Here is a 56,272-nt window from a genome sequence, read left to right on the forward strand (position 1 = left end):
CAGCCTCCGCTTTTTAATAGTCGAGGTGGCCCGGCTATGGGCCAAGCCACCTCGCTAATGCTGCTATTTCCCGGCGTTCCGGAAGGCGTCCATCAGGTCTTTGCCGATGGTGGGCTCGTATTTGGCGTAGACGGGGCCCATCTTGGCCTGGAAGGCTTTGACTTGGTCGGCGGTGAGGACGGTGACCTGCATGCCTTTGGCTTTGAGTTCGGCAAGCTGCTTGGCTTCTTCTTCGCGGTTGAGCTTGATCTGGAATGCGCAGGCTTCTTTGGCGGCGTCCTGGAGGATTTTCTGGGTTTCTTTGTCGAGGGAGTCGAAGAGTTTCTTGTTGATGCCGAGAACGAGCGGATCGTAGGAGTAGTTCCAGATGGTCATGTATTTCTGGACTTCGCCGAGTTTGCTGGTGTAGATGACGGGGATGGGGTTTTCCTGTCCGTCGATGGTGCCCTGCTGGAGGGCGGTGAAGACTTCGGCGAAGTTCATGACGGTCGGGTCGGCGCCGAGTTCTTTGTAAAGGTCGATGTACATTTTCATGGACGGGATGCGGATCTTGAGGCCGGCCATGTCGGCGGGGCTGGTGATGGCTTTTTTGCTGTTGGTTACCTGGCGGAAGCCGTTTTCGCCGAAACCGAGCGGCTCGATGCCTTTGGAGCGGAGGACTTCTTTGATTTTGTCGCCGCCGGGGCCTTTCATGGCTTTGTCAGCGGCTTCGTTGCTGGGGACTATCCAGGGCATGGAGATGACGCTGAATTTGGGGTCGAGGACGGAGTAGATGATGGTGGAGTGGAAGGACAGGTCGGTGACGCCGTTCTGGAGCTGCTCGATGCCTTTGGGCTGGTTGCCGCTGGAGAGCTGCTCGTTGGGGAAGACTTGGACGGTGACGCGGCCTTTGGTTTTTTCTTTGACGATGTCGGCGAATTTTTGGGCGCCTTTGGTCCAGGGGGAGCTTTCCGCGGTGGTGACGCTCATTTTCATCTTGATCTGTTTCTGTTCGGGAGCTTTCTTTTCGCCGCCGCCGCAGCCGGCAACGACCAGGGAGACCGCGAGGACGAGACAGAGAAGGATGATCCACGCTTTTTTCATGTTTTTGTACCCCTCCAATTTTTCTATTACTTACACAGCTTTATAGCTGCAAGGGTAACGTCGTCGGCGGTTATTTTGACGAGTTTTTCGAGGTTGGGGCTGAAGGGTATCGGCACGTAGGGGGCGCCGATGCGCACGATGGGGGCGTCGAGGAGGTCGAGGTTTTCTTCGGCGACCCGGGCGGCGATTTCCGCGCCGACGCCGCCGGTTTTGACGGCTTCGTGGACGACCATGAGCCGGTGGGTTTTGGCGATGGAGGCGTATATGGCGTCAAAGTCGATGGGCGAGATGGTCCTCAGGTCGATGACTTCGGCTTCTATCCCCTGCCCTGCCAGTTTGTCGGCGGCTTCGAGGACGCGGTGCAGCATCATGGAGTAGGAGACGATGGTGACGTCGCGCCCCGGCCGGACGATGTTGGCTTTGCCGATGGGGACGAGGTGGTCGCCGTCGGGCACCGGCCCTTTGGTGGGGAAGAGGGCTTTGTGTTCGAAGTAGAGGACGGGGTCGTCGCTGCGGATGGCGGCTTTGAGAAGGCCTTTGGCGTCGGCGGGGTTCGAGGGGACGACGACTTTGAGGCCGGGGACGTGGAGGAACCAGGATTCGAGGCTTTGGGAGTGCTGGGCGGCCGCCGAGCGGATGATGCCGTCGGGGGCGCGGAGGACGACGGGGACGATGCACTGGCCGCCGAACATGTAGCGGATTTTGGCCATCTGGTTGACGACTTCGTCCATGCAGACGGTGATGAAGTCGGCGAAGTGCATGTCGACGACGGGCCGCATGCCTGCTAGGGCCGCGCCGACGCCGGCGCCGACGATGGCGGTTTCGGAGATGGGGGTGTCAAGGACCCGGTCAGTGCCGAATCGCTGGGGCAGGCCTTTGAATTGGCCGAATATGCCGCCCTGACGGGCGATGTCCTCGCCCATGACGAAGACGCGCGCGTCGCGTTCCATTTCTTCGGCCATGGCTTCGAGGGTGGCTTCGGAGAAGGATATTTCCCTCATGTTACTTCACCCCTTCCACATAAAGGTCTGCGAATAGTTCGGCTTCGTCGGGGTAGGGCGCCTGGCGGGCTTCCCCGACCGCCTGCTCGACTTCGCGGGCCGCTTCGCCGCGGATGGCGTCGAGGTCGGCCTGCTTGAGGAGTTTGGCGCCAATGACCTTGTGGGCAAAGTTTTTGAGGGGGTCGTTTTCGTCGAGGTGTTTCTGTACTTCGGCTTTGGTGCGGTACATTTCGGGGTCGCCGACGAAGTGGCCTTTGATGCGGTAGGTTTTGGCTTCGATGAGGGTGGGGCCGTCGCCGGCGCGGGCGCGGTCGATGGCGGCTTTGGCGGTTTCGAGGACGGCGAAGATGTCGTTGCCGTCGACGATGACGCCGGGGATGCCGTAGCCTTTGGCGCGGTCGGCGATGTCTTCGATGTTGTTGGTGGTCCGGTAGGGGGTGGTGGAGGCCCACTGGTTGTTTTCGTTGACGAAGATGACGGGCAGTTTCCAGGCGGCGGCCATGTTGATGCCTTCGTGGAATGTGCCGCGGTTGGAGGCGCCGTCGCCGAAGAAGCAGACAGCGACTTGGCCGGATTTGCGCATTTTCGCGGCGAGGGCCGCACCGACGGCAAGGTTGTAGCCGCCGCCGACGACGCCGTTGGCGCCGAGCATGCCGACGGAGAAGTCGGCGATGTGCATGGAGCCGCCCTTGCCTTTGCAGTAGCCGGTCTTTTTGCCGAAGATTTCGGCCATCATCGGCCTGATCTGCGCGCCTTTGGCGATGCAGTGGCCGTGGCCCCGGTGGGTGCTGGTGATGTAGTCCTGGTCGGTGAGGTTGGCGCAGACGCCGACGGCGATGGCCTCTTCGCCCACATAGAGATGGACGAAGCCCGGCAGTTCGCCGCCGAGGAAGAGTTCGCCGATTTTTTCTTCGAATAGTCTGATGCTTATCATCCGCCGGTAGAGGTGGCGTAGAAATTCTGCATCATGGTTCATGGAGATCACCCCTCTCGTTTTTCCCATAACGTCTTTGTGGAAAATTAATAATGCATTTTCCATGCCAACAGGGAAACGGACAGGGATGTACAGGTGTTTGGCTTGAAACGGGGCAGTCCGCCCGTGGGAGATGGTGTGCGGAGTGTTCGGTTATGGAGCAGTCAGTGGTCAATTAGTGAACATTTCGTTTTCTTTCGGCACGGTTATGGCGTAGTCGCGCAGTTTGCTGTAGAGGGTGTTGCGGCCGATGCCGAGGAGTTTGGCGGCGTGGGAGATGTTGCCGCGGGTGTTGTGGAGCGTTTCTTTGATGATTTTTTTCTCGGCGTCGCGCAGTGATAGTTGGCTCCAGGCAGCGACTTCGGTTTTTTCGCCCATGGTGCGCGGCAGGTATTCGGCGCCGATTTCGTCGTATTCGCAGATGTTGACGGCGCGTTCGACGACGTTTTCGAGTTCGCGGACGTTGCCGGGCCATTCGTAGGTCATGATGCGGGCGAGGGCGTCGTTGCTGAAGCATTTGTCGTCGACGTCGAGCTGGCGACACATTTTTTTGAGGAGGTAGTCGAGGAGGGGCGGGATGTCTTCGAGGCGCTCCCGAAGAGGCGGGACGTAGATGGGCAGGACGTTTAGGCGGTAGTAGAGGTCGTGGCGGAAGTTGCCTTCGCGGACTTCGACGGCGACGTCGCGGTTGGTGGCGGCGATGACGCGGACGTCGATGTCGAGGTAGCGCTGGCCGCCAACCCTGGTGATGCGTTTTTCCTGCAGGACGCGGAGGAGTTTGACCTGGATGTCGAGCGGCATTTCGCCGATTTCGTCGAGGAAGATGGTGCCGCCGTGGGCGAGCTCGAATTTGCCCGGCCGGCCGCCTTGTTTGGCGCCGGTGAACGCGCCGTCTTCGTAGCCGAAGAGTTCGCTTTCGACGAGGTTGCGGGGGATGGCGCCGCAGTTGATGGCGATGAAGGGGCCTTCGGAACGGAGGCTGGCGTTGTGGATGGCCTGGGCGATGAGTTCTTTGCCTGTGCCGCTTTCGCCCTGGATGAGGACGGTGGCGGCGCTGTTGGCGGCGATTTTGGCGAGGCGGACGCATTCTTTCATGGCCTGGCTGTTGCCGACGATGTCTTCGAAGCTGAATTGGGCGGTGGCGCCGACCATTTTGGTGACGAGCTGGCGGATCCTCTTGATCTCGCGGAAGATGTCGATGACGCCTTCGAGTTCGCCTTTGCTGTTTTTGAGGGGGATGGCGGTTTTGATGAAGTGGAGGATGCCGCGCTTTGTTTCGATGACGAATTCTTTGTCGGTGTAGCCCTGGCCGGTTTCGAGGACGCGGAGGACTACGGGCCGGAAGTCGACGAGGGTGGAGATGTGTTTGCCGAGGGCTTCGGCGGGGTTGATGTTGAGGATTTTGGCGCCGGTGGGGTTGACGAAGGTGACGATGCCTTTGGCGTCGATCATGAGCAGGCCGTCGGATACTTTGTTGACGATGGTGGAGTGGATGCTGGCGGTCTGCTCCAGTTCTTTCTGGGCTTTCTGGACGGCGAGGTAGTTGTTGATGGCGGCGGCGGCCGATACGACCATGCCGAGGGTGTGGCAGTGGACTTGTTCTTTGCGGCCGGTGACGCTGAGGACGCCGAGGAGGTCGCCGGCGGAGTCGGTGAGGGGGGCGGCGGAGCAGGCCCAGTCCTGGTGCTTCTGGCAGTAGTGCTCGTAGCCGGCGACCTGGATGGGGCCGCTGCCGAGGAGGACGAGGCTGATGGCGGTGGTGCCGACGAGGTCTTCGGTCCATTTGACGCCGTTGACGTACTGGATGCCGCGATGGGATTCGAGGACTACGGCGTCGCCGATTACTTCGACGACGAAGCCGTCGCGGTCGACGAGGATGACGGCGAAGCCGGAGTTTTCCATGAGCTCGTAGAGGCTGCGCATGAAGGGCCTGGCCGCGTCGATGAGGGCGGCGTTGCGCGCGAGGAGGGCCTCTAGTTCTTTGCCGTTGACGATGACGCTGCTGCCGCCGCTGCGGTGATCGACGCCCTGCTGTTCGCATCTGAGCCAGGAGCGGACGATGTCGGTCCTTATGCTGCCGGGTTCGATTTCCCGGTGGGCGATGTAGCGTTCCCAGGCGGCGCGGGTTTGCTCGTCCTGGATCATGTTTGCTCCCTCCAAATCGTCCTGTATTGATACATAAAAGGATGTTTGTATTTTTCATTGGACAAAAAACGTTCGTTTCCTGCACTTGCGAGAATTTTTTGAACGGTTTGACAATTTTTATTTACCAGGCGGGACGGAAAACGGACGAAGGCCGCGCGGCGGGGGTGCCGTGCGGCCTGATGGGTGGCGCAGGTTAGAGGTCGTTCAGAAGTGCCCAGATGCAAGGCAGCCCGAGGAAGCGCGCGCAGACAGTACACAGGACGTACGGCAAGCGCGCTCCCGGAGGGCTAACAACGCAGATGGTGGCTTATCAACGGCCTGTTTAGCGTTTGGGGGTTGATTGGGTCATCTCTGTGGCCAATACTTTGTTGAACGGTTCCTGTTTTTTTGGTTTGTCTTTGCTGGTGGCGCGACGTTTGTCACGGCTTTGGTTGTTGGTCTGCTGCACCTTGGTGGTGGCGATGAGCATGGTGCACCCTCCCCTGCCGGTTTTATCTCTCACTGATTATATCGGCGGGAAGGGCGAATTTGTTTAGGGATTTTTTGGGAGAGCTTATGGGCGACCGAGGATTTCGGCGATTTTCCATTTGATTTGTATTTGCCCCGGCCTGGCGCTGCCGTCTGTGCCGGCGACGGCCGGGACGGCGGTGACGGTGGCGCCGTCGATGAAGCACAGGGGCGGAAAGAGGACGCACCACCAGTTTTTGCCTTCGGCGGCGCCGAGGAGGATGCGCACGGTTTCGTAGCGGCCGGGCGGCAGGACGAGGGCGCCGTAGGTGCGGAGGGGGAAGTCGAACCAGCCTGTTTCGATGGCGACGGGGTAGGCTGCGCCGCCGACGGCGATTGTGTGGCGGGCGATGCGGAGGATGTCTTCGCGCTGGGCGGCGACGATGCGCCGGGCGTCGTCTACGGAGGCGGCGCCGGCCAGCCGGGGGGCGAGGTGGGCGGTGACGGCGTCGCGGACGCGGTATTTGAGCTGCTGGTCGGCGGCACTGTCGCTGTTGGCGATGATGTGGAGGCGAATGAGGTCTTGGGGGGATGCCTCCTCTCCCCTGCTCTCGCCGGCGAGGAGCAGGCTCCAGCCGCCGGTGACGAAGACGAAGAGCAGTATGGGCAGGATAATACGGATCAGGGTCTTATTCATTTTTTGATTCCTCTCCAATGTTGATTCTTTTATCTAATGGTTCTTCTATGGTCTTCCATGAGTTGCCGGAAGACGCCTCGGAAGCTCCAGATGCAAGGCGCACCGGAGGATGACACCGGAAGCGTACACGTAAGTACGCTGAGGATGGCAGCCGAGGAGCAACGCCGCAGATGGACTTCCCAGGCGGCTTCCCCTATCAACGCCCTCCCCCTAGACGTACTTGCGCATATGCCCGAGGGCGGCTTTCTCTAATCTTGATACTTGGGCCTGCGATATGCCGATCTCTTCGGCTACTTCCATCTGGGTTTTGCCTTCGAAGAAGCGGAGGGTGAGGATGTGTTTTTCGCGGTCGCTGAGTTTGCGGAGGGCTTCTTTGATGGCGACGCCTTCGAGCCAGTTGAAGTCGTGGTTGCGGTCGTCGCCGATCTGGTCCATGACGAAGATGGGGTCGCCGCCGTCGTGGTAGATGGGTTCGAAGAGGGAGATGGGTTCCTGGATGGCGTCGAGGGCGAAGACGATTTCTTCGCGGGGGATTTTGAGTTCGTCGGCGATTTCGTTGATGGAGGGCTCGCGGGAGTATCTGTTGACAAGCGAGTCGCGGACCTGGAGGGCTTTGTAGGCGACGTCGCGCATGGAGCGGCTGACGCGGATGGGGTTGTTGTCGCGCAGGTAGCGGCGGATTTCGCCGATGATCATGGGGACGGCGTAGGTGGAGAATTTGACGTTCTGGGCGAGGTCGAAGTTGTCGATGGCTTTCATGAGGCCGATGCAGCCGACCTGGAAGAGGTCGTCGACGAATTCGCCGCGGTTGTTGAACCGCTGGATGACGCTGAGGACGAGCCTGAGGTTGCCGTAGATGAGCTGCTCGCGGGCATCAATGCCGCCGGATTGCATGATTTCGAAGAGTTCGCGCATCCGGCTGGCCGGCAGGACGGGGAGCTTGGCTGTGTTGACACCGCAGATTTCGACTTTGTTTACTAGCACGTCTGTCCCTCCCACAAGCTTCCAACCCTGTTAATTCACTATCAGCATTATTGCCACGGCGGGGCTGTTTTATTCGGGCAAAAGAAAAAGCCCCTTTTCGGGGGGCAAGGAGTGGCGGCTTGGCGTAAGCTTCCGCTTATGGTTCGGCGATAAATCCGTTGTCTTCGAGGAGTTCCATCGCTCGCGCATAGGTCTCGATGACCATCGCCGGGCAGCGCAGCATTTTGTTCCAGGGGTCGTCGTTGAGGATTGTCCGGCAGTCGGCGCCGCCGTAGCTTGGGATGTATTTTTCCTCGAACCAGTCCACCAGATTTTGCCCCATGACGTTGAGCAGGTGATTTTCCCGTTCCTGCGGTTCGCCCCGGCCGGCGTAGAGACCGAGCAGGCAGACAGCCCCGGTGAGCGCGCCGCAGATTTTGCCGCAGTCGCCCAGGCCGTTGGCGAGGCCGTTCATGGCCCGCACCAGGTCGGGGTTGCTTTTGCCCTGGCGCTCCAGGCCGAGGATGATGAGGATCTGGCTGCAGTGAAAGCCCTCCGCACGCAGTTTTGCTATGCGGGCCATTTCGTCGGCCACGGTAATTCCCCTTTCTCCTGTCGGTGTCCGGCGTTCACCGGTAGTTGACGAGCTTGAGCTGATGACCGGCGGCACCGCACTGGATGATGTTGATGCAGCCATAGTCCTGGGCGATGCGGAAAATGTTGGCGACCGGCATGCCGAGGATGTGGCCGAGCAGCACCCGGTTGACGCCGGCGTGGCCGACGATCGCAAGGTCGCCATGCGCGGATCCAAGTATGTCGCGAAAAGCGGCGATCACCCGCAGGCTGCAGTCGGCGAAGCTTTCGCCGCCGGGGACGCGGTAGTAGCCGATGTCGGCGCCCCGGGCTTTGAATTCGTCGGGAAAGCGGCGGGCGATGTCGGCGAAAGAAAGTCCTTCCCATTCGCCGAGCGCTATTTCCCGCAAGGCTGTCAGCGCCGTTACTGGAACCCCTTTAGGGCCGGCGACGATTTCCGCCGTCCGGCGCGAGCGGACGAGGTCGCTGCAGTATACCGCGCCGAGGGCGGCGGGGTCGAGCGCTTGCTGCAGCCACGCGGCCTGCTGCTCGCCTTCGTCGCTGAGCGGCAGGTCGAGCTGGCCGATATAACGCCGCTGGTCGTCTTCGAGGCGGATTTTCCCGTGCCTTAGCAAGTATATTTTCCTGTCCATGAGCTTAGTTCAACTCCATGATGGCTCTTTTGGCCGCGCTCGGCTCAAGCTCGCCCCGGCAGCGCCCGGCCGCGACGGATACCGCGAGGCTGCCGGCCTGCCGCGCCAGCCGGATCACCGGTACGGTGTCCGCGGCGGCGGTGAGCGAGAGCGCGCACCGGTCGCCGGGGCCGGCCGCCAGCGAAGCGGCAATGGTGAGCCTGGTTGCGTGGCGGCGGTTGTCGACGGCGGCGGTGAAGCTTATGAGGCCCGGAAGGGCGAAGAGGGCTTCGTCGAGGTCGGCGAGGGTGAAATGGCCGTGTCCGGGGAGGATTATCCGCCCGTCCGTTCTGGCGGTCACCGGCGCCAGCCGCCGCAGCTCCGACCCGCAGGGGCACGGCCCGCTATGGATGCGGGATAGGTCGCCGGTGCGGTAGCGGATGAGGGGCATGGCGCGCCGGGCGAGGGTGGTGACGACGACCTCCCCCTCCCCGCCTGCGGGCACAGGTTGGCCGGTAAGGGGGTCGACGATTTCGAAGAAGAAGTCGGCCTCATGCAGGTGGCAGCCGGCATGGGCGGCGCAGTCGGTGCCGCCGCCGAGACCGAGTTCGGTCATGCCGTAGTGTTCGAAAACGTCGCAGCCCCACAGCCGCGTAAGTTCGTGGACGACGGCGCGGGGGACGTGGTCGGTGCTGAGGAGGACGCTTTTCACCGCAGGCGATACGCCGGCGCTTTCCGCCCAGCGGGCCAGCGCAATCACCTGGGCGGGCACGCCGACGAGGCAGTTGACGTTTTCGCGCGCCATGACGGCGAGGGTCGCGGGCAGAGAACGGACAAGGCCGTGGGGGACGGGGCGGACGCCGCTGCGTTTGAGGGCGGCGGCGAGCAGGTCGCCGACGCCGCCCGGCCGCTCGCCGGGCAGGAGGATGAGCACGCGGTCGCCGGGCTGCGTCAGGGAGGCCATGCCGTGGCGGAAGAAGTCGAGCGTCGCTTCCTGGTCGGCGGGGGTGAAGGAGAGGCGTTTGGCTGCGCCGGTCGTGCCGGAGCTGTCGAGGGTGACGACCCGGCTGACATCGCTCTGGGATACGCAGAGGAGGCGCGGCCCGTGCCGGCGGAGGTCGGCGGCGGTGGTGAAGGGGTAGCGGGCGAGGTCGGCGAGGGCGTCGAGGCCGGTTGCGGCGTGACCGGCGAGCAGGTCGCGGTAGAACGGGCTGTGGCTGGCCGCCCAGCTAACGGTAGCCCGCAGTCTTTCGAACTGGTAGCGGTCAAGCTGTTCGCGCGCGAAGCCGGCCCCGCCGGCGCCGATTTTTTTCGCCGCCCAGGCGTCGAGCGGTGTCCTGGCAAGGCCGCTCATGGCGTCGCCCCACGGGGACGGTAGAGCGGCTCGCCGTTGATGCGCGTGAGGTTGTAGGCGCAGAAGGGTATCAGCCGGCTGTCCGGGGCGACGACATGCAGGGGGCAGTCTTTTACCCTGTCGAGGTCGATGGTGCCGTTGTCCTGGAACGCCATGGCGGAGATGCAGAGGGTTCGCTTATCGACGGTGTCGAGAAAGGCGTCGAGGCTGTCGGTGACGATGCCCGGACCGTATGCGGGGCTGTCGGTCCGCGGGCCGCCGGCCGCCGACCACCGCCTGGCGACGAAGGACCGCGCTTTACGGACGTCGTCGCCGGCGGGGCGCGCCTGACAGCAGCTTTGCTCGCCGCTGTTCCCCAGCTTCAGTTGTCCGTCGGCGGCAACCAGGTAGTTGGCATGGCAGGAGCAGTAAGCGTTCCTGCCGCCGGACGGCCGGAAGTCGCTTATTTTCATTTTTCCGCCGGTCTGGGCGGCCAGCGCCTGCATGAGCTCGGGGAGGGTGAATCTGTCGGCGTCGGCCGGAGGGTGCGGGTAGCGGCCGAAGTAGCTGACCGGCTGGAAGTGGACGCCGCGCACCGCCGGCATGAGGCTGACGGCGAAATCGACGAGGCGGCCGATGTGGGCGGTGTTTATCCGCGGCACGAGCGTGGGGACGAGCACTACGCCGAGCCCGAGTTCGGCGCAGCGGGCGATGGCGGCTTTCTTTATGTCCAGCAGGGGTTTTCCCCTGATTTTTTCGTAGATGGCGTCGTCCAGGCCGTCGAACTGCAAAAAGACGCACGACAGCCCGGCCTGTTTGAGCCGCAGCCCGTACTGGCGGTCGTCCGCCAGCCGCAGGCCGTTGGTGTTAAGCTGAAAGAAGGTGTAGCCCAGCGACCGGCCGAGGGCGATTATCGCGGGCAGGTCGTCCCGGAGGGTGGGCTCGCCGCCCGACAGCTGGATGTTGTAAGGGCCGCCGCCGGCAAGCAGCCGCCGGTACCAGCTTTCGATTGTCCCGATGTCGGGGTCGTCTGCTTCGCCGCCGGCTGCGGCGAAGCAGACCGGGCAGGCGAGGTTGCAGCGCGAAGTGACTTCGAGGAGGACGCAGCAGGTGTGGCGGCGGTGGGCGGGGCAGAGGCCGCAGTCGAACGGGCAGCCTTTGTCTGCGGCGGTGGCGCATACGGGGGGCGGAGGCTGACTGGCAAACGCCCACGCGTCATACGCCGGCGGCCCGCGCCAGATTATCGCCCGGCAGGAGCCGTGTTCGGGGCAGGTTTTTTCAAGATAGACGTCGTCGCCGATGGCGATTTTTTGGGCGGAGATACGTTTCAGGCACACGGGACAGAGGCTTTCGGCCGTGCCCGCTATTGCCGCTTTGTTCATATGCCGTCACCGCCTGCCGGCAGAGGGCTGTCCCCTTTGATTATCGCCGCAAGTTCGGCTCCCAGGGCCTGTTCCACCGCCGCGGCGATGCGCCGCGCCTGAGCGAGGCGCTCGCTTAGCGCTTTCTGGGCGGCGGCGTCGGCGAACTTTTCCCGCGGGCAGGAGAATCTTTCTTCGAGCGATACGATGGTGGCGTTTTGCACAAGTTTATCGGCCAGATAGACAACGGCCGCTTCGTCCAGCGGCTGGCCCGCGGCAAAAGTTTTGTCGTGATGGGCGGCGACGACCGCCGCCACCTGCGGGCAGCCCAGGCGGCCGATAAGCCTGGCCCCGCGGCGGGGGTGGTCGGGGCGGCCTTTGGCCAGGTCGTGGAGAAGGGACGCGGCGGTAATAAGCCCTTCGTCAAGGCTGCATCCGGCGCGGTTGAGACCGGCGGCGAGCCGCCGGGCGACGCCGGCGACGACGCGGCTGTGATCCGCCACCGGGGAGGGAACGCCGAGGCGCGCGAGCAGTTGCTCGCATTCTTTGCCGGTCGGGCAGTGGCGGCCGGCGTGACGCATGACGAGCTGCCGGTAGTCGGCAGCGGTGTCGAGGTCGAGCAGTATCCCCTCGTCTATGACCGACAGATCTAGGGCGTCGGCCTCGTAGCGAGCCAGCAGGGGGCGGAGGCCCCCCGTCCCGCCCCAGCCGAGGATGGCGGGCGCGAGGCGGGCGGCGATGAGTGGCGGATGGCCGCGCTGACCGCCGAAAACGGGGTAGACTACGGCAGCGCCGGTTTTCCTGCCTGCCCTGGCCAGCAGCCTGACGGTGTGGCTTTTCACGAGCGGCAGGTCGGCCGGGAGGAGGAAAAAGGCGTCCGCGTCGGCGGGGAGGGCTTTGACGCCGGCGACGACGGAGGAGAACATGCCGGCGCGATAGTGTTCGTTGGGTACGGTCCGCACCGGCAGTTTGCCAAGCACGGCCTGCAGGTCGGCGGCGCGGTGGCCGACGACGACGGCGATGTCGCCGATGCCTGCCCGCCGCAGGCCGCCGACGGCGGTCTCGATGACGGTGGCCTCGCCCAGCGGCAGCAGCGGCTTGAACCCCGGCGCCCGCGACGAGCACCCGGCGGCCAGGATTATCGCCGCCAGCTTACCGGCGCGGCGCACTTTCCCGCTCCGCCCGCACCCTGATCAGTTCGCCGACGATGCTGACCGCCAGTTCTTCGGGGGTCTCGGCCAGGATATCGGTGCCGATCGGCGAGTATACCCGCCGGAAGTCGCGTTCGCCGAAACCCTGCCCGGTCAGGACATCGTATAGCTTGTCGCGCTTGCGGCGGCTGCCGATCATGCCGATGTAGCCGGCGGCGGTGCGCAGCGACCATTCCAGAATGGTTTTGTCGTGCAGGTGCCCCCTGGTGACGATGACGATATAGCTGTCGCCGTCGATGGCCAGGGCGGGCAGGCGGTCGAACGTTTCCAGCACGACGATTTCCGTGGGCGCGGGGAAGCGGTCGCGGCTGGCGTACTCGGCGCGGTCGTCGAGCACGACCGTGCGGAAGCCGACCGTTTCCGCCAGGGGGGCGATTTTCTGCGACACATGGCCGGCGCCGAAAATGTAGACATCGCCGGCGGGCCGGATGGGCTCGACCAGGAAGCGCTGCCCGTCCAGCACTTCGGCATGGATGGCGATCTTGGCCGGGCCGGCGGTGAGTTTGGCCAGGAAACCCGGCTCGCCGGCGAAGCGGCCGATGAGGCTGCCGTCCTGTCTGACGAGGCATTGCTGGCGGGCCGGCCGGGATGCCTCCCGCCCGTCGCCGAGCGCGGTTATCAGCCAGGCTTTCTCGCGGCGCTCCAGGGCGGCGCATATCCCTTCGCTGATAGCGCGGTTGTCGCCGTCGTCGGCGGCGATGAAGTCGAGCAGCACTTCCCCCTGACCGCCGCAGATCATGTCCATGCCGGCGACGTCCTGGCCGCTGAGGTCGAACGGCTGGATGACGCTCCGCCGCGTGCGGAATACTTCGCCGGCCAGCCGCACAGCGTCGGCCTCCAGCCGTCCGCCGCCGATGGTGCCGACGATCGCGCCGCTCTGCCTTATCGCCATCTTGGCGCCGGCGGTGCGGGGCGCGGAGCCGCTTTTATCGAAAATGGTCGCCACGACGACGCTTTCCCCGTCGGCCAACAGGGCGGCGATTGCCTGAAAGAGTTTTTTCATCTTATCCTCCCAGCAGTATACTAAAGGGCGCTTAGTCGTTTCCGCAGCGGTGCGAGTCAGGCCCGCGGCCGGTGACGTCGATCATCCTGGCGACGGCGGTGTCGGACAGGAGGGCGATTTCGCAGGGGGCGCCGGTCAGCGTCTCCCCGGACAGGATGATGCCGTTGTCGGTTTCGCGGTATTTTATCGGCAGGTCCCGTCTGAATGTTTTGCCGCTTTCTTTGTCGACGATCTCGACTGTGATGGAATCGGCCTCGATTATGGCGGGGCCGTCATTGCCGTTCATCTTATCAACCTCCCGGCTGCTTGCGTTCATTTGTCTTCCAGGGCCTCTTCCACCTGCTTGATTTTGCTGGTGGCCAGGGCCTCGGGGATATATACCAGTCCGCACCGGGGGCATTTGGGCAGCTCGACCGGGAAGTTGCTGCCCATGTAGGACAGGGTCACGCTGCCGGGGGCGATAGGGATCTGGCATTTGACGCATACGAGTTTCTGTTCGTCCATTTTGCTCCCCCGCTAGTAGAGTATTTCTATCCGGTGGCTGTAGGCGTTGTGGACCAGGAATCCGCCGTCTACGGGCGAGTACTCCACCCAGTAGGTGACGCCCGCCGGCCGGTGGGAGGCGAGGTAGCGGCCGCTGACGGTATCTCTGAGCTTGCCGCCGGCGTCTTCCGCGTGGGCGATGACTTTGGCCACGTCGTCTTCGAGGATCATCCTGTCTTCCATCACCCGCCTGACGTCGGCGGGGATGGTCAGCTTGACGGCAACCTGCGGTTCGGCCACGGTTTCACCCCACAAATCCCGGAGCAGCTCGCGCTTGAGCCGCGCCCTGTTGTCCTGGCGCTGCGAGTAGGTCGGCGCCGCCCGGTCGGCCAGCTCAGTGCTCCGCTCCCGACACCTGGATGGGCGCGCCCATCTCCAGGGCGGTGCCGATGGCGTTTGTGCCTGCTTCGGTTTCGTGCCAGCTGGCGCCGCGGAAGAAGTCCTCGGTCATGGGGTTGTGGAGCGTGTCTTCGTCGCCGAACATTTCCATGATGAAGCCGTTCTCGTCGGTAAGGACGACGACAAACCCCGAACCCTGCACGAACTGGTACAGGTTGTCCATGAAGGGTTTGGCGACTTTGATGAGTTGGTCTTTCTCGCGCAGCAGCCGGCCGAGCGACGGGGCGTCGAGTTTGCGGTGGGGCACGTCGCTGTACGGGTTGACTTTGGCGTCGCGGCACCTGCGCCACGACGCTGCGATCTGCGGACGGACGCCGTCAGCCTCGCTGCGGCCGCAGATGAATTCTTCCCAGACGGGCCGAATGAGATCTTTGTATCCTTCAGGCACCTGATTCCACCTCGCCGACTTTTTGTTGCCATTTGTATAAGCAAGTTCAATGCCAGCCCGTTTCCGGACAACCTTACCATTGGACACCGCAACGGGAAAATCCTGTTTTCTGGAAAACTGGCCCCAGGAATGAAGAAAAGCGGCGGGGAGCCGGAAAAAACCGGACCGCGCCGCTTGTCGTGCGACAGAAATCTCAGCTCTGGGCTTTGATGAATTTTTTCATTTTCTGGATGATGCGTTTTTCGAGCCGCGAGATGTAGGACTGACTGATGCCGAGCATGTCGGCGACTTCTTTCTGGGTCCTTTCCAGGCCGTCGCCGGCGAGGCCGAAGCGCAATTCCATGATTTTCTGCTCGCGGCCGGAGAGCTTGTTGATGGCATTGTAGAGGAGGTCTTTGTCGACTTCTTCTTCGACGGATTTGTAGATGATGTCGTTGTCGGTGCCGAGGACGTCGGAGAGGAGGAGTTCGTTGCCGTCCCAGTCGATGTTGAGGGGCTCGTCAAAGGAGACTTCGGCCCGTGTTTTGCTGTTGCGGCGGAGGTACATGAGGATTTCGTTTTCGATGCAGCGGGAGGCGTAGGTGGCGAGTTTTATCCTTTTCACGGGGTCGAAGGTGTTGACTGCTTTGATGAGGCCGATGGTGCCGATGCTGACGAGGTCTTCGATGCCTACCCCGGTGTTTTCGAATTTGCGGGCGATGTAGACGACGAGGCGGAGGTTGCGTTCGATGAAGACGCTTTTGACGGTTTTGTCGCCTCTTTGCAGGCGGCCCAGGAGGAAGGTTTCTTCGTCGCTGGAGAGCGGCGGGGGGAGTATTTCGGTGCTGCCGACGTAATAGATTTCGTCGGGCTGAAGGATGCCCAGCGCCTGAAGGAGGGCGATGAAACGGAGCTTGATGTAAAGCTTGACGATCGACCATGTTATGCGCATATGTTCGCCACCTCTTTGTTGTCTATTGCCTTCAGAACGGCCGGATGGAGAAGCGCGGCGTAGGCGCCGTCGACCGTGAAGCTGCCGCTGTGGATGCCGACGACGGCTTCGTCGGCGGCGATGCTGCCTGTGGCGGTGATGACGGTGAGGTTGTCGGGCCTAAAGCCCAGCAGGAGGCTGGCGCCGCCGATGCCCCGGCAGGGGATGATCTGGACGCGGGCGAGCCAGTCGGGGTCGCCGCACTGGTCGAGGCCGGCGAGCCAGGAGGCGGGCGGGGTGCGCCGCAGGTAGCCGCTGACGGCGACGCCGAGGAGGGGGTCGAGGCTGCCGCGCTCGACGAGGACGACGGGACGCTGGCCGCCGATGGTGTAGAGGTGGTTGCCGGTGTCGAGGAGGGCGGTGAGCCGCACGCGGCGGCCGCCGTAGTCGATGGCGAGCGGCAGGAGGAGGCGGCGGCGGGTGAGGCCGGCAAGGATTCGCCGCCAGATGAGGCCGACGAGGAGGAGGGCGAGGAGGCCGCCGGCGGCGAGGTGCCGCCAGGTGACGGCGGGCCAGGACTCCCCGCCGGGGGACGGAGCGGCGAGCAGCAGCCAGCCGAGGATGGCGCCGCCGAGGAGGAGGGCGACGAGGTAGAAGCAGGCGGTGGCGAAGAGGAGGGCCCGCCAGGAGCGGGCGCCGAGGGCGAGCCAGACGAGGGCGGCGGAGGCGGCGAGTTTGGCGGCCGGGCTGTAGAGGGGGGCAGCGGCGGGGATGAGGCCGCCGAGGGCGTAGAGGGCGCCGAGGAAGGCGGCGGCGATGAGGCGCCAGGGCCGTAAGGCGACGCCGGCCGCCCAGGCGGTGAGGAGGAGGATGAGGGCGTTCATGACGGTGTTGATGACGAGGAGGATGTCGGCATAGACGTACATTTTTTCACCACCCCCCCTGTTTTGCCGCTTTTCGGAAAGGATTGGCAGGATATGCATTTCATAACAATTTATGGCTGGCCTGCCACGGATATTCCTATTATAGCAAGGCGGTTTTCAAAAAAATGTAAATCGATGGGGCGCGCCCGCCGACAAAATATAAAACTCACCGCGCGATGTGCGGTGAGTTTCTGTGGGTGGTGGATTTCTCTTTGTATTTATACGGGGCGTTCAGAAGTCCCCAGATGCGAGGCAGACCGAGGACGCGACCGCAGGCGTACTCGTCGTACGCCGAGGAGCGCCCGGAGGGCTAACAAAGTAGATGGGGGCTTATCAACGCCCCCATTGTTTCGGCAGATTACTTGCGCATCCAGGCGGGGATATCTAGGTCGCCCCGCTTGAACGGCTCGACAATCGTGTCGCCTTTGAGGCGGATGGTTTTGGCGTCGAAGCCGGTGGCGATGACGGTGACCCGTACCTGATCTTCGCAGGCTTCGTCGATGACGGCGCCGAAGATGATGTTGGCTTCGGGGTCGGCGGCGCGGGCGATGATTTCGGCGGCTTCGTTGATTTCGAAGAGGCCGAGGCTGGTGCCGCCGGTGATGTTGAGGAGGACGCCTTTGGCGCCTTCGATGGAGGTTTCGAGGAGAGGGCTCTTGATGGCGGCTTCGGCGGCTGTTACGGCCCGGTTGTCGCCGCTGCCGACGCCGATGCCCATGAGGGCGGAGCCGGTTTCCTGCATGATGGTTTTGACGTCGGCAAAGTCGAGGTTGATGAGGCCGGGAACGGCGATGAGGTCGGATATGCCCTGGACGCCCTGGCGGAGCACGTCGTCGGCGATCCGGAAGGCTTCGACGATGGAGGTGCGTTTGTCCACGACTTGCATGAGGCGGTCGTTGGGGATGGTGATGAGGGTGTCGACCGCTTCTTTGAGTTTGGCGATGCCCCGTTCGGCCTGACCCTGACGGCGACGGCCTTCGAAGCCGAAGGGCCTGGTGACTACGCCGACGGTGAGGGCGCCGACTTCTTTGGCGCATTCGGCCACTATGGGAGCGGCGCCGGTGCCCGTGCCGCCGCCCATGCCGGCGGTGATGAAGATCATGTCGGCGCCTTTGAGGGCTTTGAGGAGTTCGTCGCGGCTTTCCTGGGCCGCTTTTTCACCGACTTCGGGGTTGGCGCCCGCGCCGAGGCCTTTGGTCAGCTTTTCGCCGATCTGGATACGGTAGGGGGCCTGGGATAACAGGAGCGCCTGGGCGTCGGTGTTGACGGAGATGAACTCCACTCCCTGAAGCCCGGCGGCAATCATGCGGTTTACGGCGTTGTTGCCGCCGCCGCCGACACCGATGACTTTTATCGCCGCAAATTGGTCAAGATCCATGTCGAATTCAAGCATGAACAAAACTTCCTCCTTGTACCTCGAGTGTCGGGACTATAAAAGTTTTTTGAGCTTTCTGAAGAAGGATTTGACGGGGCCGCCGCCGGTGCGTTCGCCGGTGGCGAGACGGGCGGCGTATTCTACCAAACCGTAACTGGCGGTGTTGGCCGGATGGGAGTATTCGGCCGCGAGGCCGACGCCCGGACGGGCGAGCTTGACGGGCAGGGCGAAGATTTTTTCCGTCCATTCGCCGACGCTGGGCAGGAGCGAGGAACCGCCGGTAAGGAGGATCTTGTCCGCTCCGTAGCGGCTGAGGGCCGGTTCGACGTAGGCGTGGAGCAGGGAGACGATTTCTTCGACCCGGCTTTCGACGATTTTATGGAGAAAGTCGTAGTCGACTTGTTTGTCGGTGGTGCCGAAGTCGTTGCAGTCGAGGACGAGTCCGCGTCCGCCGAGGTCGCGGTCGAGTTTGGCGTAGTAGCGCTTGATCTCTTCGGCGTGGAGTTTGCCGATGCCGAGGCCGTGCATGATGTCGCCGGTGATGTAGTCGCCGCCGAGCGGCACGGAGGCGGTGAGTACGGGTGTGCCACCGCTGTAAAGAGCGAGGTTGGCGAGCCCGGCGCCGATGTCGAGGACGAGGCAGGAGGCGCTGTCGGCGGTGACGGCGGCGCCGACGACGGCGTTGGCATAGATGTCGGCTACGTCGATGCCCAAGGCCGCGAGGGCGGCGGTGATTTCATCCGCCAGGCGGCGGGGCAGGCTGACGATGTGGGTTTCGACTTCGAGGCGTTTGCCGCTTTTGCCCAGCGGCGCCTCCATGAGCGGCTGGCCGTCCAGCCAGTAGCCGATGGGCATGACGTGGAGGATGCGGTGGTCATCGGGTACGGTTACGATGGTGGCGGCGCGGCAGGCCCGCTCGATGTCGGCGCCGGTGGCCATGCCCGCTGCGGGCGCGACGCTGCCGATGCCGTTCTGGGAGGAGATGTCGATGCCGCCGATGCCCAGATGTACCGGGCCGAGAGGGATTTCCGCGACCATGACGGCACAGTCGACAGCTTCGCGGACGGCGGCGGCCAGGGCAGCGGCGTCGGTTACCGCGCCTTTTACCAAGCCGGCGCCGGCTACTGTTCCGCTGCCGAGTATATGTGTCTGGCCGTTGTGTTTCGTGGCTGCCAATACCTTTACGGCACTGGTGCCGATATCAACCCCTAGTATGTATTTGCCGGCCATACCCGTACCTCTGTAGCATATATTGTGGTTCTCTTTCAGTTATTGTTTCAACATGTTTAGCGTTTTCCCTTTTTTGGGCAAAAAAAAATTGTAAACTTGTTCACAAGTTATGAAAATATAGGCTCTCTCTCCCCTGCTCTATCATTCCCGAAATGGCGAGCGGCCGTTCAGAAGCCCCCAGATGCTAGGCGGCTCCGCCTGGCGCGCCGCGCCGCGTACTCGGAACGTACGCAAGCAAGCGCCGGGCGGAACAACAACGCAGATGGGGGCTTATCAACGGACGCCTATTTCTTAAGAAAGTAACGACGGATGATTGCGAGGTTTTGGAAGATACGGAGCCCAAACGCCAGCAGCGCGACATAGTAAAGGTCGATGCCGAGGCGTTCGCCGATGTAGACGAGACCGGCGGCCAGGAGGGCGTTGGTGAAGAAGCCGGTGATGAAGACGGTGTTGTCGAATTTTTCTTCGATGCCGGCGCGGAGGCCGCCGAAGACGGAGTCGAGGGAGGCCAGGAGGGCGACGGACATGAATTTGGCGTAGGCGATCGGGACGCTGATGGGGAAGGCTACGCCGATGATGATGCCGATGATGAGGCCGGCGATTGGCAGGATCATTGTTTCTTGGCCTCCTCTGCCGGCTTGGCGTATTGGAAGGTCAAGGCGCCTTTGTAGGCCGGTATTTTTACGATGTCCTGGCGTTTGATGGTGACCTGTATGCCCCAGAACTGGAGGGTTTCGACGACGCCGCCCCTAAGTTTGAGGGAGCTTTCGAGGGTCTGCGGTTCGCCGATTACGCTTATTTCGTAGGGCGGCGAGTAGCGGGCGTTGTTGACCGACAGGGTGGGCCCGGCGCAGCGGATTTCGGAGGTGGCGATGAGACGCTGGCCGTTGATGGAGATGGCTTCGCCGCCGGCGGCCCTGAGTTCGTTGATGACTTTGAGGATGTCGTCGTCGTGGATGAGGAAGAGGTTGGGGTTTTCCCCCGGTTTGGTGGGACGCTTGCTGTCGTCGATGCTGACGACGATCCCCGGCCCTTGCAACGGTACGAGCCCGGCTTTCATTTTGATTTGCTGGAGTTCGCGGCTGTAGGCTTCGTTGCCGGTCGCGTTGCGCAGGGCATGGACTTCGCTGAGGAGGGCTTCCCGTTCTTTTTCGACTTTGTTGAGCTGCTGGGAGAGTTCCTCGACGCGCTGGAAGGGCACGGAGGCTTTAATGTCCTGGGTGGTGCGGAACTGGACGGCAAGCATGATGCCGAGGACGACACATACCGCGGCTATGGCTACCTGGCCCTGTCTGATGGGCAGCAATTTGCTCACTCCTTGCGCGAGGACTGTTTGAATTTGATGTATGGCGAGGCGTAGTTAAGGTCAATGTATTCAATCGCGCCTTTTTTGTTGCCGACTTCCCGGAGGATGTCGCCGGTGAGTTTGGCTTTTTCGGCCAGCCGGTCGGGGGGACCGATGCGGATGGTGATTGTCTGGACGGTGTAGGCGATAAGGTCGCCGGCTGAGCGGATGTTGACTTCGGACAGTTGGCCGAGGGTGGTTTCGTCGAGTTCGGCGAGGTAGGCGAGAACGTTTTGGACGGTGGAGGTGTCGATTTTGTCGCCGATGTAGATGTTGCCCAGGCGGACGCCGGTGATGATGGGGACGTCGACTTTTCTGATGCTTTTGACGGCCGCCATGACGACGCCCTGCTTGTCGAGCTGGACGAAGCCGTAGGAGCAGGCGACCCAGGCGACGGGCTGGCGCTCGCTGAGGGCGATGACGATGGTGGCGGGGAAGCGCCGGGCGACTTCGGCCTCGTCAATCCTGAGATCGCGGAGCAGCCTGGTTTTTATCGTCGCGGTGTTGAGGCGGAAGATGTTGACCTCGGCGGGGATGCCGGCGATGCCGAATACGTCTTCGGTGGAGATGTATTTGTTGCCTTCGACGACGACGGCACCGACGGCGAAGTAGGCGGAGTTGATGAAGAGAAAGGCGGCGACGATGACGGTGAGGGCTAAGAGCAGCAAAGCCAGTTTTTTGCCGGGAGGCTTCCTGACGGGTCGCTGGCCGGCTTGTCCCTCTTCCCTTGTTTCCATGCAATCCTCTCCCCGGGTCAGGGTGTTATTTAGTAATTATACACTATAGGGCCTAGTATTGAAATATGGAAAATGTTAGAGAAAGCGAACGTGTCTTCTCTCCCCCGCCCTATTCCCCGTCTCCTTCATAAATGGCGAGCGGCCGTTCAGAAGGTCCCAGATGCAAGGCGCACCGGAAGAGCGCGCCGCGACGCGTACTTGGTTGCGTACGCTAGCAAGCGCTCTGAGGAGCAACGCAGCAGATGGGGCCTTATCAACGGCCGCCTATGTTTATGCCATTAATAATATCTTTTCGCAGAGGTCGGGGAACGATACCCCCGCCGCCGCCGCCGCCTTCGGCACGAGGCTGGTGGCTGTCATGCCGGGGATGGTGTTGACTTCGAGGACGTATGGGGTGCCGTCGGCGTCCATCATGACGTCGACGCGGCCGATGCCGCGGCAGCCGAGGAGGGTGAAGGCGGCGAGCGCCTCGGCCTGGACGGCCCGTGTGGCGTTTTCGCTGAGGGGGGCGGGGCAGCGGTATTCGGTGGCGCCTTTGGTGTATTTGGAGGTGTAGTCGTAGCGGCCGGAGTGGGGGACGATTTCAATGATTGGCAGGGCTTCGGGGTTGTCGGCGCCGAGGATGGCGACGGTGAGTTCGCGGCCTTTGATGAATTTTTCGATGAGGACGTGGTCGTCGTAGCGGAAGGCGGTTTCTAAGGCTTCGGCGAGGGCGGCTTCGGCTTCGACGATGGTGACGCCGATGCTGGAGCCCTGGGCGGCCGGCTTGACGACGACGGGCAGGCCGAAGGCGGCGACGATTTCCTGGGCGAGCGGCGCCGTTTTCGCCTGGGCGGCGGTGTAGAGCCGGGAGGCGGGGGTGCTGATGCCGGCCTGGAGGAAGAGGCGCTTGGAGATGCCTTTGTCCATGGCGTTGGCGCTGGCCTGGACGCCGGAGCCGGTGTAGGGCAGGTCGAGGAGTTCGAGAGCGCCCTGGAGGAGGCCGTCTTCGCCGTATTTGCCGTGGACGGCGATGAATACGGCCTGGGCCCCGGCTTCGCGGAGCTGCTCGATGAACCGCTGGGGTTCGAGGTCGATGCCGACGGCGTCGTAGCCTTTTTCCTGCAGGGCGGCGAGGATGGCCCGGCCGGTGTTGAGCGAGACTTCCCGCTCGGCGGACGGCCCGCCCATGACGACGGCAATGCGCTTGTCTTTCATTGTAAAAGACCTCCAGTCGGAAACTTATGTATTATTTATTTATGTATTGGGCGAGCAGGCGTTCAGAAGCCGCCAGATGCAAGGCGGCTCCGCCGGGCGCGCCGCGCCGCGTACTCGGCACGTACGCAAGCAAGCGCCCGGTGGAACAACGCCGCAGATGGTGGCTTATCAACGTCCGCCACAGTATACGGTTTAAGGACTTCGGCGGACGACCTTGGCGCCGATTAGTTGCAGCTTCTTCTCAAACGCCTCATAGCCCCGGTCGATGTGGTATACCTGCTCGATTTCGCTGACGCCTTCGGCGGCGAGGGCGGCGAGGACGAGGGCGGCGCCGGCCCTGAGGTCGTGGGCGGCGACGGTGGCGCCGGAGAGTTTGGGGACGCCGCGGATGACGGCGGTGCGTCCTTCGACTTTGATTTTGGCGCTCATGCGGCCAAGTTCGTCGACGTGTTTGAAGCGGTTTTCGAAGATGGTTTCGGTGATGATGCTGGTGCCTTTGGCGACGGTGAGCAGGGCGAGCATGGGGGCCTGGAGGTCGGTGGGGAAGCCGGGGTAGGGCAGGGTTTTGATGTCGACGCCCCGCATTTCTCCGCCGCGGACGCGGACGCTTGTGCCGTTGCTGTCGATGCGGGCGCCGATTTCCTGCAGTTTGTCGATGACGGCGAAGAGGTGCTCGGGGATGATGTTGTCAACGACGATGTCGCCGCGGGTAAGGGCCCCGGCGATGAGGAAGGTGCCGGCTTCGATGCGGTCGGGGATGACGGTGTGCTCGGTGGGCGAGAGGCTCTCGACTCCCTGGATGCGGATGGTGTCGGTGCCGGCGCCGCTGATTTTGGCGCCCATTTTGTTGAGGAAGGTCTGGAGGTCGGCGACTTCGGGTTCGCGGGCGGCGTTGCGGATGATGGTGGCTCCGCTGGCGACGGACGCGGCCATCATGGCGTTTTCGGTGGCGCCGACGCTGGGGAAGTCGAAGTGGATTTCGCCGCCGGTGAGGTGGACGGCTTCGGCGTCGATGAAGCCGCACCGGTCGTTGACGACGGCGCCGATTTTTTCCAGGGCTTTGATGTGGAGGTTGATGGGACGCGGCCCGATGGCGCAGCCGCCCGGAAAGGAGAGCCGCACGCGGCGGAAACGGCCCAAGAGAGGTCCCATGAGGAATACGGAGGCCCGCATTTCCCGCATGAGGTGTTCGGGTATTTCTTCTTTTGAGACGCCGGTGGTGTCGATGATGAGGGTGCCGTTTTCCCGGTGGATCTTGGCCCCCAGCAGGGTGAGGATGTCTTGCATCATGGTGATGTCCCGCAGCTGCGGGATGTTGTGCAGGACGCTTACGCCGGTGGAGAGCAGCGTTGCGGCCATCAGGGGCAATGTGGCGTTTTTGGCGCCGTTCACTTTGATGTGGCCTGTTAATTGTACTTCTCCCGCGACGATAAATTTCTCCATCGTCTTTCCCTCCCCAGAAGAGTACAATCACCCGCAATTATGCAAATAAAACAGTCTGGTCTGAACAGCCGGGTTTTTAGTTGTTTTTGTGGGCCAGCCGGTCGACGAGTTCTTCGCCGCTGAGGTATATGTTCCCCGCTCCCATGGTCATGACGAGGTCGCCCGGTTCGACGATTTCGGAGAGGTAGCGGGCGATGTTGGCTTTGTCGGCGATGTAGGTGACGGGTTTGTCGGTCTGGCGCTCGACTTCTTCTTTGAGGGTTTCGCCGCTGATGCCGGGTATTGGCGCTTCACCGGCCGAGTAGATGTCGGTGAGGATGAGGAGGTCGGCCCGGGTGAAGGCGCCGCCGAATTCCTGGCGAAGGAATTTGGTGCGGGTGTAACGGTGGGGCTGGAATACGCAGATGAGGCGCTTGGGGTTGACGTCGCGCGCGGCCTCAAGGGTTGTGGCTATTTCGGTGGGGTGATGGGCGTAGTCGTCGACGATCCAGACGCCGCTGACCCGCCCTTTGGTCTGGAAGCGGCGCTTGACGCCCTGGAAGTGGCCGAGGCCGGCGGCGACCTGCTCGAAGGCGAGGCCGGCGTGGATGCCGACGACGACGGCGGCGAGGGAGTTGGCGACGTTGTGGCGGCCGGGGACGTTGATGACGACTGTGCCTAAAGGACGGCCGTGGTGGCAGGCCAGGTAGGTGGTGGTCATGCCCCGGGTTTCGATGTTTTCGGCGGTGTAGTCGGCTTCGCCGTCGAGGGCGTAGGAGATGTATTTGCGGCCGCAGTTGGGCGCGATGTCGCGGATGTAGCGGTTGTCGAAGCAGAGGACGGCGAGGCCGTTGTCTGCGGGCAGTTTGCCGATGAAGGCGGTGAAGGCGGCCAGTATGTTGTCCATGGTGCCGTAATGGTCCATGTGGTCGTTTTCGATGTTGGTGACTACGGCGACTTCGGGGTTTAGCTTGAGAAAGGAGGCGTCGCTTTCGTCGGCTTCGGCGACGAGCCATTCGCCGCCGCCCAGTTTGGCGTTGCCGTTGAGGTAGTCGATGTCGCCGCCGATGATGATGGTGGGATCAAGGCCGGTTTTCTCGAGCATGAGGGCGATCATGGAGGTGGTGGTGGTCTTGCCGTGGGCGCCGGCCACGGCGATGCCGCGCCGCTCGTCCATGAGGGCGGCGACCATTTCAGAGCGATGGTATATGGGGAGACCTTGCGTTTTGGCGGCGGCGATCTCGGGGTTGCTGCCGGCGATGGCGGTGGATACTACGATGGCTTCGGCGCCGTCGATGTTGGCGGCGTCGTGGCCAATGATTATGTTGGCTCCGAGCTGCTGGAGCCTATGTATTGTTTCGGATTTGGCAATGTCGGAACCGCTGACGGCGAAGCCCTTGGCCAAGAGTACTTTGGCTATGGCGCTCATGCCTGCGCCGCCTATGCCGACGAAGTGGATGCGGTTTAGGTTGTCGAGCAACGGATTACTCCCCTTTCCTGCCTGACGGCGCCTCCAGCGTAATGTTATTGTATGCGGGGGGCGGTGGTGGTGTGAATTTTAGGTGTTACGGCTGCCGGCGAGGTCGATGGCAAGCCTGGCGATGGCGGCGGCGGCTTCGGGACGGCCGAGTTCCCGGCTGGTGCTTGCCATGACGGCGAGGCGGGCCGGGTCGCCGAGGAGGGCCTCGATGGCGTCGGCGAGACGCGGGCCGCTGAGGTCGGCGTCGCGGATGACAAGGGCGGCGCCGCGGTTTTCGAGGACGCGGGCGTTGAATTCCTGGTGGTTTTCGGCCGCGTGGGGGTATGGAACGAGGATGGCCGGGATGCCGCGGGCGGTGAGTTCGGCGAGGCCGATGGCGCCGGCGCGGAAGACGGCGAGGTCGGCGGCTGCGAGGGCTTGCGGCATGTTGTAGAGGTAGGGAACGATGCTAATATTTCCAGTTTTGGCAATGTCTATACCGCGCTGGCCCAGCAGGCCAACTATGTTATTATACTCCCCGCTGCCGGTGGCGTGCAAGATTTGTATTTCCGGCCGGCCGGCGAAACGGGCGTGGACGTCGGCCATGGCGGTGTTGATGCTGCGGGCGCCGCGGCTGCCGCCGGCGACGAGGACGGTGAGCTTGCCGGGGGCGAGGCCGAGGGCCGCGAGGCCTTCCTCGCGGGTGGCGGTGAGGACTTCGGGGCGGACGGGGTTGCCGGTGACGACGACCTTGTCCTTGTTTGCGCCAAAATTTTTGGCGGCTTCGGCGTAGCCGACGGCGATCCTGCCGACGAAACGGGCGAGGATGCGGTTGGTGACGCCGGGGATGACGTTCTGCTCCTGGATGATCGCCGGGATGCCGAGGAGGCTGGCGGTGAGGAGGACGGGACCGCAGACGTAGCCGCCGGTGCCGATGACGACGTCGGGCCGGAAGCGGCGGATGACGGCGAGGGATTCGAAGAGGCCGGCGAAGGTTTTGAAGAGGTTGCGGAGGTTGCCGAGGGTAAGGCGGCGTTCGATGCCGCCGGCGGCGACGGTGGCGAAGGGGAAGCCTTCCTTGGGGACGATGTCGGCTTCGAGGCCCTGTTCGGTACCGACGAAGAGGATGTCGGCGGGCTGTATTTCTGTTATGGCGCGGGCGATGGTGAGGGCGGGGTAGATGTGGCCGCCGGTGCCGCCGCCGGAAATTATCACTTTCATGTTCATTCTCCTTGGGCAGGCCGTTGATGGCCCCGTATGCTGTGTTGCGGCTTCGGCCGCCATCCTCAACGTACGTTCGAGTACGTTTCCGGTGTCGGCCTCGCCGCGCCTTGCCTACGGGCCCCTGAACGGCCTGCGCACAGTACATTTTGAGTGACGGGGATTATTAGAACGGCGATTCCCGCCCCTTCATTTCAATGATACGTAGCGGGAAATATTCAATAAAATGCCGACGCCGGCTAAGGTGAAGATAAGCGCTGAGCCGCCGAAGCTGAGGAAGGGTAATGGTATGCCGGTGACGGGCATGGAAGCGGTGACGACGGCGATGTTCATGAGCGCCTGGACGATGATCATGCTGGTGAGGCCGGCGGCGAGGATGCTGCCGTAGACGTCGGGGGCGGCGATGGCGATTTTGAGGCCGCGCCAGGCGAAGAGGAAGAAGAGGACGATGACGGTGACGGTGCCGATGAGGCCCAGTTCTTCGCCGAGGATGGCGAAGATGAAGTCGGTGTGGGGCTCGGGAAGGTAGAGGAATTTTTCGCGGCTGCGGCCGAGGCCGACGCCGAACAGTCCGCCGGAGCCGATGGCGTAGAGGGACTGGATGATGTGGTAGCCGCTGTCGAGCGGGTCGGCCCAGGGGTCGCTGAAGGCGAACAGGCGCCTGAGGCGGTAGGGCTCGATGATAATGGCGACGACGATGCCGGCGACGCCGGCGAGGCCGAGGGAGGCGAGATGGGCGATTTTCGCCCCGGCGGTGAAGAGGAGGACGAAGACGGTGCCGCCGATGGCAAGGGCGGTGCCGAGGTCGGGCTCTTTGAGGATGAGGCCGAAGACGACGAGCAGGATGGCGAGCTGGGGCAGAAGGCCGCGGACGAAGCTGGTTATTTTGTCCTGGTTGCGGGCGAGGCTCTCGGAGCAGAAGAGGACCATGCTGAGTTTGGCGATTTCCGAGGGCTGGAGGTAGAGGGAGCCGAAGCCGAGCCAGCGGCGGGCGCCGTTGACGACTTTGCCCAGGCCGGGGATGAGGACGAGGACGAGCAGGATGAGGGTGACGATGATGATGGGCTTGGACAGGCGCCGCCAGACATGGTAGTCGATGCTCATGGTGAAGAGCATGGCCGCGATGCCGAGGGCGGCCCATACGAGCTGGCGTTTGAGGAAGTAGTAGCTGTCGTCGAAGTTGACGTGGGCCGAGACCGCGCTGGAACTGTAGACCATAACAACGCCGATCGCCAGGAGGACGATTACCGTGAAAAAGATGACGAAGTCGGGCGACTTGGGTCGGACCGCCACATTCACTCCTCCTATCTCAGGCGGCGTACAAGGTCTTTGAAGATTTTCCCCCGTTCTTCGTAGTTGTTGAACATGTCGTAGCTGGCGCAGGCCGGCGAGAGGAGGACGAGCTGGGGCGGGCGGGCCAGGCTGTGGGCCAGGGCTACGGCGGCCGGGAAGTCGGCGGCGCGGCGGATGTCTTTGACGCCGTGACGCTCGGCGGCGGCGGCGAACCTTTCTGCGGCTTCGCCGATGAGGATGAGGTGGTCGACTTTTTCCCGGGCGAGGCTCATGAATTCGCCGAGGTCGGTGTTTTTGTCGCGCCCGCCGGCGATGAGGATGATGTGGGCGGGGAAGGCTTCGAGGGCTTTGATGGATGATTCGGGGTTGGTGGCTTTGGAGTCGTTGTACCAGGTGACGCCGTTTATCGTTTCGACGGGCTCGATGCGGTGCTCGACGCCGGTGAAGGCGCTAAGGACGGCGGCCATGTCGCTGGGCCGGGCGCCGGCGAAGTAGGCGGCGGCGCAGGCGGCCAGGGCATTTTCGACGTTGTGGGCGCCGGGTATTTTGAGGGCGGCGAGGGGGCAGATGTCGAGGGTTTCGTCGAGCCAGGTGAGCTTTATGATGCCGTCTGCGACGTAGAAGCCGACAGGCAGTTTTACGGTGCGGCTGAAGTAGACGACTTGGGAGGGGGCCCGCTGGGCCATGGCGCGTACGGCGGGGTCGTCGTAGTTGAGGATGAGGTAGTCGTCGCTGGTCTGGTTGGCGAAGACGCGCTCTTTCATGGCCTGGTAGGTGGCGAAGTCGCGGTGGCGGTCGATGTGGTCGGGGGTGAGGTTGAGGATGGCGGCGATGTGGGGCTTGAAGGCGCTGACGCCTTCGAGCTGAAAACTTGATATTTCGGCGACGACGACGCCGTCGGGGCTGACGCCCTGCACTTCGGCGGACAGGGCCTGACCGATGTTGCCGCCGACGACTACTTCCCTACCGGCTGCTTTGAGGATTTCGCCGGTGAGGGTGGTGGTGGTGGTTTTGCCGTTGGTGCCGGTGATGGCGACGATGGGGGCTTTGGTGAGCCGGTAGGCGATTTCTATTTCGCTCATGACGGCGATGCCGCGCTGCTGGGCGGTCTCGACGAGCGGGATGTAGACGGAGACGCCGGGCGAGAGGACGAGGATGTCGACGCCGTCCAAAAGGGCTTCGTCCTGGCGGCCGAGGGCGAGGGCGACGCCGGCGGCGGCGAGGGCTGTGATGTCGTGCTTGAGCTGGTCGGCGGGTTTGGCGTCGCTGAGGGTGACGGCGGCGCCGTGGCCGGCGAGGATGCGGGCGACGGAGATGCCGCTGATGGCGGCCCCGAGGACGAGGATTTTTTTATTTTCGAATTCCATTGTTACATTCCTCCCTGGCTTGCTACGAGTGTTATCAGTCCCAGTGCGGCGAAGACGGCGCCCGCCAGCCAGAAGACGGCGACGACTTTGGTTTCGGACCAGCCGCCGAGTTCGAAGTGGTGGTGGATGGGGCTCATGCGGAAGACGCGTTTGCCGGTGGATTTGAAGGAGATGACCTGGATGATGACGGATAGGGCTTCGATGACGAAGACGCCGCCGACGATGACAAGCAGGAGCTCGGTTTTGGTGAGGACGGCGACGGCGGCCAGCGCCCCGCCGAGGGCGAGCGACCCGGTGTCGCCCATGAAGACTTTGGCGGGGTGGGCGTTGTAGCGGAGGAAGCCGAGGGCGGCGCCGGCGAGGGCCAGGCAGAAGACGGCCAGGGGCTCTTTGCCGAAGGCGAGGGCGATGACGGCGTAGGCGGCGGCGGCGATGGTGGTGGTGCCGGCGGCGAGGCCGTCGAGGCCGTCGGTGAGGTTGACGGCGTTGGTGGTGCCGATGAGGACAAGGAAGATAAGGATGTAGTAGAGCGGGCCGAAGTCGACATTGGCGCCGAGGAAGGGTATCCACAGGTCGGTGCCGCGGCCGAAGTAGGTGGTGGCAATATAGGCGAGGGCGACGGCCATGATGATCTGGCCGAGGATTTTCTCGCGGGCTTTGAGGCCGAGGTTGCGTTTGAGGACGACTTTGATATAGTCGTCGAGGAAGCCGATGAGGCCGTGGCCGAGGGTGACGAAGAGGGCCAGCCATACTTCGGCGCTTTTGCCGGCGAAGATTATGGCCGGGACGGTGAGGGCGACGAGGATAAGGATGCCGCCCATGGTGGGGGTGCCGGCTTTGGCCAGGTGGCGTTGGGGGCCTTCTTCGCGGATGCTCTGGCCGAATTTGAGGCGGCGCAGGGCGGGGATGACGACCGGCCCCAGGGCCAAGGCGATGAGGAAGGCGACCGCCGCGGGGTAGAGTAACTGTTGCATTGAAACGAAACCTCCAGTGAACTATGACGCGTTCTTCGTGATCTTCCGAATTGTGCGATGCTGTCTAGTAAGCTCCAGCTGCAAGGCGCACCGGAGGCTGACACCACCGTGTCCTCCGCGACAACGTTTAGAAGCATTGTTTGCACAGGACCTATTTAACAGCATCGCGCGTACACGAACGTACGCTGAGGATGGCAGCCGAGGAGCAACGCCGCAGCTGGACTTAATAGACAGCATCCCCTGTTATTTAAATACGGCCAGCATTTTTTCCATCTTCATGCCGCGGGAGCCCTTTACTAGAACAGTATCCCCCGACCGGAGGAGCTTGCGGAGGGCTTCGGCGGCTTCGTCGTGACCGGCGCAGGCGACGGCGACCTTGACGCCGCCTTCAAGGGCGGATGCGGCGATGTTGCGGGCCGCCTCGCCGACGGTGACGACGACTTGGACGCCGCTGTCGGCGAGCAGCTCGCCGACCCGGCTGTGGGCGGCGGCGGCGAGTTCGCCGAGCTCAAGCATGTCGCCGAGGACGGCGACTTTGCGGCCTCTGGCGACCATGCCGAGGGTGTCGATGGCGGCCTGCATGGAGAGGGGGCTGGCGTTATAGGCGTCGTTTATGACGGTGTAGGGGCCGAGATTTTCGATGGCGAGGCGCATGGCGCTGGCCTGGAAGGTGGCGAGGCCGGCGTTGATTTCGCCGGGGCCGAGGCCGAGTTCGAGACCGACGGTGATGGCGGCGAGGGCGTTGTAGATGTTGTGTTTGCCGACGGCCGGCACGCTGACGGGGAAACGGCCGCCGGGGTGGACGCAGTCGAAGGCGGTGTCGCGTTCGCCGGAGGCGATGTTTTCGGCCCGCACGTCGGCGTCGGGGCCGAGGCCGTAGAGTACGACGCGGGCCGCGGTTTTGGCGCGCATGGCTTTGACGATGGGGATGTCGGCGTTGAGGATGACGAGACCGTCGGCGGCGATGGCTTCGACGAGTTCGCCTTTGGCGGCGGCGATGTTTTCGACGCTGCCGAGCACTTCGACGTGGGTTTCGCCGACATTGGTGATGACGGCGACGGTGGGGGCGGCGATGGCGGCCAGGCGGCTGATTTCGCCGCGGGCCCGCATGCCCATTTCGACGACGGCGGCCTGGTGGTCGGCGGTGAGGCCGAGGAGGGTTTGGGGGAGGCCGATGTCGTTGTTGTAGTTGGCCTGGGTTTTGAGGACGCGCAGGCGGCCGGAGAGGACGGCGGCGGTCATGTCTTTGGTGGTGGTCTTGCCGTTTGAGCCGGTGATGCCGATCACCGGGAGGGTGAAGCGGCGGCGGTGGTAACGGGCGATGTCCTGGAGAGCGGCGAGGGTGTCGGCTACGAGGATGGCGGTGGTCTTTTCGGGGACATAAGCTTCGCGGCTGGAGACGACGACGCCGGCGGCGCCGTTATCGACCGCCCTGAGGAGGAAGTCGTGGCCGTCGAAGTTTTCGCCCTTGAGGGCGACGAAGAGGTTGCCGCGTTTGATTGTGCGGGTGTCGGTGGATACGCCGTTGAAGGCTGAGCGGTGGGCCGCGCCGGCCAGGGAGCCGCCGGTGGCTTCGAGGACTTGGCTGACGGTGAATTCGGCCATCAGTTCATCTCCTTGATGATCTCGCGGGCCACGGCCCGATCGTCGAAATCGATGGTTTTGTCTTTGAGGACCTGGTAGGTTTCGTGGCCTTTGCCGGCGATGACGACGACGTCGTCGCTCTGGGCGAGGCGCAGGGCGCGGGCGATGGCGGTACGGCGGTCGGCGATTATTTCGTAGCCTTTGGCGGCGGTCTGTTTTTCTTTGAGGCCGACTTCGATTTCGGCGAGGATGGCGGCGGGGTCTTCGCTGCGGGGGTTGTCGGAGGTGGCGATGACGATGTCGCCGTAGTCCATGGCCAGCCGCCCCATGATGGGCCGCTTTGTGCGGTCGCGGTCGCCGCCGCAGCCGAAGACGACGATGATGCGGCGGGTGGCGAACTGGCGGGCGGTGCGGAGGATGTTTTCAAGGCCGTCGGGGGTGTGGGCGTAGTCGACGATTACGGTGTAGGGTTGGCCGGCGTCGACAAGCTCGAAGCGTCCGGGGACGCTGGTGAATTGTTCGAGGGTCTGTTTGATGACGGCCGGGCCGATGCCTTCAATGAGGGCGGCGCCGACGGCGGCGAGGACGTTGTAGACGTTGAAGACGCCGGTTATTTTGAGATTGAGCGGCAGTTCGCCGAAGGGCCCCTTGACGGTGAAGGAGGCGCCGCGGGCCCGGACGCTGATATCAGTGGCGCTGAGGTCGGCGGGCTTTTCGACGCCGTAGGTGAGCTGACGGCAGCCGCAGGCGGCGAGCATGGCGGGAGCGGCCGGGTCGTCGGTGTTGACGACGGCGGCTTTATTGGTTTTCGTCGCGCCGGGGGCCGAGATTAGGCTGAAGAGCTCGGCTTTGGCGGCGATGTAGTTTTCGAAGGTGTGGTGGAAGTCGAGGTGGTCGCGGGTGATGTTGGTGTAGACGCCGACGTCGAATTCGCAGCCGGCGATGCGGCCAAGGGCGATGGCGTGGGAGGAGACTTCCATGATGGCGTGGGTGACGCCGGCGGCGACCATGTCGGCGAATAGGGCTTGGAGGTCGATGACGTCGGGGGTGGTGTTTTTGACGGGGAAGGTTTTGTCGCCGATGATGGTGTGGATGGTGCCGATGAGGCCGACGCGGTGGCCGGCGGCAAGCAGGAGGGCGCGGATAAGATGGGTGGTGGTGGTTTTGCCGTTTGTGCCGGTGACGCCGATGAGGCGGAGCTTGCGGCTGGGATAGTCGTAAAAGCACGGGGTGATTGCAAGCATGGCGGCGCGGGTGTCGGGGACCCTGAGAACGGCGACGCCGCTCTCCACGGGGACGTCCCTGTCGATGAGGACGGCGGCCGCGCCCTGGCGGCAGGCGGCGGCGACGAAGTCGTGACCGTCGGCTTTGCTGCCGGCGAGGGCGACGAATAGCGCGCCGGGCCTGACGGCCCGCGAGTCGTAGGCGATGGAGGTGATCTCCCGGCCGGCGTCGCCGGTGATCTGTACTTTTTTGAGTTGTGCTGCAAGCTGCTGGATGGTTTTCATGGTAGCCTCCGAAATCTGTCGTTCTCTTGCGCAGGCCGTTCAGGGCCTCGCAGGCAAGGCGGCTCCGACTGGCGCGCCGCGACGGCCCTGGATGGGCCTAGTGCCGGGCGCGCCATGGATGGCGCCAGCGCCCGGCCGCCGCGTACTCGGAACGTACGCAAGCAAGCGCCAGGCGGAACAACGCAGCCTGCGGGGTCATCAACGGCCTGCCCCTGTTAAGGAGCTAAAGGCTTTATATTAGTATTACCTGAATTTCCAAAATTAGCCGGTTGTGCTTGGAAGTGCACGCTCACCTTGCTGCCGGCCGGGACTTTGCCGCCGGGCGGCGGGTCCTGCCGGTCGGCGGGGCCGCTCCCTCCTTCCGGGCCGATGAGGAGGCCGAGTTCGGCGAGCAGGACGGTAGCTTCGCGGGGGGCGAGGCCGGTAAGGTCGGGGATGGTAATTTCGCCGCCGTAGCGGGGGGTCTGGGTGTAAAGGAGGACGTTGGCGCCGGCGGGTACGCGGCTGGCGGGTTTAGGGACCTGGTCGGCGACCCGCTCCCCTGCTTCCTCGACTCGGGCGGTCAGGCCGGCGGCCTTTAGTTCGCGGACGGCGTCGGCGACCGGGAGGTTGATGACGGCGGGCACGGTGAGATGGGTTTCCTGGTCGTGCTTGCCGGCCGGCCCGCCTTGGGGGGCGATCTGGAGGTACTGGAGAATGTCGCGCATGACGGCGCCGAAGACGGGGGCGGCGATGAGGCCGCCGTAGTAAGGGCCGACAGGTTCGTCGATGATGACGAGGAGGGCGATGCGGGGGCTGTCGGCGGGGGCGAAACCTACGAAGGAGGCGACGTAGCGCCCCTGGGCGTAGCCCCTCTCCCCCACTTTCTGGGCGGTGCCGGTTTTGCCGGCTATGCGGAAGCCTTCGATGAAAGCATTTCTGCCTGTTCCTTCTTCAACAACTTTTTCCAAAATTCCTTTGACGGTGTGGGCGGTTTTGACATCTAGCACCCTGGCGACCGGGTCGGGGGCGAAGGCGCGGGTGACGCGGCCGTCTTTGTCGCGCACTTCCCTGACGATCTGGGGCCTGAGGAGTTGGCCGTCGTTGGCGATGGCGGCGGCGGCGGTGATGAGCTGGATGGGGGTGACGGCGATGCTTTGGCCGATGGCCATGGTGGCGATGTTGATGGGTTTGACTTTGGCGTGGTCGACCATGAGGCCGCGCGCTTCGCCGGGGAGGTCGACGCCGGTGGGTTTGTTGAAGCCGAAGGCGGCGATGTGGCGGTAGAAGGCGTCGGCGCCGAGCCGCAGGCCGACGTTGACGAAGCCGACGTTGCAGGAGTTTTTGACGACTTCGACAAAGCTCTGGCTGCCGTGACCGCCGTGACGCCAGCAGTGGATGTGGCGGCCCTGGACCTCGACGGAGCCGGGGTCGAAGAAGCGGTCTTCGGGGCGGACGACGTTTTCGCCAAGGGCGGCGGCGGTGGTGATTATTTTGAAGGTGGAGCCGGGTTCGTAGGCGTTGGAGACGGCGCTGTTGCGCCAGAGCTTGGGGCTGAAGGCGGCGAAGTCGTTGGGGTCGTAGTCGGGTTTGTTGGCGAGGGCGAGGATTTCGCCGCTGGCGGGAGCGATGGCTATTATGCTGACCCGCTGGGCCTGGGTGTCGCGCAGGACTTTCTCGAGTTCGCGTTCGACGATTTGCTGGATGACGGTGTCGATGGTGAGGTGGATGTCCTGGCCGGGGACGGGCGGTATGTAGCGGTGGGTGGCCTGGGGTATCTCGTGGCCGCGGGCGTCGTATTCGACGACGACGGCGCCGGGGCGGCCGCGCAGGTAGCTGTCGAAGGTGAGTTCGACGCCGTCAAGGCCCTGGCTGTCGATGCCTGTGAAGCCGAGGATATGGGAGGCGAGGCGGCCTTGCGGGTAGTGACGGCGGTTTTCCTGGGTGAGGCCGATGCCGGGAAGGCCGAGCTTGCGTACTTCGAGGGCGGCGGCGGGATCGATTTTGCGTTTGATCCACAGGAAGGACTGGCGCTGTTTGAGTTTGGCGGCCAGTTTTTCCCGGTCCAATGTCAAAAGAGCAGCCAATCTGGCTGCTGTTTCCTCAGGGTTCCGTATTTCGGCGGGTATGGCGTATACCGACTCGCTGCTGACGCTGACAGCCAGTTCGCGGCCGTGGCGGTCGTAGATGACGCCGCGCCTCGCTTCGACGGGTATTTCCCTTACCCGCTGGTCGGTGGCGCTTTCCGCTAGCCATGGGCTCCGGTAGGATTGCAGGTAGACGAGGCGGCCGACGAGGCCGACCATGACGAGAGCGACAAACAGAAAGAGCACCGCTGCCCGTTTGCGGATGGTGACGTGCGATGCAGATACCACGCGCTTCCTCCCCCCATCGGTGAGTTTAGCGCCCTTTGCTCGCCTCCGCTTTGCTCATTGTGAGCATGCCGACCACTTTGCCGTTTTTCCCGCCGGCGACTGTGCCGGAGGAGGGCGGGGCGGCGGTCGCGTAGTAGGTGTTCTGCGGGGTGACCATGCCGAGTTGATTGGTGGCGATCTGCTGGATGCGCTGCGGCGATTTGAGCTTGGCGATCTCCAGGCGGAGAAGTTCGTTGTCCCGTTCCAGTTTGGCGGCTTGGGCTTTCATTTCGACAAGGCCGTAGCCGGAGTGCACCATCACGGAGCTGTGGACGGTGATGAGCATGGCGAGGGCGGCGGCGAGCAGGACGAGCTGCAGAAACTGCTTCCTGAGGCTCGGATACGGCCGCGGCTGTGCTACAACTACGGCGAGCGGGGCCCGTTCGGGTTCCGGCAGCTGCACCCACTCCTGTTTGCGATTCACTAACATAGTATTTGCCCTCCCTGGAGATTAGAACATTATCTTCCCTGGTTATACCTTTTCCGCCACCCTGAGTTTGGCGCTGCGGGACCGGGGGTTGGCCTCAAGCTCGGCCGGCGATGGGGGGACCGGCTTGCCGAGGGCTCTGACTTTGGGGGTGTTGCCGCAGACGCACATGGGGAAATCCTTGGGACAGAGACAGCCTTTCGCCAGGTCCTGGATGGTCTGTTTGGCGATGCGGTCTTCGAGGGAGTGGAAGGTTATTACGCATAGCCGGCCACCGGGGACGAGCCGCTGAGCGGCTGTTTCGAGGGCGGCGCGGAGGATGCCGAGTTCGTCGTTGACGGCGATGCGGATGGCCTGAAAGGTCCGTTTGGCGGGGTGGGGCCCTTCGCGGCGGGCGGCCGCGGGGATGGCCTTTTTGATTGTTTCCGCAAGCTCGCCGGTGGTGCGGAGCGGACGGCGGGCGCGTTCGGCGACGATGGTGCGGGCGATCTTTTTCGCCCAGCGTTCTTCGCCGTAGTCGAAGATTATCTTGGTGAGACGGGCTTCGTCCCAGGTGTTGACGATTTCGTGGGCGGTGAGGACGCCCGCCGGGTTCATGCGCATGTCGAGCGGTCCGTCCTGCATGTAGGAGAAGCCGCGTTCGGCGATGTCGAGCTGGTGGGAGGAGACGCCGAGGTCGAAGAGGATGCCGGTGACGGCGGGTACGCCGAGGTCGTCGAGGACGTCGCCGAGGGAGGTGAAGTTGCTGTGGACGACGGTAACCCGGCAGGGCGCGTTCCGCAGCCGGGTCTGGGCGGCCTTGAGAGCCGCGGGGTCTTGGTCGATGCCGATGAACCAGGCCGATGGACTGAGGCGCCCGGCGACGGCTGCGGCATGCCCGCCGCCCCCGAGGGTGCAGTCCACGTAGATGCCGGCCGGGTCGGTGACCAGTGCGGCGACCGTTTCTGCGAGAAGAACGCTTGTGTGTTGAAAGTCCATGTCAGCCTCCGGCTAGATGCCGAGGTCCACCAGGTTTTCGGCGATGGTGGCGACATCGGGGCCAATCTTGGCGTTGTATTCGTCCCAAGCTTCTTTGCCCCAGATTTCGATGCGGGTCGACACGCCGATGACGACGACGTCTTTGTCGAGCTTGGCGTGTTCCCTGAGGTTGGCGGGCAGGAGCACTCGGCCCTGTTTGTCGGCTTCGAGCTCGGCCGCGCCGGCGAAGAAGAAGCGGACGAAGGCGCGGGCCTCGGGTTTGGCAAGCGGCAGTTGCTTGAGCTTGTTCTCTAGGATGGCCCACTCTTCGGGGCTGTATACGAACAGGCAGTTGTCGAGGCCTTTGGTGGCGATGAACTTCTCGCCAAGGTCCTCGCGGAACTTGGCCGGGAAAATGAGGCGCCCTTTGTTGTCGATGGTATGGAGATATTCCCCCATGAACATGGCCTCATCACCACCTCGGCGTTAGTTTCAACCACTTTACACCACAATCCACCACTTTTATGTACTTTTTCTCGACAAATTGAAAAAATCCTTCATATTTTTGAAGGATTTTTTTGCTTTAATTATTTGTTTGGGTGCTTTGACTTTAACAAATAAGCATCAGGCACAAGATGTTGTGGTGGTCCGTCACAAAACCCCTATATATGCAGGTCACCAGCCATTTTATGGAAGAAAAAAATTTTAAAATTTTTTTTGAAAATGCGCCGCGGAGGCAGGAAATACGAGGGGTTGAACGCTGTTTTCGGGGGTTGACAGGATTGTGGAGGGACACTTATCTGGCACAAGCGGTTGTGGCGGATGCTGCTTATGGGCGGCCGGGAGTGGCAGAAGCCGGAGGCCGTTCAGAAGTGCCCAGATGCAAGGCGGACCGGATAAGCAGGCACACAACGCTTTAGCGTTGATGTGATCGCTTATACCCGAAAGGGTGCGAGCGCGCCGCGCCGCGTACTCGGAATGTACGCAAGCAAGCGCTCTGAGGACCAACGCCGCAGATGGGTGCTGCTGGGCGGCCGGGGACTATTGACGCAAGGAGGAGAAGTAGGCGTCCATATCTCTGGTAAACCACCCCATCGGCACACGGAAGGTGTTTAAAAAGGCTTTGTCGGGGTCGGCGCCGTGGTGGAGCTGCTGGTAGAAGTAGACGACCTTGTCGAAGCCGGCGTCGGCGACGAGTTTGTTGAGCATGAGGGTGGACATGGCGTAGACGGGATAGCCTTTGCCGGAGAGGCCGCTGAAGACGGCGTAGTTCTTGCTGGCAAGCTCGGCGGCGCTGGGGATGACCTTGGCGTGCTTGACGCGCAGCTGCTCCATGGCCAAAAAGACGCCGGCGGGCGCGAAACCGGCCTTTTCGGAGGCTTTCATGCGAAAGAGTTCGGGGGCGGCTTCGACCATCCAGTTGACGGTGCCGAGCTTGCCCCATTGGCTCTGGACCTGGTGGAAAATTTCGTGGGGGAGGACGCGGTATACTTCCTGGCGGTCGCGCTTCAAGGCGTCGCTGCCTTTGAGGATGATGACCGGCCGCTGGCCGAGGCTGACGCCCGCGCTCTGTTTGGCGGTCTGCTCGGCTTTTTCGCGGGTGTAGCCGTTGCTGACCAAGATGCGGACGTAGTCTTCGTGGTCGGCGGAGACGATGACGGTAATGGGCCGGGTGAGGTAGATGCGGTATTCGGCGAGCAGGTCGGCGACTGTGTCGAGGCTGGCTTCGACGTTGTCGCGGAGCTGTTGGGGCGCACTGGAGTCGTAGGCGACTTTGACCCACGACCGCTCGGCGGCGAAGGCGGGCGCGGCGACGGCAAGGATGAGCAGGGCGGTAAGCAAGGCCAGAAACGGCCGGCGGAGGTGTAAGGTCATGGAGTTGTCTCCCCTCTCCCCGATTCTTGTCTGATGGTTAGTATTCTGCGTGCGGGCCGCGCCTTCCTTTTTCCTGCGGGCGGCCCAGATGGCGAGGTAGGCAGGATTTTGGCGAAGCGCGAAGAAGGGAAAATTATAGTACTATTCGCTGGAGGTAATGACGATGCTGATGAAGCGGTTGATAATGTTTGTGACGATGGCAACGGTGTTGTGCGCGCTGGCTGGGACGGCGCTGGCGGCGGAGTCGTGGGCGACCGACCCGAAGACGGGGGCGAAGGTGGGCTTTGTCCATCCTTTTTACGCTCTCACCGCGGCGAGTTGGTCGGGCCCGGTGGCGGACGGCAAGGCGGAGGGCAGCGGGACGCTGGTCGCGACTGTCCGCGCCGGCAAAACGGTTTACACCATCCAGATACAGGGCGAGATGCACGCCGGCCTGCTGAACGGCAAGGCGAGCGGCAAGTGGTCGGACGGCGATACGTTCGAGTCGAATTTTATCAACGGCGTCGGCGAGGGCCGGGGGTTCATCAAGTACGCGACCCGGAACGGCCGCGTTTATGAGGGCGATTTCAGCAACAGCCTGCCGAACGGCCAAGGTGTTTATAAAGAGGCCAACGGCAAGGTTATTTACGAGGGGGAGTGGAAGGACGGCGCGCCGGTGACGCGGCCGCTGCTCGACAAGGTGCTGGGCATTCCCTGGGGCGCGTCCGAGGATGAGGTGAAGAAGGCGCTGCTGGCGCGGCCGAAGACTTCGCTGCAGTGGAGCGGCAAGATCGACGGCGGCGCGACCGCGCAACGCTTCTGGGGGCCGTTCAACAACGAGGATCAATGGATTACGGCTTACTTTCTCGACGGCAAGCTGTTCCTGGTGGAAATGATTCGGATGGTGCCGGAAAGCAAAGTGGATGAGGCCATGGAAAAATTCGCGGCCACGCTCAAGGGCCTGGCGGAACGGTACGGTCCGGCGGACATCGAGACAGGTAAGTATATGGACACCACCAACGCCTGGGTCTGGCCGGCGAAGTACGCGATCCGCGCGATCGTCGAACGGCAGGCGGGGGCAAACCCGCCGGCGTTCGCCGTGCGGCTGGTTTATGTCGAGGCGGCCGGTTATCTGAAATATGAGGAGAAGTCGGCTCCGGCGAGCGTGAAGTCGGAGTATTAGCAGTACGCAGAGAAAATGTTGGCGGAGGGGTATGGATGCGGAAAGCGCGGTTTTCGATGGTGATATTGGCGGTTGTGGCGCTGCTGGCTTTTGCCGGGACGGCGCTGGCGGCGGAGTCGTGGGTGACCGACCCGAAGACGGGGGCGAAGATCGGCTGGGATTCGCCGTCTATGACGCTGACGTCGGCCAGCTGGTCGGGGCCGGTGACGGACGGCAAGGCGGAGGGCAAGGGAACGCTGGCGATCGCGACGACGAATACGCTTACCGGCGAAACTTCTACCGGGCAGCTGGAGGCTGAGATGACGGCCGGCAAGCTGAACGGCAAGGTTCGCGGCAAGTGGTCGAACGGCGATACTTTCGACGGCAATTACACCGACGGGCGCACCGACGGCAAGGGGGTCTACAGGTGGACCACCAGCCGCAACGGCCGTTTTTACGAAGGCGAGTTCAAGAACGGCCTCCAGGACGGACAGGGTGTTTATAAGGAAGCGAACGGCAAGGTGATCTACGAGGGCCAGTGGAAGGACGGCACACCGGCGACGCGGCCGAACCTCGACAAGGTGCTGGGCATACCCTGGGGGGCGACGCAGGACGAGGTGAAGAAGGTTATGCAGGAGCGGCCGAATACTTCGCTGCGGTATGCCTGGAGGGAGGGCTCGCGCAATGTCCAGCAGTATCTGGGCCCGTTCAACGACAGATCGCACTGGATTTTCTTCTGGTTCAACGAGGGCAAGCTGTACGCCGTGGCGGCCCATGTCTCGGCGCCGGAGGCCCAGGTGGACAGGGTGATGGAGGCGCTGGAGACGACCCGTAAGGGGATGACGGAGCGCTACGGCCCGGCGGATACGGATACGGGCAAGTATTTGGACACCAAGCTGTACTGGTTCTGGCCGGGCAAATACCGGATCACGCTGTCGATCGAACGGCAGAGCGCGCCGGAGCCGGGGTTCGGTATGTGGCTGCGCTACGCGGATGTGGCGGCGCTGTATAAGGCGGAAGGCACTAAGGCGTCCGCGGCGAAGAACGATTTTTAGGGAGGGAAGCGAAAACCCGCTGCCGGGAGGCAGCGGGTTTTAATGTTAGTGCAGGAGATTAACGATGTGAGATAAAGGCCGTTCAGAAGCCTTCAGATACAAGGCGCACCGGAGGATGACACCGGAAGCGTACACGATAGTACGCTGAGGATGGCAGCCGAGGAGCAACGCAGTAGATGGAGGCTTATCAACGGCCGTCAGTTTTTGAAGATGCTCAGTCTTTCGAGAAGCGGGGCTGCGGTGAGCCGACAGTAGAAGCTGCGGAAGGTTTTGCCGCTGTGGTAGATGGGGATGCGCTCAAGGGCGTAGGGGTCGCTCTCTAAGCCGACCTGGCCGAAGCGGGTGGTGAAGGCTGCCCGGTAACCGGCCTGGCGGACGAGTTCTTCGATCCTGAGGGTGTAGGCGCCGGTGGGATAGGCGAAGTAGCGGGGTTTGACGCCGAGCTGGCGTTCTAGCTCGCCGGCCGATTCGGCGAGCTCGGCGGCGGCCTGCTCGGCGGTGAGTTTGGTAAGGGGCTGGTGGCTGACGGTGTGGGAGCCGAAGACGAAGCCGTTTTTGTGCATTTCCCGCACCTGATCCCAGGTCATGTAGCGGTCGTCGGCGCCGATGAAGCCGGTGATGAGGAAGACGGTGGCGGTGAAGCCGTATTTTTTGAGGATGGGGTAGGCGTTGGCGTAGTTGTCGGCGTAGCCGTCGTCGAAGGTGATGAGGACGGGCTTGTCGGGCAGATGACGGCCGTATTTGAGGTAGCCCATGAGCTGGTCGGGGGTGATAGAGTGATAACCGTTTTCGGCCAGGTGGCTGATCTGGTCTTCGAATTCGCCGGGGGTAAGCGACAGGCCGTGGTCGACGGTGTCGATCTTGTGGTAGTTGAGTACGGGGACGTCGGTGAGGTCTAGCGGCAGGTGCTGGCGGCCGGCGACGGCCCTGGCGCCGGTGATGGCGGAGGCGAGGAGGACGAAGAGGAGCAGGGCGGCCAGGCACGCCAGGGCTGTGCGTTTTTTCAGGTAATGAGTATACATGCCTCTCCCCCTCCTCTCTCCCACTACGTTGTGGAATACTATTCGCCGTTCCTTATGTACTGTGCGAATTCGTTTAAAAGCTCCAGATGCAAGGCGCACCGGAGGATGACACCGGAAGCGTACACGGTGGTACGCTGAGGATGGCAGCCGAGGAGCAACGCCGCAGATGGACTTTTAAACGAATTCCCCCTTATTTACACACATCAATCACGGTAGCGCCGGTTATCTCCTTTAATCTGTCAGGACTGACGGGGAGGGCCGAGTTGGCCGTGCCGGCCGCGGCGTAGACGATGGCGAAGTCCCACAGGCTGCGGTCGAGGTAGAGGGGGACGCCGGGGAGGATGCCGACGGGGGAAACGCCGCCGGGCGGGAAGCCGGTTTCGGTCTGGACGGTTTCGGCGTCGGCGAAGCGGATTTTCTTGGCGCCCAGTTCGCGGGCCAGGGCTTTGGTGTCGGTTTTTTTGTCGCCGCAGGTGGTCAGGAGCACCGGCCGGCCGTCGGCGAGGAAGCAGAGCGTTTTGGCGATCTGGGCGGGGGTGACGCCGAGCGCCTGGGCGGCCAGTTCGGAGGTGTGGGTGCTGCTGTCGAAGAGGATGATTTCGAGGTCGGGAAATTGACTGAGAAAGTTTTTGACGCGTTCGAGGGGCAAGGTGGGTACCTCCTTATTGTTCCTCTGCCGGAGGACGGCGGCCGCAAAGCAGCAGGCCGAGGGCGGCGGCGGCGGCGGCCAGGATGCTGAAGAGCCGGGCGAGGCTGACGCCGCAGACGATTTCGCCGTCGAGGCGCAGGCCGGCGAAGTAGTAGTGCCCGGCCGCGTAGAGGATGATGTATGTGAGGAAGAGGGCGCCCGCCGGGAGGCTCCTGAGAGCCCGGCCGGCAGTGAGGAGCGCGAGCAGGAGGAGGACGTTCCAGGCCGATTCGTACAGGAATACGGGGTGGAAGTAGTCGAACTGTTCGTAACCGGCCGGCCGGAGGGCGTAGTCGATGTAGACGCCCCAGGCGAGGTTGGTGGGGTAGCCGAAGGCTTCCTGGTTGAAGAAGTTGGCCCATTGGCCGACAGCCTGTCCGCCGGCGAGGGCTGGGGCGGCAAGGTCGGCCCACGTCCAGAAGCGGACGCGCCGCCGCCGGGTGTAGAGAAAGAGGACGAGGATGAAGGCGAGCAGGGCGCCGTGGACGGCCAGCCCTCCCTGCCAGAGGCAAAGGGCGTCGAGCGGGCTGTCGCGATAGAGGCGCCAGTTGGCGGCGACATAGTAGGCGCGGGCGCCGACGACGCCGGCCGGCACGCTCCAGAAGAGGAGGTCGAAGACGGGTTCGATGGGCAGGGATTGCCGCCTGGCCTGCCAGATAACAATGAAAAAAGCGGCCAAAACAGCGGCGGCGACGATAAGCCCGTACCAGTAGAAGTGCAGCGGTCCCAGCGTGAATGCTATTTTGCCCATTTTCAAGTCACCCTCGTATCGGCCGGTGTCCTCATGTTGCGGGTCCAATTTTCCGATAGTGTAATTTTAACTCCTGGGCAAAAAAAATACCAGCTTTTTTGCCGTATAATTGCGTGTATCGAGGCCATAATAACAGCGAGGGTTCGTAATGGTCGAGCCAAGATCGGTATCGGATCCTGCGCCGGGTTCGGTATCGGTCGGCCAAAGATTGGTGTCAGGTCTGTCGGGCTTGGCATCAGTCGGCGGGCAGATCGCTGTGTGTCTTGTAAGGCTGTACGGCAGCCCAACTGTTGTCGTGTGGTCAAAAGGGATGTGCAGCGGTCGAGCTAAGACTGCCAAGGGTTCCGTAGATCTTCCGGGAATCTTCCAGAGGTCTGCCGTTGTCGGGAGACTGCGGCAGGTTTCGTAGGTATCTTTGGCAGTCGAGCAAAGGTCGGTGTTGGTTGTGTAATGCTTGTGCGTAGCCGAAAGGTTGCGTATAGGTATGTAGTGATCAGCATCGGCTGTAGCGTAGATCATTACGGGCTCTCTTCATTTTCGCGCACCGGGACTTGAAAAATGGTTATACAAGCTTCTTCCTTTTGTGGTATAATATTTTTGCGTTGTCAAACTTGTCCCGAAAGGAGGAACAACCTATGGTAATCGACAAGAACATGAGCATCATCGAGGTGGTGCAGAAATACCCGAAAACCGTGGAGGTTTTCCGCAACTACGGCATGGGCTGCCTGGGCTGCGCCGCCGCCCGCTTCGAGAATATCGAGCAAGGCGCGACCGCCCACGGCATCGACGTGGAGGCGCTGATCGCCGACCTGAACAAGGCGACGGGCGAAGGCTGCGGCGGCGGCGGATGCTGCGGCTGCGGAAGCTGATAAGGCGAGCCAAAAAACAGGGTGATTAACCCTGTTTTTTTTTGTTGGCGTTTATGCTTTTGTCGTCGCCATCAGCCCGCGGTATTCCTTATCCAGCCTGGCGGCCTCGTCCTTGTCGCGGGTTACCGATAGTCTGGCGAGTATTTCCGCGCGGCGGTGTTCGCGGACGATGTCGCTTTCTTTTGCCGCGCCGGGGAGCGGGGCCTGCTGCCGGTCGAGGTATTGGCGGTAGTTGCCGGCGAAGGGACGGAGTTTTCCGGCGTCGACGAATAGCAGGCGGGTCGCCACTCTGTCGATGAACCGCCGGTCATGCGAGACGAACAGCAGCGTTCCCGCGTAGTCGGCCAGTACTTCCTCCAGAGCGGCCAGCGAGGACAGGTCGAGGTAGTTGGTCGGCTCGTCGAGCAGCAGGAAGTTGGCGTCGCTGACAATGATTTTGGCCAGGCTTACCCTCGTCCGTTCGCCGCCGCTGAGTACGCCGGCCGGCTTGAATACGTCTTCGCGGCGAAAGAGCAGCCGGGCGAGCAGGCTGCGCACGGCGCCCTCGTCGTGCACGCTGGCGGCCATGACGTTGGCGAGCAGCGTTTTTGCGGGGTCGAGATTTTCCATGCTCTGGGCGAAGTAGCCGATGCGAGCCTGGGGAGCAAGGCTGATCCGCGCATCGCGGCCGACGATCATATTGAGGAGGGTGCTTTTGCCTGAGCCGTTGTTGCCGCAGAGCGCCACTTTTTGGCCGGCCGGGAGGCTGAAGTCGGCTTTGTCGAATATGACCCGGCTGCCGAAGCGTTTATCGAGCCCCTCGCCGCGGACGGCGATTTTGCTGTGCAGGCCGCCGGTATAGCCGAAGGGGAACGTTATCGCCGGACCGGTTTGCGGCTTTTCCGCGACCGGCAGTTTTTCGAGCCGCGCCTCCATCGCCTTGACGGCTTTGTCGAGGTTGGCCTTGGCTTTCTGGTTGCCCATTTTGTGCAGGCGGGCTTCGGAGTTGCCCATCCTGGCGGGGGTTTTTCGCGTGGCGGCGGCGCGGGCTTTGCGGTCGGCGATGGCGGTTTGCAGCTGGTTTCTCTTGTCGGTGTATTTCTCGTATTCCCGCTCGCGGTGCTTCCTGGCGTTGTCTTTTTGCGCAAGGTAAGCGGTGTAGTTGCCCCGATATGCCTGAAGCCCGCCATTATCTATTTCCCAGATGGTGTCGCATACCGCGTCGAGAAGCAGGCGGTCGTGGGATACGAGGACGAGCGTGCCCTGGAAGGCCTGAAGTTTGGCCTGGAGGAGTTCCCGGCCTTTTATGTCGAGGTTGGCCGCAGGTTCGTCGGCCAGGAGGAGCGGGGCTTGCTCGCTCAGTGCGGCGGCGATTTTGAAGCGGGTCTGTTCGCCGCCGCTCATGTGGCCCGCATAGGCCTTGGCGACGGCGAATTCGCCGGCGGCGAGCGGGTCTAGCGTGCGCCCGGACATGGGGGCGCCGAGTTGAGAGATCGAGGAGTACGGGCAGTTTCTGCGGACGTGCCCTTCATCGGGCTGCACTTCGCCGGCCAGTATCGCCAGCAAGGTGGATTTGCCGACGCCGTTGCGGCCGACGACTCCGATCTTATCGCCTCTGTTGATTTTCAGGTTGTCTATTTTAAGGAGACGACGGTCGTTGACGTATTTGACGATGTCGCTTAGTTCGAGCAACAAAAAGACCCCTCCTTTGCGGAGAGGACGGGCTATAGACAAACGGGCGTAAAAAAATGCGTCTACAGCCAATCCCCTTTAGAATCGCCGATGAGCATGCGAAACACCCCGGCGGAACGCCTGGTTGTTTTTCTGCTCTCCGGAATTGCTAAAAAGAATTGTTTAGCGCATTTCTGCTCCTTTTCGGCCCGTTGTGATGGTTTTATTATAGCCGGCGGACAGTATATTTTCAAGGCGGCAATACATGTCAGGCAGGAGTTTTATTGGGTTGTTTCGGCCGTTCAGAAGCCCCATAGGCAAGGCGCACCGGAGGCTGACACCGGAAGCGTACACGAACGTACGCTGAGGATGGCAGTCGAGGAGCAACGCCGCATAGGGGGCTTATGGACGGCCGACTTTGATACTGGCGGCGATCTCTTTATCTATTGCTAAACGGGTGTAACCCACGGCCAGCACGTAGACGGGGAAGGTTTGGAGGATCGTGATTTCGGTGCCCGGCAGGATGCCGAAGGCGAGCAGCCTGGCCATGTCCCTGCGGCCGGCCGGGAGGGCGGCGACATGCGCTTTTTCGCCGGGGCGCAGGCGGCTCAGCGGTATTTCCTCCATTTACTCCCCTCTTTCCGGTCAGATGAGTAAGGGTGCTATTATGCTGGCCAGCCAGCCTGCGGCCAACGCCACGGCGGCGATGGCGATTGTCATTACGGCGGCGGCGACAGGGCCGCGTTCTTTGACGATGACCATGAGCTGGGCGACGCAGGGGACGAAGAGGGTGAGGGCGACGGCGGCGACGAGGAGCTGGCGGGGGGCGAGGAGGCCGGCGGCGGCCATGTCGTAGAGGCCGGCGGCGCCGTAGTCGCGGCGGAAGAAGCCCAGCAGGAATATCTGGGCGGTGGCGGCCGGGAGGCCGAGAGCGGCCATCAGGGGCTCCAGCGCTTTTATAATATATGTCAGCAGGCCGCTGCGGTCACCGAGCCAGAGGAGAAAGCTGGCGAGGAAGAAGACGGGAATTATTTCCACGAAGTACCAGACCATGCGGGTGTAGGCTTTGTGGAGGACGTTGGCGGGGTCGGGCAGTCTGAGGGGGGGAAGCTCGATGTAGAAGGGGCTGCGTTCGCCGGGGAGGAGGCGGGCGGTGAGCCAGCCGGCGAGGATGAAGACGGCGAGGATGAAGGCGGCCCATATGGCTACTGACCGGCCGTCGCCGGCGAGGACGGCGAGGACGACGCCGAGCTGGGCGGAACAGGGGATGGCGAGGGAGAGCAGGAAGGTGGCGAGGAGGCGCTCGCGCCTGGTTTCGAGGGTGCGGACGACGAAGACGGCCATGGTGCCGCAGCCGAGGCCGAGGGTGACGGGGATGACGGCCCGGCCGTTGAGGCCGAATTGTTTGAAGAGGCCGTCGACGAGCATGGCGAGGCGGGGCAGGTAGCCGCAGTCTTCGAGAAGGGCGAAGGCGACGAAGAAGGTGCCGACGATGGGCAGGATGATGGCGACGGCGTAGCGGAGGCCGAGGGTGAAGAGACCGTAGTCGCCTACGAGGAGGGACTGCAGCCATTCCCAGGGTATCCAGCGCTGGCAGGCATAGTTGACGGCGGGGGTGATGACGCGGGCGAAGACGTTTTCGTCGATGTAGTCGACAAGGACGCCGGCGCCGAAGCCGCCGACGAATTTGTAGAGCCCCCAGTAGAGGACGAGGGCGAGGATGGGGAGGCCGGTGAGGGGTTGGCGGGTGAGGCGGTCGAGGAGGTCGGCCAGCCGGCGTCTTCCGGCCGGGCCGCGGCTTAGGGCGGCGGCAACGAGGCGGTCGGCCTGGGCCTGGCGTTCGGCGGCGATGCACTGGGCGAGGGGCTGGGGGCTTTTTCGGGCGGCGGCTTGGACGGCGGCGGCGACGGCGGGGTAGGCGGGGTCGTTTTTCAGGAGGGCGCGGCTGACCGGGTCGCCGGCGAGGAGGAGGAGGGCGAGGATGCGGGCGGCGGGGCGGCGGGCGCCGAGACGGCCGGTGACGGCGACGACGGCGGCTTCGAGGCCGGGGCTGAGTAGGAAGGGCGGCTGCGGCCGCGGCCGGGGGGCGGCGATGATGCCGCGGAGGCGGTCGAGGCCGATTTTTTTGACGGCGGCGGTGGCGACGACGGGGATGCCGAGGAGGTCGGCGAGGCGGGCGGTGTCGAAGGCGAGGCCGGCGGCGGCGGCTTCGTCGATGAGGTTGAGGACAAGGACGACGGGCAGGCCTGCGTCGATGAGGGCGAGGGTGAAGGGCAGCGAGCGGGCAAGGTTTTTGGCGTCGGCGACGTGGACGACGAGGTCGGGCTGGCCGTGGAGGAGGAATTCGCGGGTGACGCGTTCTTCGTCGGTGATGGGCGCGAGGGAGTAGATGCCGGGGGTGTCGATTATTTCGCACGCCACGCCGCCGATGCGGGCGTAGCCGCGGGCGACTTCGACGGTAGTGCCGGGGTAGTTGGAGACGTTGACGTATTTGCCGGTGAGGTTGTTGAAGATGACGCTTTTGCCCACATTCGGGGCCCCGACCAGGATGATGCTGCGCTGCATGCCTCTCCCCCGCCCTTCTGCTCGTAATGGTATCTCCTATTCGCGAGGCGGGGGGATTATGAAAAAGAAAAACCGCGAACCTTGACGGTGCGCGGTGAGTGAAAGGTTTTACAGGTGGGGTTTGATTCTTGCCTCAAGGTTGGCCTTGGGCAGAAAGCCGACGATTTTCTCGGCCTGCTCGCCTTCCTTGAAGAGGATCATGGTGGGCAGGCTCATGACGCCATATTTCTGCGCCAGGGAGCGGTTCTGGTCGACGTTGATCTTGACGACCTTGAACTTGTCGCCGGCTTCGCCGGCAAGTTCGTCGAGGATGGGAGAAAGACGCTGGCAGTAACCGCACCATGGGGCCCAGAAATCGGCGAGTACGGGGACCGCCACGTCGAGCACTTCTTCTTGGAAGTTAGCTTCGTTGACATCCGGAGCGTTGGCCATTTTCATCTCTCCTTTGTATTTGGGTTTCGCCCGGTCATTCTATTATGCCGCGTTTGCGGCATTCGGCCATGATGCAGGCTTTTATGACTGTGAGGCCGAGTTCTTCGCCAAGTTTGGCGACCGCCGGCGCGTCGGCGCCCGGCTGGAGCCAGACATACTTGATGCCTGCGTCGGCGCAGTCGCGCATTATCTGTTCGCCGACCTTGGGCGGGACGACGACGTCGACGACGTCGGGTTTTACCGGCAGGTCCTTCAGGCCGGGATAGCATTTCTGGCCCATGACTTCGTCAAGGCCGGGATTGACGGGATAGACTTTGAACTGCCCGGTGGCGTCCATGAATTTGAATATTTTGTAGCCGAATTTGTCTTTGTTGTTGTTGGCGCCGACCACGGCCCAGGTTTTGAGGTCGAGGGTTTTTTCGATGTCGGTCATGAAGTCCTCCTGATTCAGATTAATCTCCATTTTCATTATATTGCCAGGGAGGCATAAAGGTCAATGACGGACAAGCGGGTCGGATTATTCCAGGTAGGCTTGTTTGAGGTAGACGATGCCGATGCTGGTGCGGACATGGTCCTTGACGCTGGGGCGGATCATGACGGGGTTTGTGCTGAAGAAGAGGGGGCAGACGACGGCCTCGTCCATGATGATTTTTTCGGCGGCGTGGAGGGAGGCGGCGCGTTCGGCGGCGTCCGCGGACGGCCGGGCGGCGGCGAGGCGGCTGTCGTAGACGGGGTTGGAATAGCCGGGGCTGTTGTTGCCGTTGGCGGTTTCGAACAGCTCCAGGAAGGTGGTGGGGTCGACGTAGTCGCCGATCCAGCTGTCGATGGCGAGCTGGAAGTTGTGTTTGTCGAGGTTGTCGTAGAAGACTTTGAGTTCCTGGTTGCTGAGCTGGACGGTGACGCCGAGGGCGCGCTTCCACATTTCCTGCACGGCTTCGGCGATGATTTTGTTGCTTTCGCCGGTGTTGTAGAGGAGGGTTACGGGCGGCAGGCCTTTGCCTTCGGGATAGCCGGCCTCGGCGAGGAGCTTCTTGGCGGCGGCGGCGTCGTTGTCGGCGAAGTATGAGCCGCCTTTGGCGCGGAAGTCGTTGCCGGCGGTGTCGACGACGCCGGGGGGCACGAAGGCGAGGGCGGGCGTCTGGCCGCCGCGGGCGACCTGGTCGACGAGGCTGCGGCGGTCGAGGGCGAGGGTGAAGGCTTTGCGGACCCTGGCGTCGTCGAAGGGAGCTTTTTTGACGTTGAAGGGGAAGTAGCTGACGCCGAGGAAGGGGAATATTTTAAGTCTGCCTTCCTTCTGGAGACGGGGTATTTCGCTGATCGGCGGGTTGTCGGCCATGTCGAGCTGCTTGTTTTCGAACATGACGAGCCGGGTGGCGGCCGAGTCGATGAGAACGATGTCGACTTTGGCCATGCGGACTTTGCCGGCGTCCCAGTAGTGTTCGTTCCTGACGAGTTCCATTTTGTTGTCGTGGACCCAGTTTGTCAGCCGGAAGGGACCGTTGCCGACGAAGGTTTTGGCGTCGGCGGCCCAGCGGTCGTTGGCGGCGGCTTTGCGGTTGACGGGGTAGTAGGTGCGGAAGGCGGCGAGGGACAGGAAGAAGGGTGTGGGCCTCTCGAGGGTGACTTCGAGGATGCCGTCGCCTTTGGCCCTGACGCCGACGGTTTCGGCGGCGGCTTTTTTTTCGTTATAGGCGCGGCCGTTTTTGAGGTAGAATAACTGGTAGGCGTAACTGGAGGCGAACTCGGGGCTAAGGGCGGATTTCCAGGCGAATTCGAAGTCGGCGGCGGTGAGCGGCTCGCCGTTGGACCATTTCGCGCCCTTGCGCAGGTGGAAGGTGTAGACGAGGCCGTCGGAGGAGATTTCCCAGCGTTCGGCGGCGGCCGGCACGGGACTGCTGGCGGCGTCGAGGGAGGTGAGGCCTTCGAAGAGCTGGGCGGCGACGATGCCGGCGGGGATGCTGGTGGATTTGCGGGGGTCGAGGGTTTCGGGTTCGGCGGCGACGGCGTAGCGCAGGTACTTGGCGTCTTTCTTGGCCCCGAACCAGCCGCAGCCGGGAAGGACGGCGGCAACGGCCACCGCGGCGATAAGAATGAGGATGAGGGCGATGCTTTTCCTGGTCAAGGCGGTCTCCTTTCGGTATCCGTCAGGGATAATTTGCGCTTCAGGGCGCTAAACAATACCCGCGGGCAAGGGTTTTGCCCGGCGGCGGCGAAAAACAGCGTATAGGAAAACGGGGTGATATGTTTGACCAAACGGGACGGGACCGATCTGGCGGCGGCGCTGGCGGCGGCGGTGGCCGGCGAGCCGGGCGTGTACGCGGCGGCGGCGATCGAGCCGGCGAGCGGGCGGCGCTGGCTGCTGAACAATCGGCGGCTGCGGTCGGCGAGCCTGATAAAGATTTTTATCCTGGCCGAGGCGTTCCGCCGCATCGACCGGGACGAGTTCGACCTGGAGGAGGCGGTGGCGATCCCGGCGGCGGCGATCGTCGGCGGCGCGGGTCAGCTGGAGTTTGCCGCGCCGGGAACGGTGCGGACGTGGCGCCAGCTGCTCGAGGCGATGATCGTGGAGAGCGACAATACGGCGACGAATATGGCGATCGACCGCCTGGGGATGGAGAGCGTGAACGCGCTGGCGGCGGCGCTGGGCTGCCGCGATACGGCGCTGCGCCGCAAGATGATGGATTTCGCGGCGGCGGCGGCCGGGCGGGAGAATTATACGACGCCGGCCGATGTGGCGGCGGTGCTGGCGAGGTTGTACCGGCGCGAGTGCGTGTCGCCCGCGGCCGATGAGGCGATGGTGGCCATCCTGCTCCGCCAGGAGGACCGCTGCAAACTGCCCTTGCTGCTCCCCGCGGCGGCGCGGGTGGCGTGCAAGTCGGGGGAACTGGAGGGAGCGGAGCACGACGCCGGCATCGTGTACGGCGAGGGCTGCGATTATGTGCTGGCGGTGATGAGCGACGGGCTGCCGGACGAGGAGCGCGGCCGGGGGGTTATTGCCCGGTTGTCGCGCACCGTTTACGATTGGTTTCATAATAATATACCAGAGTAATTTCCGGAGGACTGCTTTATGAGCGATTTATTTGCCGTGAATGTTTCTGCGGCGATGCTGTGGAGCGAGCCGGGGACGAAACGGGACCACGACCGGCTGATGCTGGGGGCGACGACCGAGCCGGCGGCGTGGGCGGACGGCATGGACGAGGCGATGCGGCTGTGGCTGGTAGGCAAGGTGGAGTCGCAGCTGTTGTACGGGGAACGGGTGGTTGTGCTGGAACACGCGGGCGAGTGGCTGCGCGTGGCGGCAACGGAGCAGGCGACGGGCCGCGACGGGCGCGGTTACCCCGGCTGGCTGCCGGCCGTCCAAGTAAGCGATAACGGGGTTTTCCGGGCGGAAATGGCTGCTCTGCCGACAGCGGTGGTGACGGCGCCGAGGGCGCGGTTGTACGCTGACGCGGCCGGGCGCGAACCGCTGGCGGAGCTGAGCTGGCAGACGCGCCTGCCGCTGTTGGCGGCCGAGGGCGCACTGCTGAAGGTGCGGCGGCCGGACGGCGCTGTGGGCTATATCGCCCGCGCTGCGGCGGCCCCCCTCTCCCCTGCCCCGTTCGACGGGGCGAGGCTGACGGCGGAGGCCAGGATGTTCGCCGGCCTGCGCTATGTGTGGGGCGGAACGGCGGCGTGGGGGTTCGACTGTTCGGGGTTCGCGCTCAGGCTGTATCAGTCCCAGGGGGTGGCCATCCCCCGCGACGCCGATGAGCAGGCGGCGGGCGGAACGGCGGTGGACGCCGACGCGCTGTCGCCGGGCGATCTGCTGTTTTTCGCCGGGCCGGGAGGCCAGGGCGATATCCACCATGTGGGCGTGTTCGCGGGCGGGACGGCGATGATCCACGCCCCCAACAGCCGGTCGGCGATCCGCGAGGACGATTTCACCGCGGGCGTGTACGGCGAGGAGTTCTGGGAGGCGCGGCGCTACAGGTAGAATTTTTCGGGGGTCTCCGATGTCCTGCGGATATCGGAGACTTTTTTATGCGAAAAGGCCGTTTTCGATGATGACGGGGCCTTTGGGCAGTTTGGCGAGAGAGAAGGCGGCGACGAGGTCGCGGGGGGCTGTGGGCCGATACTCCGGTGTGAGGCCGGCGCGATGGGCGAGGAGGCCGATTATTTCCGGGGCGGTGACGCCGCGCTCTCTTAAATGGCCAAGGGCGAGGCTCTGCTGGCGCTTGGAGAGGCGGTGGCCGTCGGGGCTTAAGAGGAGCGGGACATGGGTGAAAGCGGGCGGCGTGAGGCCAAGGAGGCGGTAGAGGTAGAGCTGGCGCGGGGTGGAGGACAGGAGGTCGTCGCCGCGCAGGACGTGGGTTATGCGCATGGCGGCGTCGTCGACGACGACGGCGAGCTGGTAGGCGTGGACGCCGTCGGCGCGGCGGACGATGAAGTCGCCGCAGGCGGCGGCGAGGTTCTGGGCGACATGGCCGTGGAGGCCGTCGGTGAAGGCGATTGTTTCGTCGGGAACGACGAGCCGCAGGGCCGGACGGCGGCCGTCCGGGGGCGCGCTCTCCGCCGCCCCGCCAAGGTAGCGGCGGCAGGCGCCGGGGTAGGCGCTTTCTGCGTCCGCGTCGCCGGCGTGGGGGGCGGAGGCGGCGGCACGGATCTCGGCGCGGGTGCAGTAGCAGGGATAGACGAGGCCGCGGGCGGCGAGGGTTTCGAGGGCGGCGGCGTAGAGGCGGCGGCGCTCGTCCTGACGGTAGGGACCATAGGGGCCGCCGCTGTCGGGGCCTTCGTCCCAGTCGAGGCCGAGCCAGGCGAGGTCGCCGATTATCTGGGCGGTGTATTCGGGGCGGCAGCGGTCGGGGTCAAGGTCTTCGACCCTGAGGACGACGGCGCCGCCGAGGCTGCGGACCTGCAGCCAGGCGAGGAGGGCCGTCCAGATGTTGCCGAGGTGCATTTGTCCGGAGGGGGATGGGGCGAATCTACCACGAATGTTGTTTTGCATATCGGTCTCCGTTAATTGATCTGTGCGCAGGCCGTTCAGGGCCCCCAGATGCTAGGCGCGGCGAGGACGACACCGGAAACGTACACGAACGTACGTTGAGGATGGCGGCCGAAGCCGCAACAACGCAGATGGGGGTCATCAACGGCCTGCCTCTGTATCGGGATCATCCTTTTCGGTGTATATGGCGAAAAGGATGATCCCCGCCACCAAAATAAAGCCGGCTGTTGCGAACATGGCGGCAAACCCCGCCCTCTCCCCCACCTGGCCGAGAAATACCGAGCCGGCGGCGATGCCCAGGTCCATGAAGGAGGTAAAGAAGCCGAGGGCGCTGCCCCGTTCGGCGGGCGGCGTTTTGTCGACAACGAGGGCGTTGAGGGTGGGCATGAAGGCGCCGAACCCAAAGCCAAAGGCCAGGCCGATAAAGACGAGGAGGGGCAAGCTGTCGAGGAAGGGCAGCAGGAAGACGCCGACGGCCAGGAGGGCCATGAAGGGGAGGATGACGCGGCGGCGGCCCCAGCGGTCGGAGAGTTTGCCGGCGAAGATGCGGCTGGCGAGGGTGGCGGCGGCGTAGGCGGTGAAGAAGATGCCGAAGTCGAGCAGGCCGCGCTGGGGGGCGAAGACGGGCAGGAAAGCGATGACCGTCCCGTAGGCGGCGGCGCCGGAAAAGAGGGCCAGGGACGGGACGATGACGTACCGCCGACGGCCGACGGCCAGCAGGCTGACCGGCTTCTTCCCGCCCTGGGAGCTGACTTCGCCAACCGCAGCCACGGCCAGAAAGGCGGCGGCGGCGGCGGCGGCCGAGCAGGCAAATAAGACGGTGAAGTTTTGTGTATGCTGGATGATGTCGATGCCGATGGCGGGGAATATCGCCATGGCGACGACGCTGGCGGTGCCGTAGATGCCGATAACTTCGCCCCGCCGCTTGGGGGGCGCCAGGTCGGCGATGTAGGCGGCCGAGGCGGCGAGGAAGGAGGCGTGGGCAAAGCCGTGGGCGACGCGGAGAATGTACAGGGGGGCGACGGCCTGGAGAAGGCCGTAGAGAGGAAACAGGAGGGCGAAGAAGCCTGTCCCGAGCAGCATGAAGAGTTTGCGTCCGCGGCGGTCGGCGAGCTGACCGAGGTAGGGCCGGACAAGCACGGCCGCCAGGCTGAACGCCCCCATGACGAGGCCGATCTGGCCCGGAGAGCCGCCGAGTCCTTCGACGTACTGCGGCAGGGTGGGGATGAGGAGGTAGAAGCTGCCGAAGTAGAGGAAGGTGGCGACGCAGATGCAGATGAAGTTGCGTGAGGTGAGGCGGAATTCTTCGGTCATAGGGCCTCCCGGCGTCAGGTGTTGAGGGTGTAGGCGTCCATGGGGCAGTATTCGGCGAAGTGCAGGCGCCGGTAAACTTCGTAGCCGGCGGGACTTGCCTCGAGAACGAGCAGCCGGCAGCCGCGGGCCGCGGCTTGGCCGACGAGGGCGCGGGTGAGGGCCGAGGCAACGCCGCCGCGGCGGGCGGGGCCGAGGGTGGAGATGAAGTAGGCGCCGGCGACGCCGCCGCTGCCGAAGAAGATGCTGGCGGTGGCAACAGGCAGGCCGTCGCTGAGGCCAAGGAAGTAAGCGATGCTGTCGGTGGCGAGGTTGGCAAAGACGGCCGGGAAATCGCGGGCGACGCGTTCCGGCATTGCGAAGCCGGCGGCGGCTGTCCTCCCCCATGCGGCAATTCCGTCCGGGTCGTTGACCTGACGGATTTCCAGCCCCGGAGGCGGACCGGCGTCCGGCGCCGCACCGTCGAGTGCGAGGGCCATGCCCCGCCAGTGCATCTGGTGCCTGAAGCCGTGGTCGAGGAGCCGCCGTCCGAGGTCGGCAGGGCGGTCTTGCGGCCCGGTGATCCAGGTGAGCGGGCGGCCACCGTAGGCTGCGGCCAGTTCCTTTATCCGGGTGTCGGCCCCGCGGTCGGTAAAGCGGGCGGCAAGCACGCGGTTCACGGCATCGGTGCCGGTGTCTACCCAGGTGACTTCCCTGTCGCCGGAGCTCTTCCCTCCCGGCACGCGGCCGGTATGCAGGGCGTATTCGCGGAGGTTGCCGGCGATGGCGGCGGCTATTGCGGATGAGGCTTGTCCTGCGGGCATTTGTCACACCTCTTCCTGTTTGGTGGCGCGATTTTTTACAGCGGCATGACTATTG

General features: G+C 63.4%; 55 protein-coding genes. 5 read left to right on the forward strand and 50 right to left on the reverse strand.

Going from position 1 to position 56,272, the window contains the following annotated elements; all coding sequences use genetic code 11:
* Positions 1-63: 63 nt before the first annotated feature.
* The 38 genes from RIN56_03350 to RIN56_03535 form a co-directional block, all read right to left on the reverse strand.
* On the reverse strand, positions 64-1,083 hold the full coding sequence (locus tag RIN56_03350; GenBank protein MDR7865825.1) for a DctP family TRAP transporter solute-binding subunit: 1,020 nt from the start codon (positions 1,081-1,083) through the stop codon (positions 64-66).
* A 26-nt stretch (positions 1,084-1,109) separates the two neighbouring features.
* The gene (locus RIN56_03355; protein ID MDR7865826.1) at positions 1,110-2,084 is read right to left on the reverse strand and encodes an alpha-ketoacid dehydrogenase subunit beta; all 975 of its coding nucleotides are present in this window, start codon (positions 2,082-2,084) and stop codon (positions 1,110-1,112) included.
* A 1-nt stretch (position 2,085) separates the two neighbouring features.
* Positions 2,086-3,060 (reverse strand): thiamine pyrophosphate-dependent dehydrogenase E1 component subunit alpha, encoded by a 975-nt coding sequence (locus RIN56_03360; GenBank protein MDR7865827.1) that lies wholly within the window; start codon positions 3,058-3,060, stop codon positions 2,086-2,088.
* A gap of 168 nt (positions 3,061-3,228) precedes the next feature.
* Positions 3,229-5,202 carry a sigma 54-interacting transcriptional regulator gene (locus tag RIN56_03365; protein MDR7865828.1) on the reverse strand — a complete coding sequence of 658 codons (1,974 nt, stop codon included), beginning with the start codon at positions 5,200-5,202 and terminating at the stop codon, positions 3,229-3,231.
* A gap of 322 nt (positions 5,203-5,524) precedes the next feature.
* A complete protein-coding gene (locus tag RIN56_03370) occupies positions 5,525-5,671 on the reverse strand; it encodes a hypothetical protein (protein MDR7865829.1) in 147 nt (48 codons plus the stop codon).
* 84 nt (positions 5,672-5,755) lie between these two features.
* The gene (gene spoIIR / locus RIN56_03375; GenBank protein MDR7865830.1) at positions 5,756-6,346 is read right to left on the reverse strand and encodes a stage II sporulation protein R; all 591 of its coding nucleotides are present in this window, start codon (positions 6,344-6,346) and stop codon (positions 5,756-5,758) included.
* A gap of 210 nt (positions 6,347-6,556) precedes the next feature.
* Complete coding sequence (sigG, locus tag RIN56_03380; GenBank protein MDR7865831.1) at positions 6,557-7,330, reverse strand: RNA polymerase sporulation sigma factor SigG; 774 nt, start codon at positions 7,328-7,330, stop codon at positions 6,557-6,559.
* A gap of 136 nt (positions 7,331-7,466) precedes the next feature.
* Positions 7,467-7,904 carry a C-GCAxxG-C-C family protein gene (locus RIN56_03385; protein MDR7865832.1) on the reverse strand — a complete coding sequence of 146 codons (438 nt, stop codon included), beginning with the start codon at positions 7,902-7,904 and terminating at the stop codon, positions 7,467-7,469.
* 34 nt (positions 7,905-7,938) lie between these two features.
* A complete protein-coding gene (gene cobC, locus RIN56_03390; protein ID MDR7865833.1) occupies positions 7,939-8,535 on the reverse strand; it encodes an alpha-ribazole phosphatase in 597 nt (198 codons plus the stop codon).
* Positions 8,536-8,539: 4 nt separating this feature from the next.
* Positions 8,540-9,868 (reverse strand): AMP-binding protein, encoded by a 1,329-nt coding sequence (locus RIN56_03395; GenBank protein ID MDR7865834.1) that lies wholly within the window; start codon positions 9,866-9,868, stop codon positions 8,540-8,542.
* A complete protein-coding gene (locus RIN56_03400; protein ID MDR7865835.1) occupies positions 9,865-11,229 on the reverse strand; it encodes a radical SAM protein in 1,365 nt (454 codons plus the stop codon). Before RIN56_03400 ends, RIN56_03395 begins: the two co-directional genes overlap by 4 nt.
* Positions 11,226-12,377 (reverse strand): NTP transferase domain-containing protein, encoded by a 1,152-nt coding sequence (locus RIN56_03405; protein ID MDR7865836.1) that lies wholly within the window; start codon positions 12,375-12,377, stop codon positions 11,226-11,228. The genes RIN56_03400 and RIN56_03405 overlap by 4 nt, the downstream gene beginning before the upstream one ends.
* Complete coding sequence (locus RIN56_03410) at positions 12,361-13,422, reverse strand: XdhC family protein (GenBank protein MDR7865837.1); 1,062 nt, start codon at positions 13,420-13,422, stop codon at positions 12,361-12,363. Before RIN56_03410 ends, RIN56_03405 begins: the two co-directional genes overlap by 17 nt.
* Before the next feature lie 31 nt (positions 13,423-13,453).
* The gene (locus tag RIN56_03415) at positions 13,454-13,738 is read right to left on the reverse strand and encodes a hypothetical protein (protein MDR7865838.1); all 285 of its coding nucleotides are present in this window, start codon (positions 13,736-13,738) and stop codon (positions 13,454-13,456) included.
* On the reverse strand, positions 13,735-13,926 hold the full coding sequence (locus RIN56_03420) for a hypothetical protein (GenBank protein MDR7865839.1): 192 nt from the start codon (positions 13,924-13,926) through the stop codon (positions 13,735-13,737). The genes RIN56_03415 and RIN56_03420 overlap by 4 nt, the downstream gene beginning before the upstream one ends.
* Positions 13,927-13,938: 12 nt before the next feature.
* Positions 13,939-14,205 carry a hypothetical protein gene (locus RIN56_03425; protein MDR7865840.1) on the reverse strand — a complete coding sequence of 89 codons (267 nt, stop codon included), beginning with the start codon at positions 14,203-14,205 and terminating at the stop codon, positions 13,939-13,941.
* 94 nt (positions 14,206-14,299) lie between these two features.
* Positions 14,300-14,752: a hypothetical protein gene (locus tag RIN56_03430; GenBank protein ID MDR7865841.1), complete on the reverse strand. Its 453-nt coding sequence runs from the start codon at positions 14,750-14,752 to the stop codon at positions 14,300-14,302.
* Positions 14,753-14,945: 193 nt separating this feature from the next.
* Positions 14,946-15,665, reverse strand: a complete 720-nt coding sequence (gene sigE / locus RIN56_03435) for an RNA polymerase sporulation sigma factor SigE (GenBank protein MDR7865842.1) — start codon at positions 15,663-15,665, stop codon at positions 14,946-14,948.
* 8 nt (positions 15,666-15,673) lie between these two features.
* Positions 15,674-16,588: a sigma-E processing peptidase SpoIIGA gene (locus RIN56_03440; protein MDR7865843.1), complete on the reverse strand. Its 915-nt coding sequence runs from the start codon at positions 16,586-16,588 to the stop codon at positions 15,674-15,676.
* A 355-nt stretch (positions 16,589-16,943) separates the two neighbouring features.
* Positions 16,944-17,978, reverse strand: coding sequence for a cell division protein FtsZ (gene ftsZ, locus RIN56_03445; protein ID MDR7865844.1), 1,035 nt, complete (start codon positions 17,976-17,978; stop codon positions 16,944-16,946).
* A gap of 36 nt (positions 17,979-18,014) precedes the next feature.
* Positions 18,015-19,190: a cell division protein FtsA gene (gene ftsA / locus RIN56_03450; GenBank protein ID MDR7865845.1), complete on the reverse strand. Its 1,176-nt coding sequence runs from the start codon at positions 19,188-19,190 to the stop codon at positions 18,015-18,017.
* A 284-nt stretch (positions 19,191-19,474) separates the two neighbouring features.
* Positions 19,475-19,804 (reverse strand): small basic family protein, encoded by a 330-nt coding sequence (locus tag RIN56_03455; protein MDR7865846.1) that lies wholly within the window; start codon positions 19,802-19,804, stop codon positions 19,475-19,477.
* Positions 19,801-20,496: a DUF881 domain-containing protein gene (locus RIN56_03460; protein ID MDR7865847.1), complete on the reverse strand. Its 696-nt coding sequence runs from the start codon at positions 20,494-20,496 to the stop codon at positions 19,801-19,803. The genes RIN56_03455 and RIN56_03460 overlap by 4 nt, the downstream gene beginning before the upstream one ends.
* A 5-nt stretch (positions 20,497-20,501) precedes the next feature.
* Positions 20,502-21,272, reverse strand: coding sequence for an FtsQ-type POTRA domain-containing protein (locus RIN56_03465; GenBank protein MDR7865848.1), 771 nt, complete (start codon positions 21,270-21,272; stop codon positions 20,502-20,504).
* Positions 21,273-21,542: 270 nt separating this feature from the next.
* Positions 21,543-22,469 (reverse strand): D-alanine--D-alanine ligase, encoded by a 927-nt coding sequence (locus RIN56_03470; GenBank protein ID MDR7865849.1) that lies wholly within the window; start codon positions 22,467-22,469, stop codon positions 21,543-21,545.
* A gap of 192 nt (positions 22,470-22,661) precedes the next feature.
* Positions 22,662-23,912, reverse strand: a complete 1,251-nt coding sequence (gene murA / locus RIN56_03475; protein MDR7865850.1) for a UDP-N-acetylglucosamine 1-carboxyvinyltransferase — start codon at positions 23,910-23,912, stop codon at positions 22,662-22,664.
* A gap of 76 nt (positions 23,913-23,988) precedes the next feature.
* Complete coding sequence (gene murC, locus RIN56_03480) at positions 23,989-25,371, reverse strand: UDP-N-acetylmuramate--L-alanine ligase (protein MDR7865851.1); 1,383 nt, start codon at positions 25,369-25,371, stop codon at positions 23,989-23,991.
* 78 nt (positions 25,372-25,449) lie between these two features.
* On the reverse strand, positions 25,450-26,571 hold the full coding sequence (gene murG, locus RIN56_03485) for an undecaprenyldiphospho-muramoylpentapeptide beta-N-acetylglucosaminyltransferase (GenBank protein MDR7865852.1): 1,122 nt from the start codon (positions 26,569-26,571) through the stop codon (positions 25,450-25,452).
* A 189-nt stretch (positions 26,572-26,760) separates the two neighbouring features.
* On the reverse strand, positions 26,761-27,864 hold the full coding sequence (gene spoVE, locus RIN56_03490; protein MDR7865853.1) for a stage V sporulation protein E: 1,104 nt from the start codon (positions 27,862-27,864) through the stop codon (positions 26,761-26,763).
* An 11-nt stretch (positions 27,865-27,875) separates the two neighbouring features.
* The gene (gene murD / locus RIN56_03495) at positions 27,876-29,231 is read right to left on the reverse strand and encodes a UDP-N-acetylmuramoyl-L-alanine--D-glutamate ligase (GenBank protein ID MDR7865854.1); all 1,356 of its coding nucleotides are present in this window, start codon (positions 29,229-29,231) and stop codon (positions 27,876-27,878) included.
* Between the two features lie 2 nt (positions 29,232-29,233).
* A complete protein-coding gene (mraY, locus tag RIN56_03500; protein MDR7865855.1) occupies positions 29,234-30,205 on the reverse strand; it encodes a phospho-N-acetylmuramoyl-pentapeptide-transferase in 972 nt (323 codons plus the stop codon).
* Positions 30,206-30,448: 243 nt separating this feature from the next.
* Positions 30,449-31,810, reverse strand: a complete 1,362-nt coding sequence (murF, locus tag RIN56_03505; GenBank protein ID MDR7865856.1) for a UDP-N-acetylmuramoyl-tripeptide--D-alanyl-D-alanine ligase — start codon at positions 31,808-31,810, stop codon at positions 30,449-30,451.
* Complete coding sequence (locus tag RIN56_03510) at positions 31,810-33,297, reverse strand: UDP-N-acetylmuramoyl-L-alanyl-D-glutamate--2,6-diaminopimelate ligase (GenBank protein ID MDR7865857.1); 1,488 nt, start codon at positions 33,295-33,297, stop codon at positions 31,810-31,812. Before RIN56_03510 ends, murF begins: the two co-directional genes overlap by 1 nt.
* A 215-nt stretch (positions 33,298-33,512) precedes the next feature.
* The gene (locus RIN56_03515; protein MDR7865858.1) at positions 33,513-35,651 is read right to left on the reverse strand and encodes a stage V sporulation protein D; all 2,139 of its coding nucleotides are present in this window, start codon (positions 35,649-35,651) and stop codon (positions 33,513-33,515) included.
* Between the two features lie 25 nt (positions 35,652-35,676).
* Positions 35,677-36,120 carry a cell division protein FtsL gene (locus tag RIN56_03520; GenBank protein ID MDR7865859.1) on the reverse strand — a complete coding sequence of 148 codons (444 nt, stop codon included), beginning with the start codon at positions 36,118-36,120 and terminating at the stop codon, positions 35,677-35,679.
* Between the two features lie 42 nt (positions 36,121-36,162).
* The gene (gene rsmH, locus RIN56_03525; GenBank protein ID MDR7865860.1) at positions 36,163-37,095 is read right to left on the reverse strand and encodes a 16S rRNA (cytosine(1402)-N(4))-methyltransferase RsmH; all 933 of its coding nucleotides are present in this window, start codon (positions 37,093-37,095) and stop codon (positions 36,163-36,165) included.
* A 12-nt stretch (positions 37,096-37,107) separates the two neighbouring features.
* Positions 37,108-37,539 (reverse strand): division/cell wall cluster transcriptional repressor MraZ, encoded by a 432-nt coding sequence (gene mraZ, locus RIN56_03530; GenBank protein MDR7865861.1) that lies wholly within the window; start codon positions 37,537-37,539, stop codon positions 37,108-37,110.
* Positions 37,540-38,115: 576 nt separating this feature from the next.
* On the reverse strand, positions 38,116-38,949 hold the full coding sequence (locus tag RIN56_03535) for a hypothetical protein (GenBank protein ID MDR7865862.1): 834 nt from the start codon (positions 38,947-38,949) through the stop codon (positions 38,116-38,118).
* 169 nt (positions 38,950-39,118) lie between these two features.
* On the opposite strand from RIN56_03535, the gene RIN56_03540 reads away from it, so the two are divergent.
* Both RIN56_03540 and RIN56_03545 read left to right on the forward strand, forming a co-directional pair.
* Positions 39,119-40,111, forward strand: a complete 993-nt coding sequence (locus tag RIN56_03540) for a hypothetical protein (GenBank protein MDR7865863.1) — start codon at positions 39,119-39,121, stop codon at positions 40,109-40,111.
* A 35-nt stretch (positions 40,112-40,146) separates the two neighbouring features.
* Positions 40,147-41,145: a hypothetical protein gene (locus RIN56_03545; protein ID MDR7865864.1), complete on the forward strand. Its 999-nt coding sequence runs from the start codon at positions 40,147-40,149 to the stop codon at positions 41,143-41,145.
* A gap of 197 nt (positions 41,146-41,342) precedes the next feature.
* On the opposite strand, the gene RIN56_03550 is transcribed toward RIN56_03545, so the two are convergent.
* From RIN56_03550 to lgt, 3 genes are all read right to left on the reverse strand, one after another.
* Positions 41,343-42,167 (reverse strand): polysaccharide deacetylase family protein, encoded by an 825-nt coding sequence (locus tag RIN56_03550; GenBank protein MDR7865865.1) that lies wholly within the window; start codon positions 42,165-42,167, stop codon positions 41,343-41,345.
* A 190-nt stretch (positions 42,168-42,357) separates the two neighbouring features.
* Positions 42,358-42,816, reverse strand: a complete 459-nt coding sequence (locus tag RIN56_03555) for a YbaK/EbsC family protein (GenBank protein ID MDR7865866.1) — start codon at positions 42,814-42,816, stop codon at positions 42,358-42,360.
* Between the two features lie 13 nt (positions 42,817-42,829).
* Positions 42,830-43,606 (reverse strand): prolipoprotein diacylglyceryl transferase, encoded by a 777-nt coding sequence (lgt, locus tag RIN56_03560; GenBank protein ID MDR7865867.1) that lies wholly within the window; start codon positions 43,604-43,606, stop codon positions 42,830-42,832.
* Positions 43,607-44,241: 635 nt separating this feature from the next.
* On the opposite strand from lgt, the gene RIN56_03565 reads away from it, so the two are divergent.
* Positions 44,242-44,475, forward strand: a complete 234-nt coding sequence (locus tag RIN56_03565) for a DUF1858 domain-containing protein (protein MDR7865868.1) — start codon at positions 44,242-44,244, stop codon at positions 44,473-44,475.
* Between the two features lie 51 nt (positions 44,476-44,526).
* Here the strand turns inward: RIN56_03565 and abc-f are convergent, their stop codons facing one another.
* From abc-f to RIN56_03595, 6 genes are all read right to left on the reverse strand, one after another.
* Positions 44,527-46,149: an ABC-F type ribosomal protection protein gene (gene abc-f, locus RIN56_03570; GenBank protein MDR7865869.1), complete on the reverse strand. Its 1,623-nt coding sequence runs from the start codon at positions 46,147-46,149 to the stop codon at positions 44,527-44,529.
* Positions 46,150-46,527: 378 nt separating this feature from the next.
* Complete coding sequence (locus RIN56_03575; GenBank protein ID MDR7865870.1) at positions 46,528-46,752, reverse strand: FeoA family protein; 225 nt, start codon at positions 46,750-46,752, stop codon at positions 46,528-46,530.
* Between the two features lie 18 nt (positions 46,753-46,770).
* The gene (gene feoB, locus RIN56_03580; protein MDR7865871.1) at positions 46,771-48,690 is read right to left on the reverse strand and encodes a ferrous iron transport protein B; all 1,920 of its coding nucleotides are present in this window, start codon (positions 48,688-48,690) and stop codon (positions 46,771-46,773) included.
* 108 nt (positions 48,691-48,798) lie between these two features.
* Complete coding sequence (gene trxA, locus RIN56_03585; protein ID MDR7865872.1) at positions 48,799-49,122, reverse strand: thioredoxin; 324 nt, start codon at positions 49,120-49,122, stop codon at positions 48,799-48,801.
* A 34-nt stretch (positions 49,123-49,156) separates the two neighbouring features.
* Positions 49,157-49,555 carry a CoA-binding protein gene (locus RIN56_03590; GenBank protein ID MDR7865873.1) on the reverse strand — a complete coding sequence of 133 codons (399 nt, stop codon included), beginning with the start codon at positions 49,553-49,555 and terminating at the stop codon, positions 49,157-49,159.
* A gap of 84 nt (positions 49,556-49,639) precedes the next feature.
* Positions 49,640-51,244, reverse strand: a complete 1,605-nt coding sequence (locus tag RIN56_03595) for a peptide ABC transporter substrate-binding protein (GenBank protein MDR7865874.1) — start codon at positions 51,242-51,244, stop codon at positions 49,640-49,642.
* 123 nt (positions 51,245-51,367) lie between these two features.
* Between RIN56_03595 and RIN56_03600 the strand changes: the two genes are divergently transcribed.
* Together RIN56_03600 and RIN56_03605 are read left to right on the forward strand one after the other, a co-directional pair.
* On the forward strand, positions 51,368-52,171 hold the full coding sequence (locus RIN56_03600) for a serine hydrolase (protein ID MDR7865875.1): 804 nt from the start codon (positions 51,368-51,370) through the stop codon (positions 52,169-52,171).
* A gap of 18 nt (positions 52,172-52,189) precedes the next feature.
* Positions 52,190-53,095: a C40 family peptidase gene (locus RIN56_03605; protein MDR7865876.1), complete on the forward strand. Its 906-nt coding sequence runs from the start codon at positions 52,190-52,192 to the stop codon at positions 53,093-53,095.
* Positions 53,096-53,140: 45 nt separating this feature from the next.
* Here the strand turns inward: RIN56_03605 and gluQRS are convergent, their stop codons facing one another.
* From gluQRS to RIN56_03620, 3 genes are all read right to left on the reverse strand, one after another.
* Positions 53,141-54,106: a tRNA glutamyl-Q(34) synthetase GluQRS gene (gene gluQRS / locus RIN56_03610; protein MDR7865877.1), complete on the reverse strand. Its 966-nt coding sequence runs from the start codon at positions 54,104-54,106 to the stop codon at positions 53,141-53,143.
* 138 nt (positions 54,107-54,244) lie between these two features.
* Entirely contained in the window at positions 54,245-55,417 is a 1,173-nt protein-coding gene (locus RIN56_03615; protein MDR7865878.1) for an MFS transporter, read from the reverse strand.
* Positions 55,418-55,431: 14 nt separating this feature from the next.
* Positions 55,432-56,217 carry a GNAT family N-acetyltransferase gene (locus tag RIN56_03620; GenBank protein MDR7865879.1) on the reverse strand — a complete coding sequence of 262 codons (786 nt, stop codon included), beginning with the start codon at positions 56,215-56,217 and terminating at the stop codon, positions 55,432-55,434.
* Positions 56,218-56,272: the final 55 nt, after the last annotated feature.

It is taken from the genome of Sporomusaceae bacterium (genome assembly GCA_031460455.1).
Classification (GTDB): domain Bacteria; phylum Bacillota; class Negativicutes; order Sporomusales; family UBA7701; genus Anaeroselena.

Excerpts from the sequence above, each read along its gene's own strand:
- RIN56_03350 (MDR7865825.1), bottom strand. The coding sequence starts at position 1,083 with ATGAAAAAAGCGTGGATCATCCTTCTCTGTCTCGTCCTCGCGGTCTCC.
- RIN56_03355 (MDR7865826.1), bottom strand. The coding sequence starts at position 2,084 with ATGAGGGAAATATCCTTCTCCGAAGCCACCCTCGAAGCCATGGCCGAA.
- RIN56_03360 (MDR7865827.1), bottom strand. The coding sequence starts at position 3,060 with ATGAACCATGATGCAGAATTTCTACGCCACCTCTACCGGCGGATGATA.
- RIN56_03365 (MDR7865828.1), bottom strand. The coding sequence starts at position 5,202 with ATGATCCAGGACGAGCAAACCCGCGCCGCCTGGGAACGCTACATCGCC.
- RIN56_03370 (MDR7865829.1), bottom strand. The coding sequence starts at position 5,671 with ATGCTCATCGCCACCACCAAGGTGCAGCAGACCAACAACCAAAGCCGT.
- spoIIR (MDR7865830.1), bottom strand. The coding sequence starts at position 6,346 with ATGAATAAGACCCTGATCCGTATTATCCTGCCCATACTGCTCTTCGTC.
- cobC (MDR7865833.1), bottom strand. The coding sequence starts at position 8,535 with ATGGACAGGAAAATATACTTGCTAAGGCACGGGAAAATCCGCCTCGAA.
- RIN56_03395 (MDR7865834.1), bottom strand. The coding sequence starts at position 9,868 with ATGAGCGGCCTTGCCAGGACACCGCTCGACGCCTGGGCGGCGAAAAAA.
- RIN56_03400 (MDR7865835.1), bottom strand. The coding sequence starts at position 11,229 with ATGAACAAAGCGGCAATAGCGGGCACGGCCGAAAGCCTCTGTCCCGTG.
- RIN56_03410 (MDR7865837.1), bottom strand. The coding sequence starts at position 13,422 with ATGAAAAAACTCTTTCAGGCAATCGCCGCCCTGTTGGCCGACGGGGAA.
- RIN56_03415 (MDR7865838.1), bottom strand. The coding sequence starts at position 13,738 with ATGAACGCAAGCAGCCGGGAGGTTGATAAGATGAACGGCAATGACGGC.
- RIN56_03420 (MDR7865839.1), bottom strand. The coding sequence starts at position 13,926 with ATGGACGAACAGAAACTCGTATGCGTCAAATGCCAGATCCCTATCGCC.
- RIN56_03440 (MDR7865843.1), bottom strand. The coding sequence starts at position 16,588 with ATGTACGTCTATGCCGACATCCTCCTCGTCATCAACACCGTCATGAAC.
- ftsZ (MDR7865844.1), bottom strand. The coding sequence starts at position 17,978 with ATGCTTGAATTCGACATGGATCTTGACCAATTTGCGGCGATAAAAGTC.
- ftsA (MDR7865845.1), bottom strand. The coding sequence starts at position 19,190 with ATGGCCGGCAAATACATACTAGGGGTTGATATCGGCACCAGTGCCGTA.
- RIN56_03455 (MDR7865846.1), bottom strand. The coding sequence starts at position 19,804 with ATGATCCTGCCAATCGCCGGCCTCATCATCGGCATCATCATCGGCGTA.
- RIN56_03465 (MDR7865848.1), bottom strand. The coding sequence starts at position 21,272 with ATGGAAACAAGGGAAGAGGGACAAGCCGGCCAGCGACCCGTCAGGAAG.
- RIN56_03470 (MDR7865849.1), bottom strand. The coding sequence starts at position 22,469 with ATGAAAGACAAGCGCATTGCCGTCGTCATGGGCGGGCCGTCCGCCGAG.
- murA (MDR7865850.1), bottom strand. The coding sequence starts at position 23,912 with ATGGAGAAATTTATCGTCGCGGGAGAAGTACAATTAACAGGCCACATC.
- murG (MDR7865852.1), bottom strand. The coding sequence starts at position 26,571 with ATGAAAGTGATAATTTCCGGCGGCGGCACCGGCGGCCACATCTACCCC.
- murD (MDR7865854.1), bottom strand. The coding sequence starts at position 29,231 with ATGGAATTCGAAAATAAAAAAATCCTCGTCCTCGGGGCCGCCATCAGC.
- mraY (MDR7865855.1), bottom strand. The coding sequence starts at position 30,205 with ATGCAACAGTTACTCTACCCCGCGGCGGTCGCCTTCCTCATCGCCTTG.
- murF (MDR7865856.1), bottom strand. The coding sequence starts at position 31,810 with ATGGCCGAATTCACCGTCAGCCAAGTCCTCGAAGCCACCGGCGGCTCC.
- RIN56_03510 (MDR7865857.1), bottom strand. The coding sequence starts at position 33,297 with ATGAAAACCATCCAGCAGCTTGCAGCACAACTCAAAAAAGTACAGATC.
- RIN56_03520 (MDR7865859.1), bottom strand. The coding sequence starts at position 36,120 with ATGTTAGTGAATCGCAAACAGGAGTGGGTGCAGCTGCCGGAACCCGAA.
- rsmH (MDR7865860.1), bottom strand. The coding sequence starts at position 37,095 with ATGGACTTTCAACACACAAGCGTTCTTCTCGCAGAAACGGTCGCCGCA.
- mraZ (MDR7865861.1), bottom strand. The coding sequence starts at position 37,539 with ATGTTCATGGGGGAATATCTCCATACCATCGACAACAAAGGGCGCCTC.
- RIN56_03535 (MDR7865862.1), bottom strand. The coding sequence starts at position 38,949 with ATGACCTTACACCTCCGCCGGCCGTTTCTGGCCTTGCTTACCGCCCTG.
- RIN56_03540 (MDR7865863.1), top strand. The coding sequence starts at position 39,119 with ATGAAGCGGTTGATAATGTTTGTGACGATGGCAACGGTGTTGTGCGCG.
- RIN56_03545 (MDR7865864.1), top strand. The coding sequence starts at position 40,147 with ATGCGGAAAGCGCGGTTTTCGATGGTGATATTGGCGGTTGTGGCGCTG.
- RIN56_03550 (MDR7865865.1), bottom strand. The coding sequence starts at position 42,167 with ATGTATACTCATTACCTGAAAAAACGCACAGCCCTGGCGTGCCTGGCC.
- lgt (MDR7865867.1), bottom strand. The coding sequence starts at position 43,606 with ATGGGCAAAATAGCATTCACGCTGGGACCGCTGCACTTCTACTGGTAC.
- RIN56_03565 (MDR7865868.1), top strand. The coding sequence starts at position 44,242 with ATGGTAATCGACAAGAACATGAGCATCATCGAGGTGGTGCAGAAATAC.
- RIN56_03575 (MDR7865870.1), bottom strand. The coding sequence starts at position 46,752 with ATGGAGGAAATACCGCTGAGCCGCCTGCGCCCCGGCGAAAAAGCGCAT.
- feoB (MDR7865871.1), bottom strand. The coding sequence starts at position 48,690 with ATGCAGCGCAGCATCATCCTGGTCGGGGCCCCGAATGTGGGCAAAAGC.
- trxA (MDR7865872.1), bottom strand. The coding sequence starts at position 49,122 with ATGGCCAACGCTCCGGATGTCAACGAAGCTAACTTCCAAGAAGAAGTG.
- RIN56_03590 (MDR7865873.1), bottom strand. The coding sequence starts at position 49,555 with ATGACCGACATCGAAAAAACCCTCGACCTCAAAACCTGGGCCGTGGTC.
- RIN56_03605 (MDR7865876.1), top strand. The coding sequence starts at position 52,190 with ATGAGCGATTTATTTGCCGTGAATGTTTCTGCGGCGATGCTGTGGAGC.
- gluQRS (MDR7865877.1), bottom strand. The coding sequence starts at position 54,106 with ATGCAAAACAACATTCGTGGTAGATTCGCCCCATCCCCCTCCGGACAA.
- RIN56_03615 (MDR7865878.1), bottom strand. The coding sequence starts at position 55,417 with ATGACCGAAGAATTCCGCCTCACCTCACGCAACTTCATCTGCATCTGC.
- RIN56_03620 (MDR7865879.1), bottom strand. The coding sequence starts at position 56,217 with ATGCCCGCAGGACAAGCCTCATCCGCAATAGCCGCCGCCATCGCCGGC.